The following is a 57211-nucleotide window of genomic DNA, read 5'->3' on the forward strand; positions in this document are numbered from 1 at the left end:
CCCCCCCCCCCCCCCGAACCCGCGGCTCCCGTGACCGGGACTGGGGGACTGACGTGCGCGTGCGGCGGTGCGGTGTCGCGGCACTACGGTCTCGCGGTGCTGCGGGTGCTGCGGTCCTGCGGGTGCTGCGGTCCTGCGGTGCGTGGTCCTGCGGTGCGTGGTCCCGGTGGGGTGCGGTTCAGTGCGCCACCGCACGCGCCATGGATCCGTGGCGCGGTTGCACCGGAACACCGCGGGCGGGTTCCGGGGCGGACCTGGCTCCCGGTGCCGCGGCCTGGCGGCCGGCCGGCGCCGGTGCCGGACTGCGGCGCGGCTGGGCCGCCGCGCCGTTCTGGACGTCCATCACCGCGTGCGCCACCAGTCCGCCCATGGGGTCGTGCCTGATGAGGTCCCGCAGACGGGACCGTGACGAGCGTCCTTCGTTGCCCGGGTAGAGGTGCTTGCCGAGTCCGACCGCGTGGGCCAGCGCGGCGAGCGCCGCGGTCCGCGGGTCCGGCGGTACGCCGGTGCGGATCGCCGAGTCCAGCCGGGCCTTGATCTCCCTGCTGATCGCCGTGTCCGTCGCCTGATAGCGAGTGGTCGGCAGCACCCCGCACATCTGGCCCTCCACGGCATGCACCATGCCGCATCGCTCCAGATGCGAGAGGTAGGTCTGGCGCAGCCCCAGGCGGGGCCCGCCAATCCAGTTGACCGCCCGTACGGGAGCGCCACGCCTTCGCAGCAACTCCAACGCGCAGTCCAGTGTTGGATCTCCAGTCGGCCGTGGTGCCACCACGGCGATACGATCCCCGTCTGGGGCTATCCGTCCGGCCAGCGCCAGCTCCACCAGCTGTGCTCCGGCCAGACCGAGGTCGAGCGACTGCGGCTGCGCGGTGGTACCCGTGGTCGGGTCCAACGCCAGCAGCAGAAGCTCCTCCGGAATTGTTCTGCGGCTCCTGCCCATCCATGCCTCCCCGCGTGGATGCAGACAGGGTGACCCCTCTCACATTGGTCTGTCGAGGGTGCGTGACCGGTTCGTTGTGGAACCAGTAGGTATGTCGTTCTCGTCTACCGCGTGGGTCCTACCCGTACACAGGACACTGGTACATGGTTTCGGTAGCGCACGCAGACGTGCGGCGCATGGAGGAGGCATCGGTGGCGGGCGAGTCCCCCGACAGGGCGAAGCAGCGCGAGTCGTCGGAAGAACCGACGTCGGGGAGCGGGGGTGCGGTTCCCGAAGCGAGGACCGGGACGAGCGAGACGCGTGACCCGCGGCTGGCGGTGACGCGGGAGGCCGCGAAGCCTTCGGCGTCCGCCGGGTCCGGGGCGTCCCAGGGGTCCGGGACGTCCCAGGGGTCCGGGTCCCGGGGCGGCGTCGACACGGCGACCCGGGTGCTGTCGCTCCGCGGGGCCGAGGGGGAGGACGGGGACGCCGGATCGGCAGGCGCCGACGAGGCGGGCCCTTCCGGTACGTCCGACTCCTCCGCCGAGCCCGCCGCACCCGCCGCGTCCGAGGAACCGGAGTCGCCCGGTACGCCCGACGCGTCCGGGGGTGATCCCGCCGAGCCCGCCGCCGACGGTGACGGCAGGCTGCGGGAGGCCGTCGCCGCCTGGGTCGCGACCGCGGACGAGCGGGCCGCCGCGAACACGCGGCACGAGGACGAGCAAGCGGAAGCGGAAGCGGCGGGTGCCGCGGGGGCCGCGAAGCCGGCCGCGCAGGACACCGGCGCGAACGCGGACGGCGACGAGCCCGGGGCCACGGTCATCGACGCCGACGCCGACGCCGACGCCGACCCCGGCACGGACGCGGACGGCGACGGGCCCCGTGCCGCCGAGGCGGACTCCGACGCCTCCGGGGGGTCCGGAGAGCCCTCCGCCCCCGCCGCCACGACGTCCGCCGTCGCCGCCGTCGCCGCCGTCGCCGCGGGAGACGCGCCGCACACCGACGGCACCGCCCCGGCGGCGGACGACGCCGCCGGGACCGCCGACGCCGCCGAGGACCGGACGGACCGCGCCGCCGCCGTCGCGACCGGCGGCACCGCCGGGACCGCGTCGGACCCCGAGCAGCACGCCGACGACGAGGCCGCGAGGGCGACGGACGACACCGCCGACGCCCCCGAGAAGCACGCGGACACCTCCACCGGCGCCACGGCCGGCCCCGACGCCACCGAGGCCCCCGAGGAGCACGCCGGCCCCTCCACCGGCGTCCCCGCCGGCCCTCACGCCGCCAAGGCCCCCCAGAAGCACGCCGACACCCCCACCGGCGCCACAGCCGGCCCCGACGCCACCAAGGGCGGTGCGGGGGCCGTCGATCAGCCCACCGCCATCTTCAAGGCCGTACGTCCCCCCGCGCCCGCCGTCGACCAGCCGACGACCATGCTGAAGCTGGGCGACACCGCCGCCGCCAGGCCCGACAAGGCCGACAAGGCCGACAAGGCCGACGGTAGTGAGGGCGGCGCGGGCGACGGTGGCAAGGGCAAGGACGGCGCATCCGGCAGCGGCGGAGGGGGCGCCGCCGCCCCCGTCCGGGCCGAGCGTGATGCCGAGCGGACCAGCAAGTTCGTCGCGCTGCGGCATCCGGACGATCCGGCGACGCGCAAGCCCCCGTCCGAGACACCCGGGGCACCCGCGGCACCCGGGGCGCCGCAGGCTCCCCGTGCCGGGGCCACCACGGCCGTGCCGCAGGCCGGTCCGGAGCGGACCACGCAGCAGCCGTTGCCGCCGAAGCCGCCGCTGGACCTGCTCGCGGAGCTGACGAACACCCCGCCGCCCCCGGAGACCCCCTTCCGGACGACGGTGCGCCGGGTCAAGATCTGGACGCCGCTGGTCCTGCTGCTGGTGATCGTCCTCGGGGTCGTGCAGTCCATGCGGCCCCTGCCCGCGCCCGAGCTGGACCTCACGGCGCAGGAGAGCTTCACCTTCGAGGGCGGCAAGCCGGAGATCCCGTGGCCGTCCAGCGGGCAGGCCGCGCTCGACGTGCAGGGCATCGGCACGTTCGGCTCGTCCGGTGACCAGAAGCCCGTGCCGATCGCGAGTGTCGCCAAGGTCATGACCGCGTACGTGGTCCTGCGCGACCACCCCCTCAAGAGCGGCGCGGACGGTCCGAAGATCCAGATCGACCAGGCCGCCGAGGACCAGTCGCAGGCGGGCCAGGAGTCGACCGTCAACGTCTTCGAGGGCGACTCGATCTCCCAGCGCGAGGCTCTGGAAAGCATCCTGATCGCGTCCGCGAACAACGTGGCGAGGCTGCTCGCCCGCTGGGACGCGGGGTCCGAGAAGGCGTTCGTGGAGAAGATGAACGCCGCCGCCGAGGACCTCGGCATGAGCAACACGACGTACACCGACCCGTCGGGGCTGAACAACACGACGGTGAGCACGGCCGTGGACCAGGTGAAGCTGGCCAAGGCGGCGATGAAGGAGCCCGCGTTCCGCGAGGTCGCCGCCATGATGTCGTACGACGACTACAAGGGCGTCAACCACTCCAACTGGAACCACCTGGTCGGCCACAACAACGTCGTCGGCATCAAGACCGGCACCACCACCTCCGCCCTCGGCAACCTCGTCTTCGCGGCGAAGAAGGAGGTCGGCGGCGAGACCCGGACCATCATCGGTGCCGTGGTGCGCCAGCCCGCGGGCGGCCAGGACAACACCATCCTGGGCGCCGCCCTGGACTCCAGCGACAAGCTGATCCGGGCCGCGCAGGACACGCTGGAGTCGACGGTGATCCTGAAGAAGGGGAGCGTCGTCGGGTACGTCGACGACGGCCTCGGCGGCCGTACGCCGGTCGTCGCCACGCAGGACGTCAAGGCGGTCGGCTGGCCCGGCCTGACCGTCGAGCTGACGTTCACGGCGGACGAGGTGCCGCACACGGCCCCGGCCGGGACGAAGGTCGGCACCCTCACGGTGGGCGACGGCGGGGTGGCCGGCGCGGTACAGGTGCCCGTCGCCCTCCAGAAGGACCTCGCCGAACCCGCCCTCGCGGACAAGCTGACCCGCCTGGGCTGACCGCCGGCCCGTCCGGGCAGCACCGTTCACCCGCCCCCGCGGCCGCCCGGCCGCGGGGGCTTTCGCGTGACCGGGCGAGGGAGCCACGGCGCGGGGCTGCGTGCTAGCGTCACGAAACGGGGCAGGTCGCCGGTCGCGGCAACGGGACACGGCCGACAGCAGAAGACAGGACACGGGGAGTGCCTTCAGGTGGCCACTGCGGAGCCGACACGCGCCGACAACGCCGATCCGGGTTCGGGAGCCGGCCGGCGGCCCCGCGTGCCCACGCCCCGCACGGACGGCGGGGAGAGCGCAAGCCCCGGTCGGCATCCGGCGGGCGGCGACCGTGAGCCCGGCCGTGCCGGGCGGAAGGCGCCCGCCGCGCTGAGGGCCGCCTTCCTGGCCCTGCGTGAGCGCATGCTGCGCCACCCCGTGCTCTCCGTCACCGTTCTGGCCGGGGCGCTGCACATCGCCTGGTTCTTCACCTTCGCGAACAGTGGCGGCGACCTCGCGGCGCAGGACGCCTGGGCGGAGTTCGTCGGCCGGCACCCGGGCTCGGCGTACAACCTCGCCTGGTACGGCGGCACCCACCCCGTGTCGTACAGCGTGGTCTCGCCGTATCTGATGTCCGTGCTCGGCGTCCGCACGACGATGATGATCGCGGGAACACTGTCCGCCGGGCTGCTGACGATGCTCCTGATCCGCAGCCGGGCGGTCCGCAACCCGCTGTGGGCGTCGCTGGCGGGTCTCTTCGGCCTGCTGGCCAACGCGGCGTCGGGGCGGGTGACGTTCGGGCTCGGCATGATGTTCGGTCTGGGCGCCGTCGCGACGGTCTTCTGCTGGCCGTACCGCTGGCGGTACGAGCGCTGGGCCAAGGGGCTGTGCGCGGCGCCGCTGGCCGCGCTGGCCACGATGGCCTCGCCGGTCGCGGGCCTGTTCGTGGGTCTGGTGGCGGTGGCCCTGTTCCTGCAGAAGCGCCGCCCGGGCGCCTGGGCGCTGGGCGTGGCACCGAGTGTGGTGGTCGCGCTGTCGACCTGGCTGTTCCCCTTCTCCGGCACCCAGCCCATGGCCTTCGGCTCGGCGGTGCTGCCGATGGTGTACGCGGGCCTGGTGTGCGTGTTCGTGCCGCGCACCTGGACGTCCGTGCGGATCACTTCGGCGGTCTACGGCCTGTCCGTGCTGCTGGTCTGGGCGATCAGCTCCCAGATCGGCTCCAACATCACGCGTCTCGCGATGCTCTTCGCCGGGGTGGCCCTGGTGGCCGCGCTGCCGTTCACCGTGAAGCGGACCCGCACGTGGTACGCGCTCGTGCTCGCGATCGTCGGCTTCGTCGGCTGGATCGGCTTCAAGTCGGCCGACGACGTCGTCCACACCACGCCGGCCGCCTCCTGGGCGCGCGAGCTGGCTCCGCTGGTGAACGAGTTGCAGGAGGTGGGCGCCGAGAAGGGCCGGGTGGAGGTCGTGCCCGCCCGCTCGCACCGGGAGGCCTCGGCCCTCGCTCCGTACGTGAACCTGGCCCGGGGCTGGCTCCGCCAGGCCGACATGGAGCGCAATCCGCTCTTCTACGACGACACGCTCAACTCGGCGAACTACCACGAGTGGCTGAAGCGCTGGGCCGTGCACTACGTGGTGCTGCCCAAGGGCGAACCGGACGGCGACGGCGGCGAGCGCGAACGGGAGCTGGTGCAGCGGGGTCTGCCGTACCTGAAGCAGATCTGGGGCGACGCCAACTGGCAGCTGTTCCAGGTGACCAACCCGACTCCGCTGGCGGAGCCCGACGCGGTCGTCCAGCGCGCCGAGCAGGGCGAGTGGACGATCGACGTGCGGCAGCCGGGCCGCGTCCTGGTCCGGATGCCGTACTCGCCGTGGCTGAGCCTCGTCGACGCCGAGGGCAGGAAGCTGGAGGCGCCGCAGGAGACGGAGGCCTCCAAGAGCGCCCCGGAGGGCACGCCGAAGACGTACGACAACGTCAACGGCTGCCTGATGGAGACGGAGGAGACCGCCGAGGGCGACAAGTGGACGATGCTGATCGCCCCCGAGGCCGGTACCTACCGGCTGTCGGCGCCCTACGACGTGCCGCGCGGCACACCGTGCCCGGACGAGCTGAAGTAGAAGAACAGTCGTTCATGTAGGTGAACAGAGGTCAGTGAGCCGAACATTTTTACTGGCTCTTGACCTCCCCCTTCCTTGTCGTGCCCGCGTCGACACAACCACGATGAGCGGGCACTTCGCGCCTTGCCTCGCCCCTACCCCGCTCGTGCGAAGTGCCAGCCAGCTGAGCGGAGTTCACAAGGCGGACCCCGGAAGGGGGCACATGAACGGTCTCGACTGGTCCGTGCTCATCGGCTACTTCGCCGTCATGGTGGCGATCGGCGTGTGGTCGCACAAACGCGTGGACAACGTCAGCGACTTCTTCACGGCCGGCGGCAAGATGCCCTGGTGGCTGTCCGGCATCTCGCACCACATGTCGGGCTACAGCGCGGTGATGTTCACCGGGTACGCGGGCATCGCCTACACGTACGGCGTCACGTCCTTCGTCACCTGGTCCTTCCCCATCGCCCTCGGCATCGCCATCGGCTCCAAGCTGTTCGCGCCCCGCATCAACCGGCTGCGCTCACGGCTGCACGTGGCCTCCCCCCTGGAGTACCTGAAGAACCGCTACAACCTGCCCACCCAGCAGGCGCTGGCCTGGTCCGGCATGCTGCTGAAGATCGTGGACGTGGCCGCGAAGTGGGCGGCCATCGCCACCCTGCTCTCGGTCTTCACCGGCATCTCCCTGAACCAGGGCATTCTGATCACCGGTGTCATCACGGGCATCTACTGCACGATCGGCGGCCTGTGGGCGGACGCCCTGACCGAACTCGGGCAGTTCGTCATCCAGCTGCTGGCCGGTGTCGCGATGTTCGTGGCCGTCGTCATGAAGCTCGGCGACCACGGCGGCTTCTTCGGCGTCTGGGACGAGCCCGCCCTCCAGGGCCACGGCAAACCGCTGGTCGGCCCGTACGGCACGGTGTTCCTGCTCGCCTTCCTCTTCATCAAGCTCTTCGAGTACAACGGCGGCATGCTCAACCAGGCCCAGCGCTACATGGCCACGAGCAACGCCCGCGAGGCCGAGCGGTCGGCGCGGCTGTCGGCGGTTCTGTGGCTGGTCTGGCCGCTCGTGCTGTTCTTCCCGATGTGGATGTCGCCGCTGCTGGTGGAGTCGCAGAAGGCGGACGGCTCCGACTCCTACGCCCTGATGACCGAGCAGTTGCTGCCCCACGGCCTGCTGGGTCTGGTCATCGTCGGCTTCTTCTCGCACACCATGGCCATGTGCTCCTCGGACGCCAACGCCATCGCGGCCGTGTTCACCCGGGACGTGGCGCCGGTGCTGTCGGCGCGGGCGCGGTCCTGGGGCGAGCGGACCGGGCTGCTGGCGGCGCGGCTGGCGACGGTCGTCTTCCTCGGTCTGTCGATGGCGGTGGCGACGCAGGTCGACTCGCCCACGTTCAAGGACATCATCACCGTGGTGATCAAGTGGGTGGCCGGCCTGATGGGTCCGATCGCCATCCCGATGATGCTCGGTCTGCTCCGGCCCTTCCGCCGGTCCGGTCCGACGGCCGCGCTCACCAGCTGGGCGATGGGCCTGCTCGCCTTCTGGCTGGTCAACTACCCGGTCAACTGGAGTGTGGACGGCGGGGTGCCGCTGGAGTACCAGGTGTCGATCCCGCTGGCCGTGTCGCTGGTCCTGTACGTCCTGATCGGCTACGTGAAGCCGGAGGACACCCCGGAGCGGCTCGCGATCATCGAGCGGGTCAACCTGGACGGCGACGACGCCTCCGGCGCTGCGGCCGCGGTTCCGGCACCGGCACCGGCGGGCGGGGCGGAGAACGCGGTGGGACGGACCCGGGTGGGCGACTAGGACCCGCTCCGGTGGAAGCCGGGTGGGTGACTGGGACCCGCTGCGGCCGAACCCGGGCGTCCGGTGCCCCGGCCTCGGGGCACCGGACGGGCTCAGCGCACTTCCTGGATGCGGATCTGGTTGCCCGCGGGGTCGCGGAAGGCGCAGTCGCGGATGCCGTACGGCTGCTCGGTCGGCTCCTGGACGATCTCGGCGTTGCCGGCCCGCACCCTTGCGAAGGTGCCGTCGAGGTCCTTGGTGGCCAGAAGGATCCAGCCGTAGGTGCCCTTGGCCATCATCTCGGTGATGGTGCGGCGCTCGTCCTCGGTGATGCCGGGGTCGACGGCCGGCGGGGCCAGGAGGAGGGACGTGCCGGGCTGGCCGGCGGGGCCGACCGTGATCCAGCGCATCCGGCCGTCCCCGACGTCCTTGCGGACCTCGAAGCCGAGGACGTCGCGGTAGAAGGTCAGTGCCGCCTCCGGGTCGTCGTGCGGGAGGACGCTGGTGTGAAGGGTGATGTCCATGCCGGTCACGCTAATCGCGGGCGCGGATGCGGCGCTTCTCGATTCCTGATCATGCGCGTGGGTAGCGGGCCAGCCAGCCCGGGGAGGAGCCCGCCGGGCCGTGCAGTGCGGGGCCCTGGGTCATCTCCATGGCGAAGTCGTCGGCGAGTTCCAGGATCGTGGGGCGGCCCTCCAGCTCGGCCAGCCACGCCGGGGGAAGCGCCGTCTCGCCGTGCAGCGCGCCGAGCAGGCCGCCGGTCAGGGCACCGGTCGCGGCGGAGGGGCCGCCGTGGTTCACGGCGAGCCGCAGTCCGTGCCGTACGTCCTCGCCGACGAAGGCGCAGTACACGGCGGCGGCGACCAGCCCGTCCGCCGTGCCCTCGCCGATGAGCCCTCTCACCCGAGCCGGACCCGGCAGCCCTTGCCGTACCGCGCCCAGCGCGTGCCGCAGGGCGTCCACGACGGGCTCGTGCCCCGGCCGGGGGACGAGCTGCGCGAGGGCCCGCTGCACGGCCCCGTCCAGGCTCTCCCCGCGGGCCAGCCCGTGCACGATCAGGGCGTAGGCACCGGCCGCCAGGCAGCCGGTGGGGTGGCCGTGCGTCTGCGCCGCGCACTCCACGGCGAGCTGGCCGACGAGTTGCGGCTCCCAGCCGACCAGCAGCCCGAACGGCGCCGACCGGCCGGCGGCCTCGGGTCCGCGCTCGCCCGGGTTCTTCGGCGCCTCCGGGGTGCCCATCGTCTCGTCGCCGAGTCCGAGCAGCAGCGCGCGCGTCGCGTGCCGGCGGGCGTACAGCCACTCCTCGTGGGCCAGCCATCCGTCGTCCTTGCGCCGCAGGTCGGGTCCCCAGTCGCGCTGGGTGGCGACCCAGCGCCGGTACGCCCGGTGCAGGTCGGTGGGCGGATGCCAGGCCCCGGTGTCCCGCCGTACCTGGGCGCGGATCAGCCCGTCCACGGAGAACAGGGTCAGCTGGGTGAGGTGGGTGACGGCACCACGCCGGCCGTGGGCGGGGGCCAGGTCGGCCAGGCCGTCCGCGCCGTGCGCTTCCCGGATGCCGTCGAGGTCCAGCCCGTCGACGGGCGCGCCGAGGGCGTCGCCGACGGCGACCCCGAGCAGCGTCCCGCGCACCCGGCTGCGGAAGTCCTGCTGCTCGGCACGCCCCCAGACGGCACCGGCTGTCCCGCTCACCCGGGCCTCCCCTCGGCACTGTCCGCACCGCTGTCCGTACGTACGACGCCCAGCACTGTATGCGAACGGGCGTGGTCGGTCAGGGCTCGGAAGGTGTGGAAACCTTCACGTGGTGACGAGCGCCTCCCGGCGGCAGCGGACGAACTCCCGGACGACGGGGTCGGCGTCGCCGGCGGGCGCCCAGGCGACACCCACCCGGCCCGGGACTCACCCCGGTGACGGGCCGGTGGACGACGTCCGGGCGGGTGGGGAAACGGGCGGTGGATGCGGGGGGCAAGGGCGAGGGCGATGCCGTCACCGTTGGCGATCGTGCTGCGTCACTCGTCGGGCTGTTCGGTGACGGCGCCGACGCGTACCGGTCGGTCGTCGTGCCCGTCCGCGGCCAGCCAGTGGTCCCGCCGCCGTCCGGTCCCGGCCGGGGCGGCGACGAACGGTTCGTCCCAGCTCGCGAAACGCGATCACCTTCCGGGCGGCCAGGGGATGCGCCTCGGGCGGCACGACGCAGCGGGGTGCGCTGAACGGGGCCGCCACCCGCAGCGCCTCCTGCCCGGGGAACGGCAGCCGTACGAGGGCGACGTCGACGTCCGCGTCCGCGAGCCCGGCGGTGGGGCTCGACCAGGCGGGCCCGCCGCATCTCGACGCGCCAGCCCGGCCGGCACCGGGCGAACTCCGCGACGATCGGCTGCGTCGCCTCGTTGGCGGCGCCGGCGATGAAACCGAGCCGCAGGACGCGAGCAGCCCGGCTCGCCGCGGACCTCGTCTCCCGCAGCGCCGCCTCCCAGCCGGACAGCAGGGCGGGCGCCCGCTCCGCGAACGTCCGCCCCGGTTCCGTGAGGGCCGTGCCCGGGGCTCGACCGGGTGAACAGCTCCATCCCGAGCCCCGCCTCCACCCGGCGGAGCTGCTTGGTCAGCGTGGGCCGGGAGACGAACAGCCGCTCGGCGGCCCGGTGAGGGTGCCTTCCTCCGCCGCGGCGACGAAGTACCGCAGCAACCGAGTGTCGACGTCCGGCTCTGGACGCGGCCGCACTCGGCCTGGACACCACCTGATCCGAAAAAGCGTGAGCATCTGGGCCCTTGGTGTCATCGGGGCGCTCATGTGAGTGAGCGGAGGACACTTTTCGGGCAAGTGTTCGCGCTTTTACACGGCCCTGTGCTCCGCCGAGCGTGCCCGGCCGTCACGGCAACGGCCCGGACGCGAGGCCCGGAAGGCCCGTTCGCAGCCGTCACAGGTCGGGAGGGGATCCGGGAGTGCGCGGGCGGGGGACCTGCGGACGGAGCGCGGGCAGGACCGGGGGAAGGTCGGCGGTGAGGCGGCGCTCCAGGAAGGCCGCCGGATGACGGACCGGCTCCTGGGGCAGGCCGCTCGTCAGGGTGCGCTCCACCGCGGTCGCGGGCACGCCCCGCTCCAGCCAGACCGCGACGGCCGGTACGAGACGGCGGACGTCCCGCTCGGTGAGCAGGAGCCGGGAGTCGTGCACACGGAGCCGGGTGAGCAGTTCGGCCGCCGGTGCGTGATCGCGCTCCGGCCCCGGTACGGCGGGCTCGGCACCCGTGGCCCGGGCAGACACGCACACAACACCCCCGGAGACAACAGGCACGCCGGACGCGCCGGACACGGCAGACGCGACAGACGCGACAGACGCGGCGGTGGCGGCGGACGCGGTGGACGCGGCAGGCAGGGCCCCGGGCACGGCAGACGCGGCGGACGGGGGCACAGCGGGGACGGACGCGGGCACAACGGACGCAGGCACGGACACGACGGACGCGACGGACGGAACAGACCCGGCAGACAGGGCCCCAGACACGGCAAACGCGGCGATGGCGGCGGACGCGGCAGGCAGCGACCCAGGCACGGCGGACGGAACGGAGGCAGCGGACGGAAGTACGGCGGAGACGTTGGCCCAACGGACACGGGCACAGACACGACCGACACAGCGGACGGAGCGGACGACAGCCCAGACACGGCGGACGCGGCAGACACGGCAGGCAGATGCGCGGCGGGGACGGGCACGTGCACACCGGACGCAGGCACGGACACGGCGGACCCGGACATGGAAACGGCGGACGCGACGGGCGGGGGCCCGGGCGCGGTGGGGCGAGGAAGCGGGCCGGGCGGCGGCCGCCCGGACGGAGCCGGGCTTGTTGCGGGAGATCGTCCGGGTCACGACTCGGCCCGATGGAAGACGCTCCTTGGTGCGTGCGAGGTAACCGTGCTCCTCCAACTCCCGCAGGGCCGCGGCGATACGGATCTCGCCCTCGGGGAACTTGCCCACCAGCGCCTTGACCCCGACCGGCGCCCCGGCGGGCAGCGACTGGATGTGGACCGCCGGCCCGATCGCCGTCAGGGACAGCGCGGGATGCTGGAGGAGGCGGTTGCCGACCACGGTGAAGTGGTCGTGGTGGGGGTGGTTGTCGTGCTCGACACCACCGGGTAACGGCCGGACGCGGGGCGCGCGTGCGCGCTAGGGTTCTGCTCAGTCATCAGGAAGGGCTCACTTCCTCGGTGATCAGGCCCGCGCATTGGGATGCCAGTCCCGGCGGGGGCCGCATCATGTCTGCGGTTGTTGCGGCGGACGCTGCACCATGAACACCCTGCGGCACCGGCCGGGACGGCAGGGGCGGGTTCGGTTCTTTCCCCGGTTCTTTGGTCTTCGGCGTCGCGTCGGACCGGGACACGCCCGGCCACGACCCGGTGGCACCTCGGCCCGTAGGGGCCCGACAGGGCCGGGCCCGTGTCATCGCCGCAACGATCGGTTCGCACCGCCACGATGCGCGGTCCGCGCCCGCCTTCCGCGTCGCAGGCGGCCGGGTCGGGGACACGCGGGACCCGGTCACCGCGCGCGTCGGTCACTCCGGCTCGAGAAACCTACCGGGCCCGGACACCGGGCAGTGGGACCGGCCGAAGGTGGACCTTCCGACTGGCCGACCGCGATCGGCATGGGGAAGGGTGTGTTCATGACCACCACCAGACACACCCTCTCCCTCGCCACCACCGTCCTCACCGGCGTCCTCGCCCTCTACATCGCCCTCGTCGCCTTCGGGAACATCACCGACTTCGGCACCAACCAGCAGTTCGTGCGTCACGTCCTGGCGATGGACACGACCTTCAAGGACGACGACCTGATGTGGCGGGCGATCACGAACACGGGCGTCCAGGACGCCGCGTACGTCGCGATCATCGTGTGGGAGACGGTGGCGGCGCTCGTGCTGATCTGCGCGACCTGGCTCTGGATACGCCGGGACCACGCCACCGCGCGACGCATGACCACGTACGGCACGCTCATGCTGATGCTGCTCTTCGGCGCCGGGTTCATCGCGATCGGCGGCGAGTGGTTCTCGATGTGGCAGTCCGCGGACTGGAACGGGCTGGACGCGGCGACGCGGGTGTTCCTGCTGAGCGGAGTCGTGCTGATCGTCGCGCACCTGCCGTCGCCGCAGACGGAGACGGAGGCGACGGGGGAGGCGAAGGGCGAGGCTACTCGACCACGGTGACCGTCGTGCCGGGGGTGCCGAACTCCCAGAGCGCGTCGCCGTCCGCCTTGGGCAGGCGTATGCCGCCCGTCTGCGCACCGGCGGCCGACGGAGGGGGCGACGAACCGTCCACGGCGTTGGAGAAGGCGATCCAGACGCCGTCCTCCTGGCCGAAGTACATGATCTGCTCGATCCGCACCCCGTCGGAGCCGGTCGTGGGCTCCTCGCGGCGGGTCCCCACGCTGTACGCGCCGGGGGCCGGGTCGACCGTGCCGGGCCACACGGTGAAGGAGCGGCGGGTGGCGTCGCTGGCGTCCACCAGCCACACCCGGTCCTGGCCGACCGAGTAGACGATGCGCCGCCCGGTGCCGGAACCGTCCGGCACCCGGGCCGGCGCGGTCTCCTCCTGCGTCGGCCGCGCGTCCGCCGACGCCGAGGGGCGGGGCTTCGTGGCCGCGGCGGTGGGATGGGGGCCCTGGTCCGCCTGCACGGTCAGGACGCCCACCGTCGCGATCGCCCCCACGGTCAGACCGGAGACCCAGGCCCATGAGGGAAGTCGGGCAGGCACGGGCACGCATCTCCTCAGCTACGAGAACCCCGACACACCGGGGGCCCGATCATCGTACTGCGGGCGGCCCGTGCCCCGGCCCGGGAGTCACCGTCCCCGGCCCGGGAGTCACCGTGCCCCGGCCCGGGAGTCAGTCCAGCACCGGCAGCAGCTCCGGCAGGTGGCCGTCCGACGCCGTCGCCGCCCGCTGCCTCTCCTGCGGCACCGGGCCGTACAGCGTCGTCCGGGGCCTGGCCGGGCGACCCGCCGTCTCGGCGACCGCGATCAGGTCCTTGACCGACTTGTACGAGCCGTACGACGAGCCGGCCATGCGGGAGATCGTCTCCTCCATGAGCGTGCCGCCGAGGTCGTTCGCACCGGAGCGGAGCATCTCCGCCGCACCCTCGGTGCCCAGTTTCACCCAGCTCGTCTGGATGTTGGGGATGTGCGGGTGCAGGAGGAGACGGGCCATCGCCGTCACCGCGCGGTTGTCGCGCATCGTGGGGCCTGGCCTCGCGATGCCCGCCAGGTACACCGGCGCGTTGGTGTGGATGAACGGCAGCGTCACGAACTCCGTGAAGCCGCCCGTGCGTTGCTGGATGCCGGCGAGGGTGCGCAGGTGGCCCAGCCAGTGGCGGGGCTGGTCGACATGGCCGTACATCATCGTGGAGGAGGAGCGGATGCCCAGCTCGTGGGCGGTCTCGATCACCTCGATCCAGGTGGCCGTGGGCAGCTTGCCCTTGGTGAGGATCCAGCGGACCTCGTCGTCGAGGATCTCCGCCGCCGTGCCCGGGACCGAGTCCAGGCCCGCTTCCTTCGCCGCGCTCAGCCACTCGCGGACCGACATGCCGGTGCGCGTCGCGCCGTTGACGACCTCCATCGGCGAGAAGGCGTGCACGTGCATGCCCGGCACGCGCTCCTTCACCGCCCTCGCGATGTCGAAGTACGCCGTGCCCGGCAGGTCGGGATGGATGCCGCCCTGCATGCAGACCTCGACCGCGCCCACGTCCCAGGCCTGCTGCGCACGGTCGGCGACCTGCTCCAGGGAGAGCGTGTACGCGTCGGCGTCCGTGCGGCGCTGGGCGAAGGCGCAGAAACGGCAGCCGGTGTAGCAGACGTTGGTGAAGTTGATGTTCCGGGTGACGATGTACGTCACGTCGTCACCGGAGACGGACCTGCGCACGTCGTCGGCCACCCCGCACAGGGCGTCCAGCGCCGGGCCGTCGGCGTGCAGCAGGGCGAGGGCCTCCTCGTCCGTCAGCTTCGTGGGGTCGTCGGCGGCCGTCGCCAGCGCCTGGCGCACGTCGGTGTCGATGCGCTCCGGTGCCATGCCGGGGGCGGCGGCCTCGCGCAGGGCGCCCCAGTCGCCGTACACCTCGTCGAAGTCGTCGCGGCGGTCCGACGTGCGGCCCTCGGTGTCGATGGCCGTGTGCAGGTCGGTGCGGCCGGAGGCGGTGAACGCCTCGTCCGGTTCCTGCCACGGGCGGCCCTCCACCGTCGCGTCCTCGCGGGCCAGGCCCGTGGCGGGGTCGGCGAGGGCCGCCACGTGCGGGCGCAGCCGCGGGTCCAGCCAGGGTTCTCCGCGCCGGACGAACTCCGGGTAGACGCAGAGACGTTCACGCAGTGCGAAGCCGGCCGCCCGGGACCTCGCGGCGAGTTCGTCGATCTGCGGCCAGGGGCGTTCGGGGTTGACGTGGTCGATGGTGAGGGGGGAGACCCCGCCCCAGTCGTCGATGCCCGCGCCGATCAGCCGCTCGTACTCCGCGTCCACCAGGTTCGGGGGCGCCTGGAGACAGGCCGACGGGCCCATGAGGTGCCGGGCGACGGCCACCGTGGCGACCAGTTCGTCCAGCTCCGCGTCCGGCATGCCGCGCATCGCGGTGTCCGGCTTGGCGCGGAAGTTCTGGATGATCAGTTCCTGGACGCCGTGGTAGGCGCGGGAGACCTTGCGCAGGGCGAAGAGCGACTCCGCGCGCTCCTCGTAGGTCTCGCCGATGCCGATGAGGAGGCCGGAGGTGAAGGGGACGGAGGAGCGGCCGGCGTCCTCCAGGACGCGCAGCCGGACGGCCGGTTCCTTGTCCGGGGAGCCGTGGTGGGGGCCGCCGGGCTCGGACCACAGGCGGGTCGCGGTGGTTTCGAGCATCATGCCCATCGACGGGGCGACCGGCTTGAGCCGCTGGAAGTCCGTCCAGGTCAGGACGCCGGGGTTGAGGTGCGGCAGGAGGCCCGTCTCCTCCAGGATGCGGATGGAGACGGCGCGGACGTAGGCGATCGTGTCGTCGTAGCCGTGCGCGTCGAGCCACTCGCGCGCCTCCGGCCAGCGGTCCTCGGGCTTGTCGCCGAGGGTGATCAGCGCTTCCTTGCAGCCGAGGGCGGCGCCGCGGCGGGCGATGTCGAGGACCTCGTCGGGGGACATGAACATCCCGTGTCCCGCGCGGCGCAGCTTGCCGGGGACGGTGACGAAGGTGCAGTAGTGGCACTTGTCCCGGCACAGCCGGGTCAGCGGGACGAAGACGCTCTTCGAGTACGTGATGACGCCGGGGCGGCCGGCGGCCTCCAGGCCCGCGTCCCGGACCCGGGCGGCGGACGCGGTGAGGTCGTCGAGGTGCCCGCCGCGGGCCTGGAGCAGCACCGCGGCCTCGGACACGTCGAGGGCGACACCGTCCCGTGCCCGTCTGAGGGCGCGACGCAGGGCGTTCTCGGTGGGGCCCGCCGGGCCGGTTCCGGGGGTCGCGGAAGTCGTCATCCTTCGAGCATACGAGCGGAGTGATCAGGGCGCGGGGGCCCGCCCCGGCCGGTGCCCGACCGCCCCCTGCCGCGGCCTCGCCGTCCCACCGCGCGGTTTCCCGCTCTCCATCCCCCGAACCCCTTGCCGTGCCCGGGAGTTCACGGCTCGATACGAGGGTTGCACGCACCACCCGGCACCACCCTGCACCACCCACGTCAGGTCACTCACGACACCTGGGAGCGGCAGCATGTGCGAGGACGACCACACCGGGATCGGCAGGCGCGCGGTGTTCGCGACGGGAGCCGCCGCCGCGCTCACGTGGGGAAGCGTGAGTTTCGCGTCGGCGGCACCCCGGGAGCAGCGGCGACGAACGGTGCGCGGGACCCTGCCCACCGGCTCGCCCGACTTCGTGTACGTCCCCGTCGAGATCCCGGCCGGCGTCCGGGAGATCCACGTCGCCTACTCCTACGACCGTCCCGCCGTCCCGGCCGGCACCGCGGGCAACGCCCTCGACATCGGCCTCTTCGACGAGCGCGGCACCGGTCTGGGCGGCCGGGGCTTCCGGGGCTGGTCGGGCGGCGCGCGCACGGAGTTCTTCGTCCGGGCGGACGACGCGACCCCCGGGTACCTGCCGGGGCCGGTGCGGCCGGGCACCTGGCACATCGCGCTCGGCCCGTACACGGTGGCTCCGCAGGGACTGTCGTACGAGATCACGATCACGCTGACGTACGGCGAGCAGGGTGAGACCGCGCGGCCGGTGTATCCGCCCGAGCGGGCCAAGGGGCGCGGGCGGGCCTGGTACCGGGGCGACTGCCACCTGCACTCCGTGTACTCCGACGGCCGCTACACCCTCGCCGAGATCGCGCGGCTCGCACGGGAGGCGGGCCTGGACTTCATCAACTCCTCCGAGCACAACACGCACGCGGCGCACGCGCACTGGGCGCCGGAGGCCGGGGACGACCTGCTGGTCATGCTGGGCGAGGAGGTGACGACGCGCAACGGGCACGTCGTCGCCGTCGGCACCGACCCGGGCACGTTCGTCGACTGGCGCTACCGGGCCCGCGACAACCGCTTCGGCCGTTTCGCGCGCCGGATCCGCCGCTCCGGCGGCCTGGTCGTGCCGGCCCACCCGCACGCCACCTGCATCGGCTGCAACTGGAAGTTCGGGTTCGGGGAGGCGGACGCGGTCGAGGTGTGGAACGGGGCCTACACGCCCGACGACGAGGTGGCGCTGGCCGACTGGGACGGCATGCTGGCCGCCTCCGTGCGGAACGGCGGGGGGTGGCTCCCGGCGATGGGCAGCAGCGACTCCCACCGCGCCCCGGACGTGATCGGCCGCCCGCAGACCGTCGTCCTCGCCGACGACCTGACCCGGGAGGCGATCCTGGAGGGCATCCGGGCAGGACGGTCGTACGTCGCCGAGTCGGCGGCGGTGTCGCTGTCCCTCACCGCTTCCGGCGGCCGGGGCGAGCACGCCGGCATCGGCGGACGGCTGCGCGTGGACGACGACACCCCGGTCACCGTCCGCCTGGAGGCGGCGGGCGTCCCGCACGGCACGGTCCGCCTCGTCACGGACCAGGGCGTGCTGTTCACCAGCACCCTGCCGGCGTCCGGTTCGGGCGTCGTGGAGTGGCCGACGACCGCCTCGTACGCGGCGTACGTACGGGCGGAGCTACGCCACGCGACGGCGGCGGGGCCCTTGCCGGGAGCCCTGGCCGCGTTCACGAATCCCCTCTTCCTGGGGCGGGGGTAGACCGGCGGGGGACGTCGTCACCGGCAGAAGATGGCGTCACCGGCAGAGGACGTCGTCACCGGCAGAGGACGTCGTCACCGGTGGGCGCGCTCTCCCCGCGGCGGGCGTCACTCCGGATTCCCGCCGAGGAGCCGTCCGGCCGTGCGGGGTCCTTCAGCGGGCCAGGTCCGCGACGACCGCCGCGTGGTCGGAGGGCCACACGCCGTCCACGGGGCCGTCGCCGGCCCGGTGCGCGGTGCGTACCCGGCCGAGGCCGGCCGGGCCGGGCGGTCCCACGTGGATGTAGTCGATCCGCGCGCCCGCGGCCGGGCCGTGCGGGATGTACGGGTTGGTGCCGTCCCAGGTGGCGGACGGCGCCGACGGGTCGGCGTGCGCCCAGGCGTCGCGCAGGGCCGGCCCCCGGCCGTCGGGCGCCGGCCGGCCGAGGAGCAGGATCTCGGCGGAGTCGGGGGCCGCGTTGAAGTCCCCGGTGACGACGGGCGGGAAGCCGGTGCCGTGCCGGCGTCCGGCGACGAACTCCGCCAGGGCGGCGGCCTGTTCGCGGCGCACCGCGGAGGCGTGGGCGCCCGAGTTCAGGTGCGCGGTGAAGAAGGGCACCGGATGGCCGGGCGCGTCCAGGCGGGCGTAGAGCGCGAGGCGTCCGTCGTCCAGGTCCGCGGGGGCGGGCAGCCGCAGCGCGGCCCGCTCCACGACGGGCCAGCGGCTGAGCACCGCGTTGCCGATGCCGACCGTGTCGTCCCCGATCCGCCGCTGCCACCGCCCGGGGGCCTCGGAGGCGGCCCAGGCGCAGTGCAGGCCGAGTTCGCCGGCCAGCCACTCGGCGAGGTTCGCGCCGTCGTCCGCGGCCCACACCTCCTGGAGTCCGACGACATCCGGTTCCAGGTCCCGCAGCACGGCGAGGATCGCCTTCTGCCGGTCGGCCCACGGCCCGAACCGCCACCACAGATTCCAGGTCACGACCCGCACGACCGCACCACCCGCCTTTCCCCGCGCTCACCTTCCCTCCTGAGGTTTTCCGGGGAACATGGAGGCACACGAGACGGGAGTGTGAACGAACGATGTCGAAGTCTCCCCACGCCGGGAACCCGCCGTTCGCCGAGAGGAAGTACCGGGCCGTCACGGCCGTCCAGCGCCGCCTCAACGCGGTCGTCCGCCGCCTGCCGGCCCAGACCCTGCTGGAGACCACCGGCCGCGTCTCCGGCCTCCCCCGCCGCACACCGGTCGGCGGCCGCCGGGTGGGGGGCTCCTTCTGGCTGGTGTCGGAGTTCGGTGAGCGGTCCCAGTACATCCGCAACATCCGGGCCGATCCGCGGGTACGGGTACGCGTCCGGGGCCGCTGGTACACCGGGACGGCGCACCTCCTGCCCGACGACGACCCGGTCGCGCGCCTGCGCAGCCTCCCCCGGGCCAACAGCCTGGCGGTGCGGGCCATGGGGGCCGGGTCGGGGCTGCTGACGGTGCGGGTGGACCTGACGGGATGAGGGAGCAGGTGAGGGACCTGTGATCGGTGTCTCCGACGGCTGACGAGGTCGGCATGAACAAGGCAAACTGGCGTGGTTGTCAGGATGTCTAGGGGGACTGCATGGACGGACCACCGCGGGTGCCGGAGCAGCGGCGTCCCGACCCGGCCGCGCTGCGCTTCGGTGTGCTCGGGCCGGTGCGCGCCTGGCGCGACGGCGAGCCCCTGGCCACCGGCTCCCCGCAGCAGCGCGCCCTGCTGGCCGCCCTGCTGCTCCGCGAGGGCCGCACGGCCACGGCCGCCGAGCTGATCGACGCCCTGTGGGGCGGGGAACCACCGTCACAGGCACTGGCGGCGGTACGGACGTACGCGTCCCGGCTGCGGAAGGTGCTGGACCCCGGGGTCCTGGTGAGCGAGTCGGGCGGGTACGCGGTGCGGGGCCTGGGCGAGGGGGCGCTGGACGTCGCGGTGGTCCAGGACCTCGCCGCCGAGGCCGAGAAGGCGCGGAACGCCGGCGACCTGGGCCACGCCCGTGACGTCCTGCGCCGCGCGCTGGCGCTGTGGGACGGCGAGGTGCTGGCCGGCGTTCCCGGCCCGTACGCGCAGGGGCAGCGGGTCCGCCTGGAGGAGTGGCGGCTCCAACTCCTGGAGACACGCCTAAACATGGACCTGGAGCAGGGCTGCCACGCGGAGGCCGTCTCGGAGCTGACGGCCCTCACGGCGGCGCACCCGCTGCGGGAACGCCTGCGCGAGCTGCTGATGCTGGCCCTCTACCGCAGCGGACGCCAGGCCGAGGCCCTCGCCGTCTACGCCGACACCCGGCGCCTGCTCGCCGACGAGCTGGGCGTCGACCCGCGTCCCGGCCTCCGTGAACTCCAGCAGCGCATCCTGCGGGCCGACGCGGGCCTGGCCGAACCGCCGGCGCCGGCCGCGAAGACGGCGGCGCCCCCGGTGCGGCCCGCCCAGCTCCCCGCCACCGTCCCGGACTTCACGGGCCGCGCGTCATGCGTCCGCGAGCTGAGCGACGTACTGTCCTCGGCCTGCGGGGAGGGGAGCGAGGGCCGCGTGATGGCGGTCTCCGCCCTCGCCGGCATAGGCGGGGTCGGCAAGACCACCCTCGCCGTGCACGTCGCCCACCAGGCGCGGGCCGCCTTCCCCGACGGCCAGCTCTACGTCGACCTCCAGGGCACGGGCCCGCGGGCGGCGGAGCCGGAGACGGTACTGGGCTCCTTCCTGCGCGCCCTCGGCACGCCCGACGCGGCCGTCCCGGACTCCCAGGAGGAGCGGGCCGCCCTCTACCGCTCCGTCCTGGACGGCCGCCGCGTCCTCGTCCTCCTCGACAACGCCCGGGACGCCGCCCAGGTGCGCCCCCTGCTGCCCGGCACGGACGGCTGCGCGGCGCTGGTGACGTCGCGGGTGCGGATGCTGGACCTCGCCGGGGCCCAGCTGGTCGACCTGGACGTGATGTCGCCCGACGAGGCGCTCGCGCTCTTCACGACGATCGTGGGCGAGGAGCGGGTGGCCTCGGAGCGGGAGGCGGCGCTGGACGTGGTCGGGGCGTGCGGCTTCCTCCCCCTCGCCCTCCGCATCGCCGCCTCCCGCCTGGCGGCCCGCCGCACGTGGACGGTGTCCGTCCTCGCCGCCAAACTGGCGGACGAGCGACGCCGTCTGGACGAGCTGCAGGTCGGGGACCTGGCCGTCAAGGCCACCTTCGAACTGGGCTACGGCCAGCTGGAACCGGCCCAGGCGCGGGCGTTCCGGCTGCTGGGGCTGGCCGACGGCCCGGACATCTCCCTCGCGGCGGCAGCGGCGGTCCTGGACCTCTCCGCCGAGCAGACGGAGGACCTGCTGGAGTCCCTGGTGGACACGTCGCTGCTGGAGTCGGCGGCTCCGGGCCGGTACCGGTTCCACGACCTGGTCCGCCTCTACGCGCGTGCGTGCGCGGAGCGCGACGAGCATCCGCCGAGCGAACGGGGAGCGGCGCTGTCGCGGCTGCTGGACTTCTACCTGGCCACGGCGGCGGGGGTGTACGCGATCGAGCGGCCCGGGGACCGGACGGTCGCGCACTTCGCCCCCACCTCCTACGAGGGGCTCGCGTTCGAGGACCGGGGCGAGGCCCTCGACTGGCTCTTCACCGAGGCCCAGTGCCTGCTGGCCTGCGCACAGCAGCAGACGGCCGGAAGCGGACTGCGCCGGGCGGTCGACCTGCTCTGGGCCACGAAGGACCTGGCCGAGTCGGGGGCGAACGCCAAGCAGTACGAGACGGCGGCGACGACGCTGCGCGACGCGGCCCGCGCCACCGCCGACGTCCGGGCGGAGGGCCGGGCCAGAACGGCCCTGTCCAACGTCCACCTGGCAGCCGGCCAGTACGCCAAGGCGGACGAGGAGGCGAGCCGTGCCCTCGACCTGGCCGCCGAGGCGTCGGACGCGGCACCGGTCGGCTGGGCCGCCACCGACCGGGGGATCATCGCGCTCAGTCAGGGGCGTCACGAGGAGGCCGAGGAACTGCTGACCATCGCACGCGACGGCTACCGCGCCGACGGCAACCGCCCCGGCGAGGCCAGCGCGCTGTGCAACCTCTCCAGGCTCCACGAGCGCATGGACCGGACGCACAGCGCGATCACCCTGGCCCAGCAGGGCGTGGAGATCTTCCGGCAGCTCGGCCTCACCCTGCGCCTGGCGAACGCCCGCTACGCACTGGGCGTCGCGCTGCTGCGGGCGCAGCAGCACGCGGAGGGCCTGCGGCAGATGTCGGACGCCCTGGTGATGTTCGGCAACAACCGCCAGCGCCTGTGGGAGGGGACCGCCCATTTCCGCATCGCCCAACTGCACCTGGCCGCTCGGCGGCCCGCCCCGGCCGCCCAGCACGCCGAACAGGCCCTGGCGATCGGGTTCATCGGCGGTGATCTCATCAGGGGGAGCGTGCTGAACACGCTGGGGCAGAGCCTCGACGCCCTGGGCCAGACCGACCGCGCACGCGCCTGCTGGCACGAGGCGCTGACCCTGCTCGAACACGCCGGCGCTCCCGAGGCGTCCGAGGTGCGCCGCCTGCTCAGGTTGCCGGTGGACGCGGCCTGAGGGCGGCGGGATCGGCGTTCATCGAACGTTTATGACCGCACGCCAGGCTCTGTACCGATCCGTCGCGTCGGGGGGCAGACGGGTCGCCGGCGGGGCCGTCCACCGGGTGGCCCCGCGCAGGTCCTCTGTCCGGCGACACTCGGGGGAGTCGCCGGACGGAGGCGACCCACATCCGGTTACGAGCCCCAGGGGGAGAACCATGAACGAGACCGAGAACACGCCGGCCGAGATCACCACCATGGAGAACCACGCACCCGCGCCGCCCGCCGACGGCCGGGCGACGCTTCTGGAGAACCACGCTCCCACGCCGCCGGCCATGGAGCAGGTGACGACCATGGAGAACCACGCCCCGGCCCCGCCCGCGCTGGACCTGGACCGGGACGGGATGTAGACCTTCGTCCCACACGGGGATCGGCCGCGGCGGCGCGGAGGGGAGCCGCCGCGGCCGCCGTGTGCCCGGACCCGGTCGACCCCGCCTCGCTCGGGGACGACGCGGGCGGGGACGGCGCGGTACCGCCTCGTGCGGGGACGGCCCGGCCGCGGTGCCGCCTCGGCAGGGGACGGCGCGGCCCCGCCTCACGTCACGTCGTGCGGGCCGTGCCCGTCCCCTTCTCCGCGTCCAGCGCGTACACGCAGCGGTCCTTGCTGCACGCGTACACGATGCCGTCGCGGACCACGGGGGACCCCGTGATCTCGCCGCCGGTCGCGAGCTTCCACCGGAGCCGGCCGTCGTCGGCCTTCAGGGTGTAGAGCAGGTGGTCCGTGGAGCCGAAGTGGATGCGGCCCTCGGCGACCGCGGGGGCGCCCACGATGTCGCCGCCCGCCTGGAAGCGCCACTTGGGGGTGCCCGTCACCGCGTCCAGGGTGTAGAGGCCCTTGCCGCTGCCCACGTGGACGTGACCGGCGGCGACCAGGACGGGGTCGGTCGCGGAGCGCGCCTCCGTGGCGATGCGCCAGCGGTCGCGGCCGTCGGTGGCGTCGAGGGCGTAGACCGTGCCGAGGTAGTCGGCCAGGTAGACGCCGCCGCCGGTCACCGCGGGCCCCGGCACGAAAGCGGGCGGGGCGAGGAAGACCGCGGGGGCCTCGAAGTGCCAGCGGACGTGACCGGAGGCGACCTCCAGGGCGAGGACCCGGGTGCCCGCGCAGACGTAGACGTAGCCGTCGGGTGCGTGGGTCACGCGGACCGGCACCCCGCCGCAGGAGGCGGCGTCACCGATCGGGTACGACCATCTCTCGTCGCCGGTACGGGCGTCCAGGGCGCGCAGCCGGGCGTCCTGCCAGACGTACACCGTGCCGTCGTGGACCGCCGCGCCCGCCTCCGGGGACTCGAAGTCGCTCTGGCAGCCGGTGATCTCCCACAGTTTCCGGCCGTTCGAGGCCTCCCGGGCCTGGACGCCGCCGCCCCGGGTGGCGGTGACGACCGTGCCCCGGGCGGCCTGGAGGGAGTACACCCAGGCGTCGGTCTGCACGCGCCACAGGTCGCCGCCCTCGCGGGCGTCCAGGGCGAAGAGGGTCGGCCCGTCGGAGGCGTGGATGCGGCCGTCCGCGACCGACATCGACCAGGCGACGTCCCGGGTCTTGAAGCGGCGGCGCCCGGTGGCCACGTCCAGGGCGTGCACCTCGAAGGAGGTGACGTAGACGAGGTCCCCGTCGACGGACGGGGTGCCCCAGACGTCGTTGGACATGCGGAAGCGCCACGGGCGCCAGCCGGCCGGCGACGCCTCGGGGGGCGCGGCGGGGGCGGGCGGGGCCGCCGGTACGGCGGGGTCGGCGCCGTTCACGCCCGGGCGGGGCCGGGACCAGGACGCGGCGAGGGCGGACTCCGGCGGGGGCGCGGCGACGGCGGCGGCCCGCATGTCGGCGACGCGCGGGCCGGGCCCGATGGGGACCGAGACACCGGCCAGCCGGACCGGGCCGGTGTCGGGAGCGCCGACGGGTGCGGGCACCGGCGGGGCGTGCACGGGCGGCGCCGGGACGACCGGGTCGTGGGAGGGCGGCGGCGGGAGCGGCGGCGCGGGTACGGCGGGGTGGCCGCCGGCCGGGGCACCGCGGCCGCCGGCCGTCGTGGCGAGCTTGACCGGGCGCCCGCCGCGGCGGCCCTCGATCAGGCTCACCGCCCGCTCCGGCAGCCACGCCGACGCCGTACCGCTGTCGTCGGAACCGGAGCCGAACAGGTGCGGGGCGAGCTGAGACTGCAGGTCGGCCGGGTTGGGGCGGGCCGTCGCCTCCATCTGCATGCAGGACTCGATGAGCGGGCGCAGCTCGTCCGGAAGGCCTTCGAGGTCGGGGCCCTCGCGCAGCAGCATGAAGACCGTCTCGACCGGGTTGGCGCCGTGGAAGGGCGGGTGTCCGGTGGCGGCGAAGACCAGCATCGAGCCGAGCGAGAACACGTCGCTGGCGCCGGTGACGCTGCGCGAGTCCTTCGCCTGCTCGGGGGACATGTAGGCGGGGGTGCCGACGGCGACGTTCGTCATCGTCAGGCGGGTGTTCGAGACGCCGGACGCGATGCCGAAGTCGATCACCCGGGGGCCGTCCTCGACGACGAGGACGTTGGAGGGCTTCAGGTCGCGGTGGACGAGTCCGGCGCCGTGGATCGACTGGAGCGCCTCCGCGACGCCCGCCGCCAGCCAGCGCACCGCCTGGGCCGGGAGCGGCCCGCACTCGTTCACTATCTCCTCGAGGGAGGGTGCGGGGACGTACGCGGTGGCCAGCCACGGGACGGCCGCGCGCGGGTCGGCGTCGACCACGGCCGCCGTGTAGAACCCGGAGACCGCGCGGGCCGCCTCCACCTCGCGCGTGAAGCGGACGCGGAAGAGCTGGTCCTCCGCCAGCTCCGTCCGGACCGTCTTGATCGCCACGCGCCGGCCGGACGCCGAGCGCGCGAGATAGACCAGCCCCATGCCGCCGGCGCCGAGCCGCCCCAGCACCTCGAACGGCCCGATCCGACGCGGATCGTGCTGTGTCAGCTGATCCACCACTTGCCTGCCACCTCCCCGTACGGGCCGCGCCACCCACATATGTACGCGACCGAAGTGCAGCGTCTCACCACCGCACCTCCGTGGCGCCACGCACCCCGATTCTTCCTGTCCGGAGCGCCGCTGGCGAACCTGGGGACAATCGGGGTGTCTCGCCTGTTCCCGGGCAAAGCGGCGCGCTCCTCGGGGGGCCGGTCAGCGTTGCAGCAGCGCGAACGACGCCCCCTGGTCGTCCGAGACCACGGCGACCCCTCCGTACGACGTCTCGAACGGCGGGACGCGCACCCGCCCTCCCAGCCGGGCCACCGCGTCGAGCGCGGCCGCTACGTCCTCGACCAGGAAGTGGACGAGGAAGTGCGGCGGCATCTCGGCGGCGAAGACGTCGGAGACCAGGGCGCGGCCGACGTCGGGGGCGGCGTCCGGGCCGAAGAGGGCGTCGTGGAAGAGGCCGCCGTAGAAGGCGTCGGCGGCCTCGGTGTCCCGGGTGTACAGCTCGGCCCAGACGAAGGAGCCCGGCTCGCGCCGGCGTCCGAAGCCGGGGAGGCCGTCCGGCTGCCAGAGGGCGAAGACGGCGCCGCCGGGGTCGGCGGCGAGGGCGGTGGTGCCCAGGCCGCCGACCGGGTGGGGCGGGACGACGACCTGCCCCCCGCCCGCCCGGATCCGGTCGGCCAGCGCGCCGGCGTCCGGGGTGTGGAAGTACACGGACCACACGGTGGGCATCCGGCCGTCCGTCTTGCGGACCAGCGCGGCCACGGGCTCGCCGTCCAGACGGGCGCACACGGGGCTCCCCCCGGCCTCCTCGGTCCCGTCGTCCTCCTCGAAGGTCCACCCGAAGAGGCCGCCGTAGAAGCGTTTGCCCGCCTCGACGTCCGAGAGCTGTGCGTCGACCCAGCAGGGGACGCCTTCCCGGTACGCGGAGGGAGACGACGATGGGTCGCTGGATGTCCGCTGCGCGGATGCCCCGTTTTCGGCCATGCCGTCAAAGTAACCGCGTCGCCCGCACCGCGCAGACCAGGCACACCAGGCTCTCCCCGCCCGTGCACCCCATTTGCAGTCGGCCGAATCGCGCTCAGATCACCCGTCGGTAAGCTGACTGCATGACAGGACAAGTGCGTACCGTCGACGGCCGCGTGGCCGGTCGACGTGGGCAGGCGACCCGGCAGAAACTGCTCGACTGCCTCAGCGAAATGCTCAGCTCCTCTCCCTATCGCGATGTCAAAGTCATCGATGTCGCCCGCAAGGCGGGCACCTCGCCCGCGACTTTCTACCAGTACTTTCCGGACGTCGAGGGTGCCGTCCTGGAGATCGCCGAGAACATGGCCGCCGACAGTTCGGGGCTGGCCGAGTTGACGGCGGGCCGCTCGTGGGTCGGCAAGGCCGGCTGGCAGACGGCGCAGGAACTCGTCGACGGGTTCCTGGAGTTCTGGCGGAAGAACGACGCCATTCTCCGGGTCGTGGACCTCGGTGCCGCCGAGGGCGACAAGCGGTTCTCCAAAATCCGTATGAAGATCCTCAACTCGGTGAACTCCTCGCTCGCGGAATCCGTCGCCGATCTCCAGGCCAAGGGCAAGGTCGACAAGGACGTGAACCCCGCGGCGATCGCCGGTTCACTGGTCGTCATGCTCGCGGCCGCCGCCTCGCACCAGAAGGGGTTCTCCTCCTGGGGCGTCCGGCAGGCGGAACTCAGACCCGCGCTGGCCCTGTTGACGCACCTGGGCGTCACGGGCAAGAAGCCCACGAAATAGCAGCGGGCGCCCGAAACAGCAGGCGTCCGAGCAGCAAGAGACCCACCGAGCAGCACGCCGGGCAGTCGCGCAGCATCCTGTCCTGTCATCCCCGCCGCGCCTGTGCCGCCCGACGTCGCGCCAATGCCGGCCGGTCCCGCACCACGTGCCGCACGACCGGTGCCGGCGCCGCAGCCCGCGCCCCGCAGCCCGCGCCCCGCGCCCCGGGCTCCGGGCCCCGGGCAGGACGGCGAGCCGCCCGTCGCGGAGCCGCCGTGCCTCCACCGCCTCGCCGGCCGCCCGCCGGACCCGGCGACCGCGTCCCGGTCCTGCTGCCGCACGGCACGCGGACCAGCGCCTCGCGGTGCGGCCCGCCGGCGGCCGTGACCACGACCGTCCGGCGACCGCCACCCGCGGACCGCGGACCGCCGACCACCGACCGTCCCGCCCGCTCCCCGTCGATGCGCCCGCCGGCACTCCGGGGCCGGGAACCGGGCCGCGTACGGGAACAGCCGCCCGCCCGGCCGGTGTTGTGCCGAGCACCGATGTCCGTATCCGCCGCACCCGCTGGAGGAGACCGTCATGGCCCTGACCCGTGAAGAGCGTGAGAAGTTCCTGGCCGAGCCCCACGTCGCCGCGCTCGCGGTCGACGCGGGGGCCGGCCGTGCCCCGCTGACCGTGCCGATCTGGTACCAGTACGAGCCCGGCGGCGACGTGTGGATCATGACCGGGCTCGACAGCCGCAAGAACGAGCTGATCAAGGCGGCCGGGCGGTTCACGCTGATGGTCGACCGGCTGGAGCCCACCATCCGCTACGTGTCGGTCGAGGGGCCGGTCGTCGAGACGGTGACCGCCACCGAGGAGCGGCTGCGGGAGATGTCCGCCCGCTACCTCCCGGCCGAGAAGGTCGACGGATACGTCGCCTTCGCCTCCGCCAACCACGGCGAGCAGGTCGTCGTCCGCATGCGGCCCGAGCGCTGGGTCTCCTCCGACCTCGGCTCGGTGTAGGGCGGGGCGCGGACGGGAGCGGGGCGCGTGACAATCGGGGCATGGGAGGAACCGATCTTCACGAGTTGCTGAGGTCGCTGCGGGTGTGGGACGAGGCGGTCACCGAGCTGCCGCCCTTCGACCCGGACACCGCGCCCGGCGAACCCCTGGCGCTGTTCGCGCGGTGGTTCGCCGACGCGGTGACGGCCGGCCAGACCGAGCCGCACACGGTGTCGCTGGCGACGGCGGACGCGGACGGCCTGCCGGACGTACGGGTGGTGATGCTGCACGGCGCGGACGCGGACGGCTGGTCCTTCGCCTCGCACGCCGGCAGCCGCAAAGGCCGCCACCTCGCCGCCCGCCCGTACGCCGCGCTCGTCTTCTACTGGCCGGTGCTGGGCCGCCAGGTTCGCCTGCGCGGCCCGGTCACCCTCGCCCCGGCCGGTCAGGCGCAGGCCGATCTGCACGCGCGGTCGACCGGCGCCCTGGCCGCCGCCCTCACCGGGCGGCAGAGCGCGGAGCTCGGCTCGCCGGACGAGCTGGCCCGCGCCTCACAGGCCGCCTGGGAGCGGGCCGGCCGGGAGCCGGACGCGCCCGTCCCGTCCTGGACGCTGTACCGGCTGCGGCCCGACGAGGTGGAGTTCTTCCAGGGCGACGCCCGCCGCCGCCACGTGCGGCTCACCTACCGGCGTACGGCCCCGGGGGCGGACGCCTGGCACACCCGCCTGCTGTGGCCGTGACCGGCACCCACCGCCCGCCCGTCGCGGCCGTGACCGGCACCCACCGCCCGCCCACTGCCGCGGCCGTGACCGGCGCCCGCCCGCTGCCGCCGGCCCCACCGCCCGTCGGCGGTCGTGACCGTTCCGCAACCGATTCCGGTCTTGACCGATACCCATCAAGCGCAGCCTTGATTACGCTCGCGGCATGGCCGACTCCACAGCGTCCGCTGAACCGCAGCCCGCCCACCCCGCGGGCCGTCCCGTGTACGTCATCGGCGCCGGGCCCGGCGGGCTCGCCGTCGCCCACGCGCTGCGGGCCCGCGGTGTGCGGGCCGTCGTCCTGGAGCGGGCCGACCACGTCGGCGCCTCCTGGCGGCGCCACTACGACCGGCTGCGCCTGCACACCACCCGCCGCCTGTCGTCGCTGCCCGGCCTGCCGATGCCGCGCCGCTTCGGGCGGTGGGTCTCCCGGGACGACATGGTGCGGTACCTGGAGAAGTACGCCGAGCACCACAAGCTGGAGATCGTCACCGGCGTCGAGGTCTTCCGCGTCGAGCGCGCCCCGGACGGGGCCGGCTGGCTGCTGCACGCCTCCGGCGGCCGTGAGCTGACCGGCGCGGCGGTCGTGGTCGCCACCGGACACAACCACACCCCGCGGATGCCGGACTGGCCCGGCCGGGACACGTACACCGGCGAGTTCCGGCACGCCGCCGAGTACCGCGACGCGGCTCCCTACGCCGGCCGGGACGTCCTGGTCGTCGGCGTCGGCAACACCGGTGCCGACATAGCCGTGGACCTGGTGGAGGGGGGCGCCGCCCGGGTCCGCCTGTCCGTGCGCACCGCGCCCCACATCCTCCGCCGCTCGACCGCCGGCTGGCCCGCGCAGTACAGCGGCGTCCTCGTGCGGCGGCTGCCGGTCCGCCTCGTCGACCGGCTCGCCCGGCCGCTGGCCAGGATCAGCACGCCCGACCTGTCGGCCCACGGGCTGCCCCGCCCGGACACCGGTCTGCTGACCCGGGTGTCCGAGGGCGCCGTCCCGGTGCAGGACGTCGGTCTGACCGACGCGGTGCGCAAGGGCCGGGTGGAGGTGGTGGCCGCCGTGGACGGCTTCGAGGACGGCAAGGTACTCCTCGCCGACGGCACCCGCGTCGCCCCGGACGCGGTGATCGCCGCCACCGGGTACCTCCGGGGGCTGGAGGGCCTGGTCGGTCACCTCGGCGTCCTCGACGCCCACGGCCGGCCGGTCGTCCGGGGCGCCCGTTGCCCGCAGGACGCCCCCGGCCTGTACTTCACCGGGTTCACCAACCCCGTCAGCGGCATGCTCCGCGAACTGGCGCTGGACGCCGTGCGGATCGCCAGGGCGGTCGCGAAGCGGGACGGGGACGGGGTGTCGCGGCTGCCGGTATGACCCGGTCACGGCAGGGCGGCCGACGGCGCCGTCCGCCGTCGGATCACCAGCGCCATCAGCGCCGCCGCCGCGCACAGGGCGCCGGAGGCGACCCAGACCACGTCGTAGGAGCCGAAGCGGTCGCGGGCGACGCCGCCGAGGAAGGCGACGAGGGCGGCGCCGACCTGGTGGGAGGCGAGGACCCAGCCGAAGACGATCGCGCTGTCGTCGCCGTACTGCTCGCGGCACAGGGCGAGGGTGGGCGGGACGGTGGCGACCCAGTCGAGGCCGTAGAAGACGATGAAGAAGACCATCGGCGGGTGGACGCTCGGGGCGAGCAGGAGGGGGAGGAAGAGGAGGGAGACACCGCGCAGGGCGTAGTAGACGGCGAGCAGGCGGCGCGGTTCGAAGCGGTCGGTGAACCAGCCGGAGGCGATCGTGCCGACCACGTCGAAGACGCCGATGACGGCGAGCAGCGAGGCCGCGGTCGTCAGCGGCATGTGGTGGTCGTGGGCGGCGGGGATGAAGTGGGTCTGGATCAGGCCGTTGGTCGAGGCGCCGCAGATCGCGAAGGTGCCGGCCAGCAGCCAGAACGGGCCGGTACGGGCCGCGGAGAGGAGGACCGCCAGCGCGCGGCGGGCGGCGCCCGGCACGGGGGCGGGCTTGGGGACGAACTCCTGCGCGCCGTACGGCTTCTGGCCGACGTCCGCGGGGTGGTCGTGCAGGAGGAGCCAGACGAAGGGGACGACGGCGAGGGCGGCCAGGGCGACGGTGACGGCCGCGGGACGCCAGTCGTACGTCTCGACGGTCCAGGACAGCAGCGGCAGGAAGACCAGCTGCCCGGAGGCCGAGGCGGCGGTGAGGACGCCGGTGACCAGGCCGCGCCGCTCGGTGAACCAGCGGTTGGTGACGGTGGCCGCGAAGGCCAGCGCCATCGAACCGGAGCCGAGGCCGACCAGCAGGCCCCAGCACAGGATGAGCTGCCAGGCGGAGTCCATCCAGACCGTCAGGCCCGAACCCAGTGCGATGACGGTCAGGGCGACGGCGACCACGCGTCGGATGCCGAAGCGGTCCATGAGCGCGGCGGCGAAGGGGGCCGTCAGCCCGTAGAGCGCGAGGTTGACCGAGACGGCGGCGCCGATCGTGCCGCGCGACCAGCCGAACTCGTGGTAAAACTTTGGGGCATACGGCACGGTGAGCAGGAACAAGGGGGGCAGCACAAGGTGGACGTCACCATCTACGTACGACTCAGCCTCGATCAGCACGGCGACCAGTTGGGCGTTCAGCGACAGGAGGACGAGTGCCGGGCGTTCGCCGCAGCCCGGGGCTGGACCGTACGAGAGGTGATCGCGGACAACGACGTCAGCGCCACCTCGGGCAAGGTGAGACCGGGGTTCGAGCGGCTGTTGGCGTCCAATCCGGACGCGATCCTCTGTTGGCACACTGACCGGCTCGTACGCAGGACGGAAGACCTCTTGCGAGTGATCGCACTTGGGGTCAATGTCCACGCCATCCACGCCGGACACCTGGACCTCTCGACTCCGGCCGGTCGAGCCACAGCCAAGACGGTTACGGCGTGGGCGGAGTACGAGGGCGAGCAGAAGGCGCTACGCCAGAAGGCGTCGAACCTTCAGGCGGCCAAGAACGGCACGCCGCACAAGACAGGATTGCGACCGTTCGGATACGCCGACGACTACGTGACCGTGGTCGAGGCCGAGGCAGAAGCGATCCGCAAGGGGGCCGAGATGGTTCTTCAGGGCGAGACCCTGGCGGCTGTCGCTCGCTTCTGGACCGACCTCGGTCTGCTCGCTCCCCGCTCGTCGTCCGGCACGGCGAAGGGTGAGGCGAAGGGGTGGGGCGTAGGCGGTGTGAAGAAGGTGCTCATCTCCCCTCGGTACATCGCTCAGGTCACCTACCACGGCGAAGTGGTGGGTGAGGGGCAGTGGCCCGCGATCCTGGACGAGGCGACTCACTACGCCCTCGTGTCGGCACTGACGAACCCCAAGCGCTTCACGGGTGGTGCGCGTACCGGCTCGGCCCCTCAGACCCTGCTCGCCGGACTGGCTACGTGTGAGCGCTGCGGGGAGACCGTGCGAGGCGGCATGTACCGAGGGACGCCGGTCTACCGCTGCGGGCAGAAACACGTACGCGTGCCCCGAGAGCTGGCCGACAAGCGAGCCGGTAACGCCGTCCTCGCGCGGATCGTCTTCCCCGACTTCCTGCCCTGGGTCCTCACCGCTCGGCAGGAGCAGGGGGACGACTCGGCCCACCTTTACCAGGAAGCGCAGACCCTGCGGGAACGGCTCGACGGGTTGGCTGTCTCCTACGCCTCCGGGGCCATCACCCTGTCGCAGATGACGGCCGGTACCGAGGCGATCCGGGCCAGACTCGACGAGATCGACGAGAAGCTGTCGGGGGTCACTGGCCTGCCCCCGATCGACCCTGTGTCGGGCATCGCTGGCCTGATTCAGGACTGGCCGAACACTCCCCTCCCCGTCCGCCGGGCGTGGGTCAAGTTCGTCACCACGATCACGATGCACCCGAACGGCTTCAAGAAGGCGGCGAAGATGACCGTGGACGACTACATGACCGTGGAGTGGAACCACACCGCCGACGACGAACAAGACGCGTAGTCCGCCTCGCTCGACTGGCCCCGCTCTCACCAGAGGGCGGGGCTTCGTCATGCCGGATCAGAAGGGCGGCGGTTCTTGCCCTGTTCCTTGAAGCCGATCGGTCAAGCCGTCGTAGTCGAAGTCCACCGGCAAGGGAGCCGCGTACGCGTCTCCAAACCAGCGTCGCCGCTGTTCCTCTTGCTTGACCTTGCCAAGGTCTACGAAGGACAAGGCGGGAGCCGAAGGCGCCCCAGAGCCAGCCCCTTCGTCTTCCTGCTGGGGGCCGCTCACGCGGCCGCCCACCTTCGCCGGCTGCTTGCGCTCTTCGTCTTCGCCCTGTCGGCCCCCTACGGGGGGCCGCCCTTCGCCTACCGGATTGCTCTTCGCCGCTGGTTCCTCACTCCTACCGCCGTCGCTCTTAAAGGTATGTAGGTTGTATGGTTTCTCAGCCATACCCTCCTGCTTCGGCAAGGTGAGTCGGTAGATCACTGGACCATCCGGCACCTTGCCGGTTTTCGTGAGCCAGCCAGCCTTACGGAGTCTGCCTACGATCTTGTTGACCGTCTGCTCTGGAGCCTTCCCGCCGTAGCCGAGTTCCTTGGCGATCGTCCCGTTCGACGGGCAAACGTTCTCGCCCGTCTCGTAGTCCGCGTACAACGCCATGGCGACGCCGACCAACTTCTCTGCGTGCTTCATGTTCGAGCGCACCAGCGCACGACGCCATACATGTTCCTGTATCGCGGGATTCCCTTCTTCGGCGACAACATCCGTCCCGCCACCATCGCGGGGGAACCGAAATTTACAGGGATCGACAGGGAAAGTGCAGGTCATCGCATGTGAGGCGCCTCTCAAAGCAAGCCCACTCTCGCTACTCTGGAGCCATGTCCAACGATCACGCCGATGACATCGGCCTCCGTTTCGCCCTCCAAGTCACCGGCTTCAAGCTGGCCACCGATCCACCAGCCCCTGGCACTCCGCTCGCGCGCATCCTGGCCTGCGCCTCCGAGCATGGGTACGAGAACCTGACGGATGAGCACTTCGACATGGCGAAGCTGGGCCTGCTCTGAGCTCGGGGGACCTTCAATCCCTGCGCCTGGGAGCTCAGTTGGCATGATGGTCTGCCATGAGCCTCACAGGTATCGCCGCAGTTCTTGCCCTCGCTGGCATCCCCGTGAGCGTGCTGGTCGCTCGCTGGCAGATGCGCACTGCACTGACCCAGGCGGAGGCGAGCCACCGGACCGCCCTGGAGGCAGCGGAGGCGAGCCACCGGAGCGCGCTTGAGGTCGCGCGACAGCAGATTGAGGCAGAGCGCGATCGATGGATCTTGGACGCCCGGCGGGCGGAGTACAGGCTTTTCCAGACCTCATTGAATCAACTCCGTCGAGCCCTGGAGCGATCTGGTGCTGACGACAGCGAGATACACGAAGCCCTGCACGAGGTGCACGACAGTAGTCACCGGATCGCGGAGGTGGGGCCAGAGGAGGTGCACCGTGTCGCCAAGTTCATCCGAGAGCAGTGCTACGTCATGCACACCTGGCCCCGAGAGAGGCGCGTAGAACTGTGGAGGCTCCATGTTGCTCCAGCGCGCACGTCTCTTGATGAAGCGATCAACGAAGTGATCAGCAGGTGAAGCCCTGCGAATGCCCCCTCGGAATGCCCTTGAAACCGTGGCGCAATCCTGGCCGGTAAGACACGGCGGTGCGCCACGACGGGCTCAGGGGGTCATACCCCACCCCTTCGCCGCCGACCGAGACGCCCCTCGGAGGAAAGGCGTGGCCCCTGTGATTGCCGTCGGCAAGATGGTCCACGTGCCTGTAGCCATGCCACCTGCCCTCGCCCTCGTGCGCAGCGTCCTGTTCCTGCTGTGCTGCACAGTCCTGCTCTTCGCGTTCTCCTACGTCCCGTTCCAGCGATGGCTGTCGCGTCGGGTGCGGATTCCGATACGGCGTTGGCTACGCCGCAGGAGGAGTGCGATACGTGCCCGCTACGACGACCTCGTCAACACACTCATGGGCCGCATGATCAGCCAGGTCGCCCCCGTCATCGCCGAAACTCTCCCGGACGGCGGCCTGCGGGCACGCCCCCTCATCGCGGAAGCCGCCTTGAAGTGGTGGCGAGCCGCCCTGTGGGCCATCCCGGCCCGGGCGCTCGGTCTCCTGATCCTCGTCTACTGCACGGCGAACCTCGAAGCGATCGTCGACTTCATCCGCAACCCGCCTAAGTACAACGATGACCTGCCACGCGATACCGCCAGCGGCTCCGGGCACAGCTACGCGCCAGACGCTCCGCCGCCAGACCCTCTGAGCGCACTCTTCAGGGGCATGAAGGACGCCGCCGCATGGATCATTCACAAAGTGGCGGACGGAGTGTCTGCAATCGAACGTCTCTGGTCCCTTGCTCCCTCCTGGGGGATCTTCACGCCGCTGACCTACCTCGTATTGATCCTCTCGATCCTCCTGGCACTCAAGGCGCTCTACCCGTTCGCAATCGCCCTGACGAACGGGGCACGACAGATCCCGCCGGAGAACTCCAATCGACAGCGCTCACCACGTCGCGCCCGGCATCCCGCCACCGTCGATGACGAGGCCCGCTACAGACCCGTTGTGGTGCTACTGCTCACCGCCGCCGACTGCGCTCGCACCTGGCGCGCATGGGGTCAAGGCTCCCCTCTGAATACGCCGCGAGTGTCTGTTCGCCGCGCCGAATACGTCATCCGAAATGCCTGGCGAACCGGATGCGCATAAAACTCCTGGTCAGAACGCGCGCGACAGCGTCACGCCCTCAAGACCCACGCCGCAAAGGTGATCGGGGCTCTTCGCACGGTCGAAGCTCGCCAGTACACAGATCCCGACATCGGCATGGCTCTCCAAGAACTGGCCGACATGTTGCTCACCATCGCCGAGCGGTACGCGGAAGGGCGCATCGGCCAGCTCCTGGATGATGTCGACACCGTGGAGGCCGCCACCGATTACGAGTGGCTGCGCCTCCTGGGCGTCGGTGCGTTCGGCGTCGGGGCCCTGGTTGCGGCGTCGATGGCCAACCTGCCGGAGGAAGCCAACGGTGTCCTGGTCGGCATGGCTCTGTTGCTGGCCGGCTCCTGGCTCTTCAGGCACAGGCTGACGCATCCAATGGACCTGATTGATGTGTTGCGAGGCGCCGACCGAAAGTGACGGAACCTCAAGGTATTGGCCGGCCGAAAGCTGTAGCGAACAGCGATCACGGCGATGCGTCTCGAAAACCAAGGTTTGTGAGACGAGACGGCAGGCGCCCGCAAGGGGGCGCAGCACTGTTCAAAACCCGTCTCGAAACTTCCATCTCATGACGTATTGAGACGAGTTCTGAGACAGTCTCGGCCGTGACGACGAACACGATCACTGGCCAGCTCATCGGTTACGCCCGCGTCTCCACCGACGACCAGGAAGCGCAGCTTCAGCGCGACGCACTGACGACCGCAGGGTGCGCCCGCATCTTCGAGGACAAGGCCAGCGGGAAGAACACCAACCGGCCAGAGCTCACGGCCGCACTGGACTACGCCAGACCTGGCGACACCCTGTGCGTGTGGAAGCTCGACCGCTTCGCTCGGTCGCTCATCGACCTTGTGACCATGGTCGACACCCTTCGAGAGCAGGGCATCGGGTTCAAGGTACTCACGGGTGCGCTGGCCAACATCGACCCCGGTACGGCCGACGGCCGTCTCATGCTTCAGGTGGTTGGAGCCATGGCGGAGTTTGAGCGCAGCCTCATCAAGGAGCGCACCCGCGCCGGACTGGACGCGGCCAAAGCGAAGGGGCGTACCGGCGGACGGCCGTCCGTGGTGGGTGAGGACGTGCTCACCGTGGCCCGTGCCAGGAAGGCGAAGGGAGAGAGCGTGAGTGCCATTGCCAAGGCTCTCGGGGTATCACGGGCCACCTTGTACCGCCACCTCGGAGAGAGCGCCTGAGGCAGGCGCACAGCCTTGCGGTCAGGCCGCCAAGGCTCGGACAAGCATCGTGCCCACGACCCTGCCCTCTGGCGGGTCGATCAGAGACACACGCACGTCAGAGAAGCTGTGCCCCGTCAGGATGCGACTCCACTCATCCGGGGTGCGGTCGTGCCGCAGTCCGGCTTTGGCGGGCTTGGGCCACTGGCTTCCTGGGGGCAAGTGCGAGAAGGCCAGGATTCCGCCCGGCGCCATACGCGAGCGGATCAGCGGGAGCAGGGTGTCCGGATCGACGAACCACACGGCACCAAAGATCGAGAGCACGACATCGAATGTCTCGTCCGTCTCGTTCAGGAACGCAGTCGCCTCCGCCGTACGGAACTCAAGGCCCGGCAGATGGCCCCAGCGCTCCCGCGCGACCGTCTGGCGGGCGGGGGCGATGTCCACCCCTTGGCCTGTCGCGCCAAGCGTCACGAGGTGCGCGAGGTTACTACCGCTCCCCGAGCCGAGTTCCAGCACCCGGCGTCCGGCCACGGGACCGAGAACGCTCTCGTCCGGCCCGTGATCGGGGTACTGGGTCCAGTTCAGCCAGGTCGCATCACCTCTGGCGTTCACGGTCCTGCGTGGCTTGCTCCCAACTGCGTACCTGTCCCAGGACTCAGCCAACGACATGCATTGATCCTTTCCGGCAAGAGGGGCCCACCCCCAACGTACGAAGGTAGGCCCCAACTCACCTGCCGCTCACTACTACTTGGGCGAGTCGTGGCACCCGGCGTGGCACTGGTTGCAGTCGGCCGCGTCCTCCATGCCCCACAGGCCGGGGTCGATCTCGAACCCAGCCGCCTTGATGGCCCTGATCGTCTGTTCCAGGACGAGCGGGCCGCCGGTCTTGAGGTCGTGGCCGTCCAGCGTCGCCTTGTCGTCGCTGACGCACTGGGCACCAGCCGCCGTCCCCGGAAGTTCCGGCACGTGGTGGATGTACCGGCCGAAGTGCCGGCTGGTGAAGTGGTGGTACGGGATCGAGTCGAGCATGAACGAGTGCCATGCCTCGTCCACCTGCTTGGACGGGCCCATGAGAAGGTCCGGGTTCTCGCCGCACGTGACCAGGTAGGCGATGGCCTGTCCGAACTTGGCCTCTGCAAGTTCGCGCGTGTTCTCCGGGTTGCGGAGGAGGAGGGCTACCTCCCGCTCCCACACGTCCGGGGTGACGTACGCCTTCGGGTCGCGGATCACTACTGCCGTACTCATGCTGGCTTGCCTCCACGTGCTTGGGGGTCCGTGGTGCTCCGGTCATGTCGCCCACCCCTGCACTTGGGGCACAGGCACGGCGGCATCAGGCCAGTAGCGAGGGGTTCCCCGCCCTCACCCTCGTACAGGGTTCGTGGCTTGGTCTGGGTGCCGTCGGCTCTCACCGTGTAAGCGCTGATGCGGATGGACATGACGACCATGTTCCGGATCGATCATGACCATTGCGGCGACGTTCAAGGCGCCCCTCGGGCGTCATGTCGGTGTCACCCCGAGGGCGTCAAACCGGTGTCATTGGAGGCGTGACGTGGCTACCCTCGGATCATGACGACTCCGGCCGAGCGGGAGCGGATCCCCAACAACGTGCTGACTTCTGTGCGCAAGTCGATGAACCTCAGCCAAGACGAGTTCGCCCGGGGCTTACGCGGCGCAGGTGAGGAGCTGGGGGAGCCGAACGACGCCTCCAAGCGACTCGTGCAACGCTGGGAGTCCGGGGAGACCAGGACATGCCGCCCGCTGTATGCGCGGGCACTGAAGCGGTTCACCGGCCGTACCCCTGAGTCGCTGGGGTTCGCGATCCCGATGGCACGCGTCCACTCAGACGGGGCAGGAGGCCACGACATGGAGGCTGAGGAAGTCGGCACGGCTGACGCTGTCACAAGTCCGGAGCCGGAGCCGCAGAGCGAGTACGCAGGCATCTGGCTGTCCCGGTACGAGTTTTACTCGTCCAGTCGTGACGAGACGTTCGACTGCAAGCATCACGTCGTGATCGTCCAGCACGGCAACCGGCTGACAGCCCAGAGCCTGCCCGGAGCATCGACCAACCCGGACAGCCCGTTGTCCCTGGATCTCACCGTTGATCGGAACGTCGTCACCGGTACGTGGACCGAGCAGACGGCGGCTGACGGGTACTACCAGGGCGCCCGGTACCACGGTGCGATTCAGCTACTCATCGAGCCCACGGGCCGACGTATGGCGGGCAAGTGGGTCGGGTTCGGCAAGGACTTCGATGTGAACACGGGCCCGTGGGAGCTGCGCCTACTCGACCGATCGACAGGCCGCGCGAGCATCGAGCGGTACTCGGCCACACCGCAGTGAGGGATCGGGGCGCTCCCCCTGGGGGGCGCCCCGTGCGGGCGCCTGGCCGCCGAATCCGCCCCGCCTGGTTCGAACTGGCAGGAGCCCAGAGACCCGCCTTCAAATTCCCCAAAGCGTCACTACGCGAAGTCGCCCTGGAGCGGGTCGATGAGGATGCCGGGCAGGGAGCGGAAGGCGGCGGCACCGATGATCGTCACGAAGGTGACGGCGGCGACCCACCACGCGCGGTGCACCCGGGCACGGTGGCGCGGTCGGGCGGGCTCCGGCCGGTGGGCGGCCGCTTCGGCGGCGTCGGTCGTCTGGGTCACGCCCTAGAGCTTCCGATGCGCCGTCCGCCCGATCGAGTGGCCCGAAGGACATGGTTCGCTAGGATCGGGCCATGCCGTCCGACCACCCGTCGCGTCCGCCCCGTCCGTCCGAGCTGTCCAGCCGCCCGCCCGGGCCTCCCCGTCCTGCCGGGCCGTCCGGCCCGACCGGTCCCGCCGAGCCGACCGGTCCCGCCGAGCCGCTGAGGCCGACCGGGCCGGCCCGCCCTCCCGGGTCCAGCCCGTCCGGGCCGCTCGGTCTGACCACCCCGGCCGGCCCGGCCACCCCGTCTGCCCCGCCCGGCCCGGATCGGCCGCACCGCGTCGTCGTGCTCGCCCTGGACGGGCTGCTCCCCTTCGAGCTGGGCATCCCGCAGCGGATCTTCGGGCGTGCCCGGGACGCGGGGCGGCGTCCGCTGTACGAGGTGGTCACCTGCTCGGTCCGCCCGCCGGGGCCGGTCGACACCGACGCGGACTTCGCGATCCTGGTCGGGAACGGCCCCGAGGCCCTGGCGACCGCCGACACCGTCGTCGTACCCGCCTCCTACGAGCTGGGCCCGGTGCACGAGCAGGGCGTGCTGACCGGGGAGCTGGCCGCCGCGCTGGCCCACGTCCGGCCCGGTACCCGGCTCGTCGCGATCTGCACGGGCGGTTACGTCCTCGCCGCCGCCGGCTACCTCGACGGCCGCCCGGCGACCACGCACTGGGCCTCCGCCGAGCACTTCCAGCGGCTGTTCCCGAAGGTGCGGGTGGACCCGGACGTACTGTTCGTCGACGACGGCGACGTACTCACCTCGGCCGGGGTCGCGGCCGGCATCGACCTGTGCGTGCACATCGTGCGCCGGGACCACGGCACCGCCGTCGCCAACGACGTGGCCCGCCGCACCGTCGTACCGCCGCACCGCGACGGCGGTCAGGCGCAGTACATCGAGCGGCCGGTGCCCGATCCCCGGCACTCCTCGACGGCCAACGCCCGCAGCTGGGCGCTCGGCCGCCTCAAGGAGCCGATCCGGCTGCGGGACATGGCCGCCCAGGAGTCGATGTCCGTCCGCACCTTCACCCGCCGCTTCCGCGAGGAGGCCGGCGTCAGTCCGGGCCAGTGGCTCACCGGGCAGCGCGTCGAACGGGCCCGGCACCTGCTGGAATCCACCGCGCTGTCCGTCGACCAGGTGGCCCGCGACGCGGGCTTCGGCACGGCGCAGTCGATGCGGCAGCACCTGCAGGCGGCGCTCGGGGTCACCCCGACCGCCTACCGGCGGACCTTCCGGCCGGATGCGTCCCCAGCCTGTGGAGATTGAGCGGAGCCCCCGGGTTTTGTTCTCGAACTCGTCGGCCGGCGGCGCGGCGTCGGCCGCCCCGAGCCCGGCACCGCGCGCCGCCGCCCGACTCCGGCGCTCCCGCCCGGCTCCCCTCGCCCCCGAGGGACACCGCCGCCGAATCACGACCCACACTCGTCGAGGGCCCCGTCACCGAGCCCTCGTCGTCCCCTCGCGGCGAATCGCTGCCTCAAGCGTGAGGAAGCCGTCACGATCCGTCAACCGACGTGAGGGGATTCCTCGCTCACGTCCCGCTCGCTCGGGACGCGCACGGAAGCACACCCCGGCGCACCGCCCCATCGCCCCCGGGGAGAACGGGCTTGGGGGTCATCTCATTCGGTTCGGTGGGCTGTTGGCTGTGGTGGGGAACGTTGAGCGGCTGGTGCCACAGCGACGCCGCCGGGTCAACTCCCGCGCCATCAAGGGCGAAGTCGCCAGCCGGCCCCTCGAACGCGTCGCTCACCGCACAGCAGACCACCCACGCGTTCCGGACTCCACCCTCGTTGGCACCACCAGAACCAAACGGGTCAAACGCACACCAAGGCCCTACGTTACCGGCATCGAGGCTAGCCCCAGGCTGCCGCGTCCATGGTCACCACGGCAGCACCCGGCAGCACCACGTACACGAAGAGCAGCCGTTGCCGAATGTCGACGTTCAGCGCCTCGATACGTGCCTGGAAGGGCTCGATGATGCGCTCGTCGACGGTGATCAACCCGCCGTCCTGGTAGAGGCAGGGATTGTCAGCCGCTTCCAGGACGACGCCCACGCTCTTGCCCTGGTACGACCCCACCTTGTTGGTCACCCCGTTGATGAGTCCGGTGACCAGGCCCTCTTCGCTCTTGCAGCCGCCGACTTTCAGTGTGTCGGCAACCACCGGGCAGGCGTCGTAGAAGGACTTGTCGCTATGTCCGGCCGGCGTGGGGTGGTGGCCTTCGATCACGAAGTCAGGCTTGGCAGCGACGCCTTCGACGGGCCAGGGCAGGATCTCCGTGTGCCCGGCCCTCCACAGGGCCTTGGCCACAATGAGTTCCAGGGCCGCGTTGTAGCAGGTTCCGTGCAGGGCGCTCGGTGGCCGGTATCCCGGGTTCTCCATCAGCCTTTGGACGGCGGGACTCTGCGCGGCGGGGGTGATGAGGTCAAGATGCAGCCGGATGAGGATGTCCTTGGTGTCGGCGGCCCGAGCATCCGGATCCAGCAGGCCGGCGACCAGTTCCTCGCCTCGCACTGCGATGGCAGCCCGCTGCTCGGTGGACAGCTTTTTGACCATGCCGTTATCGGGACCGAGGGCCCCCTTGCCCTGCACGAGGGCGGTGATCTCGTCGGTCCAGGGTCCGGGCCAGACCGGTACGGCCGTCGCCATGACTCATCAGCTCCATTCACTGTCGATGGATACGCAGGAACCCCGGTGGGGAGCCCGGCATGCCCGGCGCCCTCGGGGGACACGGCACGCCTGTGGCGGTTCGATTCGCAAGGCGATTCGTCATGTGATGTGACGTGATGTCATGTGACGGGTGCAGGTCACCGACCGTACGGCAGGCGTATCGACCAAGAGGAGACATCCAGCCAGAAATGGCCTGAAATTCCCCTTTGGCGAGAATCGACCCGGCGCATAGCGTTCGCCGTGTGCCGGAGGCGGAGCGCGGGCGTGCTTATAGGCGTCTTTGGCGCCAGCTCCGATGCAGCACGGCCCGTTGCTGGAAGCCTTGTTGGCCGCGGGAGCGTTCTGCCCCTTCGCGTGTCCGGCAGAGGATGGAGAAAAGACGCTCCGAAGCCCTGCCCGTCGACCCCTGGTGATAAAGGGCCGGAGGCCATGGGCGTCGGCAGAGGGCGGTCATGACGCGGCCGTGCCGCCCGGTCGTACTACCCGTCTTTGGCCGGTTCCGGCAGTTCACCCGGTTCTGCAGGGGGAGTAGCGTCGCGGACCAACTGGTGCCCTCGCGGTCGGCCGGCTCACCGGTGAATCGGCCACGCACGACGAGAGCGGCAGCAGACGACGAGATGCTGTACGGGTCGTGGAACCCTGCAGCATTGACCGGCAAGGAGGACGAATATGTCGTGGGTGACCAGCAGCCTTCGGGCGTTCAGCGGTGAGATGCGTGCGCGGTGGTACGGGTACTTCGTCGGCTACGGGCGGCAGGACTGACGTTCGGCGGCCGGAACAGGCACGACTCCGGCCGGCAAGGGAGGACAGCCGCGATGTCATGGACCATCAGAAGCCTTGGGGCGCCCAGTGATGCGGTGCGTACGCGCCGCACCCGGTACGGCCACAGGTATGGGCACGACGCCTGACGTGTTCTCCGCAAAGGGATGGGACGAGCAGCCGAGTCGCCGCGCGTCCCGTCCTCCGTCAGATGGGCGGACGCCCCATGTTCCTGGACAGGAAGAGTCTGTGGCCGCAACTGCGGCGGTGGGAGGAGCAGGCTGCGGACCGCGACGGTCCGTTCAGGCTCCGCTTCGGAACCCTCTTCGTAGCCGATGCTGACGCGGCCCGGGACGTCCTGGTCGACTCGGCCAGCAACTACCTGTCCCAGTCCGGGTTCTATCGCCTGGGACCGGAATCCCTGCCCCAGGCGGTCCGGAGCGAAGCCTCCCGCGAGCTGCTCAGGGTCCTGGCCCGGCACGATCTCGCGTCGTCGTTCGACCTCGGCTCCGCCCTCGGTGAGGTGAGTGACGGCCGCGACCGTCTGCGGCACCAGCGCTGGGGCGTCGAAATGGTCCGGCGGTACTTCGCCCCCGTCATCGCGCACAAGTGTCATACCGAAATCAATGCGCTCGTCGACGCCTATGTGACGTCGAGCGTCGTCGCCGACGACATCCTCGGCCACGTGCTGAGACGCTCGCACCGTACGGTGCCCGCCGTCCGGACCGGGCTCGCCGAACAACTCGGCCGGCTTTCGGCGCAGGAGGGCGGCGCGCAGGACCTGGTCGACCTGGTACTCGGCCTGCCCGGTGAACTGTCCCCCGACGATCGCGCACAATTGCTGCAACGTCTCGTCCTGTCCACGGTCGGCTTCACCGGTGTGGCTCTCGAATGGGTGGTGATGCTCGGCATCCAGCACGGCTACGACACCCCGGCGGTGCGGCGGGAACAGGTCCATCGGCTGGTCAGGGAGGCGCTGCGCCTGTATCCGACCGCCTGGCGCCTGATCAGGGTGGCCGCCGCCGACCACGAGGTTGCCGGCGCCCGGGTCCACGAGGGCGAGCACGTCCTGATCGGCACGCACGCGATCCACCGGTCGGCGACCGTATGGGAGAGGCCACTGGACTTCCGTCCCTCACGTTGGAAGCAGCCGACCGACGACCAGCGGCGCTCCTACCTCCCCTTCGGCAAGGGCGACGGCATGTGCCCGGCGAACGGCTTCGCCGTCAAGGCGCTCGAATACCTCGGCCACCTCATTCTTCACGGCCACCGGGGGCACGTGCGACTGCACGCCCGCAAGCCTCACGTCCGCACGCTCCTGGCCCCACCTGCCGGCTGGACCTGCCTCGCTCCCGCCGCAATGGCCGAGCGCTGAACCGGGCCTCGCTTCAGCTTGGCGTCTTACGCCGCTCGTACGACAGGCCAGTAACCCGCAGGGTTGCCCGGGCAGCGGCAGCGGCCGTCTGTGATCCTCGGCCAGAGCTTCCGTACCGGGCTCGTGGGGCTGTTCACCAGGACTACTGGGCAGCTTACGGGGCCTGGCGGGGCCTCGGTACCGGTGGCACTCGGTCTGCTGTACGTGCCTCGGTGACAGGTAGCGTGCCCCTGTGATGTCAACTGCTATACCGATCCGGGAGGCAGCGGCCGCAGGAGCTTCGACTCGCACCGGGCTGTCCCGAGGCGCTCGGGGTGGCGCCTGCCGCGCCACCCCGCTCCCGCCCCGTCACTACCGGATCATGAGCTGGCCGGTGGTCCAAGATGTCATCTCATCTGGTGAGCCTGCGGTAACAGATGAGGAGATTCCGACGGACAGGGGCAGACCGGTTCGCTCGGTGGCCAGGTGGATCTTCGAGCCGTACTCGCCCCGATCCGCAGGATTCGGACCCGTCAGATCCCCCTTTTCAGGGCCCGCATGTTCACCGAGTCGATCGCGCACCTCGACCAGTCCAGGTCACCACGCGAGCCCAGTTCGTCGAGGACCAGGCGGTGCAGCTCGGCCCACACCCGGGCCTTGGTCCACTCGGTGAACCGGCGGTGTGCCGTCGCCCCGGACGGCCCGAACGACGCCGAGGGCAGTTGCTGCCACGTGCAGCCGGACGTGGCCACGCACACGATCGCGGCCAGCACCTCCCGGTCGCCGTGCCGGCGCCGGCCGCCGCCCTGAGGCCGCGAGGGCGCCTCCGGCACTACCCGCTGGAACACATCCCACAATGCATCCGGCACCAGCCGCTCAACGATCCCCACAGCCGACAGCCCACCGAACCAAATGAGATGACCTCTTGGGCCGCATCCGGCGCCTCGCGCGACGCCCCCCGCTCCGCCCCTACACCACTTCGAACGCGAAGCCCTCGTACGTCACCGTGCCGCCCCCGCGCCCACACGCCGGCGGGACCTCCTCGCGCCCGGCGCAGCGGTCGAGTTCGCACCAGATGCGCTTGCCGGTGCCCTCCCGGCTCCAGCCCCAGCGGTCGGCGAGGCCGTCGACGAGGGCGAGCCCCCGGCCGCCCGTCGCCTCACCGTCCACACAGCGGGGCACCGGGGCCCGGTCACTGGCGTCGTCCACCTCCAGGCGGACCGTCGCCCCCTCGGCCCCCTCACCCACCGGTACCGGCAGCACCAGCCGCAGCACGGCGGAACAGCCGGTGTGGACCACGGCGTTGGTGACGAGTTCGGAGACGAGCAGGACCAGCGTCTCGGCGAGTGGCTCGTCGACCTGTATCCCGGCCCCGGCGAGTCGCGAGCGCGCCCACCGCCGGGCACGCCCCACTTCCGAGGGGTCTGGCCGGACCTCCAGCTGCACTTGAAGCACCTGCACCGCTCACACCATCCGAACCGGCGGACACCAAGGCTCGCGCCTCATGAGGGCCACGATCGTGGCCATTTCCTGCATGGCCAGAACAATGGCCGGGCCAGGGATCACGGAACGTGAATCCCGTGTGACACAGCATGGTTGACGTTCCGTCACCCCAACAAGCGCTTCGGGCATATTCCAGCGCGAAGGAGTACGCGTGCGGCATACTGTGCGACGCCTGTTCCGGGATGTCGAACAGGGGGCGGCCGACGGCCGTTCCGCACCGCGGGGCCGGGAGCGCACCGCCGGTTCCGGAGCCGCCCGAAGGGCGACTCCGGCACGGCTGGCGCCCGGGACCACTCGCATCCGCACAAGGTACCGGAGTGTGGCACCGACTCCGGGCCGTGACGGGTGGCCCGGCGGACACGACCCGATATCAACGCTCCGTCACGCCGCACCGCCACGGTCCGCGGCATCCGCTCGGAACGCCGCGAGCGAGGGCCGGTGCGGCCCGGGTCACTCGGGCACGGTGAAGTAGCGGGCGAAGGCCGGGACGATCTCCGCCTCCCCCACCTTGCCGTCGCCGTCCGTGTCCAGCGCGGCGGCGACCGGGCGGGCGGAGTCCCCGGGGACGCCGAGCGCGGCGAGCACGCGCGCGACGTCCTCGACGATCACGGCTCCGTCGCCGTCGGTGTCGGCGACGTCCAGGGCCGCGTGCAGGAAGGGGCGGGCGATCTCGGCGAAGCGGTCCGGGTTGTCCCGCAGCCGCTTGACCGCCGCGGTGACGAACTCCGCCCGGGTGATGCGCTGGTCGCCGTCCCGGTCGGCGATGCCCGCCATGCCCTGCCAGAGCGCCTCCGCGCCGCCGTACAGGGCCTGCCCCTTCTCGGACCGGGCGGCGGTGCCGAACTCGGCGAGCAGCGCCTTGGCCGCCGCGTTGAAGTCCGCACGGTCGATGTAGCCGTTGCCGTCCTGGTCGAAGGTGGTGAACCGCGCGGCGATCCTGCGCTCGTACTCGCTGTTGACCATGGTTCTCTCCGGCCGCCTCACGTCGGTGGGTGGTCTGCGTCTCGCTCGGAGCGTACGACGCCGGGCGCGGCCGCGGGCGGGTTCCGCGCGTCCGGGCGCCGGCGGGCGGGTCTCCGGGCAGGTGGGTGTGTGAGCAGGTGAACGGGTGAACGGATGGGTGTGCGGGCGTCCCGGGCGGGTGGCGTCCGCGCGCCTACGCGGAGAGCGGGCGCGGTTCGTCGCCGGTCGCCGAGGCCAGGTCGGGATGGACGTCGAAGAGCCGCCGCACGCCGAGCGCGCCGAGGACGCGGTTGACGTGGGAGCCGTCCACGGCGCCCTGCGCGGGCAGTATCAGGCGCAGCCGGCCCTGACAGGAGCGGATGAGCCGCCGGGAGGCGATGAGCACCCCGACCCCGCTGGAGTCGCAGAACAGGACCTCGGAGAGATCCAGGACGAGACTGTGCCGCCCCTCGGCCACCTCGTCGTGCACGCGCTGCCGCAGCACCGGTGACGTCACCAGGTCCAGTTCGCCGGCCACCTGGAGCACGGCCCACTCGCCCTGCTCACCGCCGGTCACATTGAGCGTCACCACCATGCCCTTCATTCGCCGGTCAACGGACGTCCGGAATCACCTGAATCTCACCGGAACACACCCGAAACGGAAGTCATGCTTACGCTTCTTGGCCGCGCGCCTGCCCACCGGCCGTTCCCGCAAACGCCCCGCGGAAAACGGGGACCGATCGGAAAAGGCTTGTTCCAAGCGCTTTCGCTCCTGTTCGATCGCCTCCGGCCGCACGGTAAAGGGTAGGGGAAGCGCTTATCACCCGCGGGTGCCCGGGGGCGCACATTGACACAAAGGGGCGTGCGGTGTCGGACGTGCCGACTACATTCGGGAAGGGGATGGCCGCAGGCTGGAGGCCGGAACGGGCACGAGGACGAGCAGCGCGTCGGGCAGGGGGTGAGGGGCCGCATGGCGGAGAGGGACGCACCGCTGCGCTGGGACCGCAAGATGCAGCAGCGGCTCGCGCGCGGCGAGGCCGCCGCCCTGGGGGAGCTGTACGACCGGTTCGCCTCGCTCGTGCACGGACTCGCGCACCGGGTGCTCGGTGACGAGCGGGCCGCCGACCGCCTCACGCGCGACGTCTTCGCGCACGTCTGGGAGCATCCCGACACCTACGACCACCGGCAGGGCCCGCTGCGCACCTGGATCGCCACCCTGACCCACCGCCTGGCGGTGCAGCGCCTGCGCACCACCGAGACGGCCGCCCTCGCCCGCGGCGGCACCGGAACCACCGAGGAGCTGGAGAGCACGGTGCGCCACGCCGCGGTCGCCGCCCGCGCCGACTACATCGTCCAGTCCATGCCGGCCCCGTTGCGCGCCGCCCTGGAGCTGGCCTACTTCCAGCGGCGCGACTACCGTCAGACCGCCGCCGACCTCGGTGTCACGGAGGACGAGGCCCGCCGCCGCCTCCGCCTCGGCCTCCAGCTCCTGTCCACCGCCCGCGAAGCGGCCGCCCCGCAGGCGGCACCGGGGTCGCCGCCGGGGTACGGGGGTGCGGCATGAAGGACCCCCACGGCACCCGCGACGAGAACGGGGACCCCGACGGCCCCGGTGACCCCGGCGGCCCCGGTGACCCCGGCGAACGCGCCTCCGCCGCGCGGACACCGCTGCCCCGGGTGTCCGTCGAGGACGGCGGGCGGTCGCTGCCCGACGCGGTGCCGGGCGGGCCCGTGGCGCTGGAGCACCAGGGGCCCGTGGCGCTGGAGCACCAGGTGCTGGCGTCGCTCCTCGGGGCGTGGGCGCTGGCGGCCTGTTCGGCGGAGGAGGCGGCGGCCGTCGAGGAGCATCTCGGCGCGTGCGACCCCTGCGCCGACGAGGCGCTGCGGCTGCGCGAGGCCGTCGGGCTGCTGCAGCGGCCCGAGAGCCTCGACCTGGACCCCGCCCTGCGCACCCGCGTCCTGGAAGGGTGCCTGGAACGGCGCCCGCCGCGCATCCCGGTGCCCGACTGGGCGTCGCCGTACGACGCCGAGACCGCGCGGCTGGACGCGCTGCTGCAGGACATCGGGGACGCCGAGTGGCACGCGCCGGTCCGGCTGCGCTGGTTCGAGGCGGACGGCGCCGCGAGCCGCCGCACCACCGTCGCCGGGGTCATCGCGCACCTGCTGACGGTCGACGGACTGGTCGCGGTCGCCCTGGGGCTCGCCGACCCGCTGGGCGACGTCACCGCGCCGACCGACGCACCGGCCGGCCGCACCGAGGCGTACTGGCGTGCCTCGCGCCACCCGCCCACCCGCGCGGTGCGGGCACCCTGGCGCGAGCAGAGCCACGACCTCGTACGGACCGTGTCGTTCACCGGCGAGGCGGGCCGGATGCCGGTGTCCTACGGCGACTTCGGGCTGCCGCTGCACGACGCCATGCTGGACCGGGCGTTCGAGTGCTGGGTGCACGCGGAGGACATCGCCGACGCGGTCGACTACCCGTACGAGCCGCCCTCCGCGCGTCATCTGCACCGCATGATCGATCTCGCGGCCCGGCTGCTGCCGGACGCCCTCGCGGCCCGTCGCCGGGCGGGGCCGGCCCCGCCCGCCGCCCGCCCGCGTCTGCTCGCCGCGGGTGAGCCGGGGCGCAGCCTGCGGCTGGAGATCGAGGGCTCGGGCGGCGGGGAGTGGCTCATCCCCCTCGACTCCCCGGGGGCGGTGGGCTCCGCCGACCACGAGGTGGCGCACGTGGCCCTGGACGGCGTGGAGTTCTGCCGGCTGGCCGCGGGCCACGTGCCTCCGGCCGAGGCCGCCGCGGGCCAGGCGGGCGACCGCGAGGCGATCAGGGACGTCCTGTTCGCGGCGGCCGGCCTGAGCCGGATGTAGGACCGGCGGACGCCCGCGCGGTGCCGGTCCGGGCCGGCCTCACCCGGCGCCGTCCGGGGGCGGGGCGGGTGCCGTGTGGAGGACTTCGCGGGCCTGGTCCGCGGCCCGGATGATGCTCTCGGAGATGAAGTCGAGGAAGCGCGCCATGTTCTCCAGGCGCTCGGCGGCCGGGGTGCCGGAGCCGAGGACGCCGACGCCCTGGCGTGCGGTCTCGGCCACCTGCAGGGTCCCGCGGGCGCTGGCGACCATGGACTGGTACCAGACGTCGTCGTCGATGACGTAGCGCTCGCGCCGCGACGCGTCGCGTTCCCGCCGGACGAGGCCCTGCCCGTCGAGGAACGCGACCGCCTTGGAGATGGACGCCGGACTGACCTGCAGGCGCCGGGCGAGGTCGGCCGCGCCGAGGCTGCCCGTGTCACTGACGAAGAGACAGGCCATCACCCGGGCCATCATCTTCGGCGTGCCCGACTGCATGAAGACGGTGGTCAGCGTCTCCTCGTACGCGCGCACCGCCTCGGCGTCGCGCCCGGGCTCCTGCGGGAGCGCCCGGGGCCCCGGGGGTGCGGCCTGCCGGCGCCGGTGGGCGCGGTGCTCGGCGGCCCGGTGGGCGAGGTCGGCGCGGTACGCGGTGGGGCCGCCGTTGCGCATCACCTCGCGCGTGATCGTCGAGGTGGGGCGGTCGACGCGCCTGGCGATCTCCGCGTAGGCGAGGCCGTCGGCCAGCCCCAGCGCGATCTGCTGACGTTCCTGCTGGGTGAGCCTGCCTCCCGGCATGTGTTCTCCTTCGTGCTCCCTCGGTGCCCCCACCATAGCGTTCACTCCGATTTCATTGCAACGAACGATCCTCTGACGTTGCGTTACCCGGCGGGCTGTTGCAATGAAATAGCGCATTTGACCTGTACTTACGACTGTTGAGCGCAACAAAGATATTGATAAGAACATGAACGCAACGTAGCGTTTCCAATGTCAGAAACACCGGCGAGCGCACAGGAGCCCACCATGCAGGCCTTCGGCACCCCCGCCCCGATCTCCGCCGTCCTCGACATCCCCGCGGGGCGCGTCCGGTTCATCGCCGCCGACCGGGACGACACCACGGTCGAGGTCCTGCCCGCGGACGCCTCCAAGGGGCGCGACGTGCGGGCCGCCGAGCGGACCCGGGTCGCGTTCGGCGACGGTGTCCTGCGGATCGAGGGAGCGGCGAAGAACCAGTTCCTGGGTCCCTCCGGCTCCGTGGAGGTGACGGTCCGGCTGCCCGCCGGTTCCCGCGTCGAGGCCAGGGCGGCCGGCGCCGAGTTCCGCGGCGTCGGGCGGCTCGGCGACGTCGCCTTCGAGGGCGCGCACGGCCCGGTCAAGCTCGACGAGGCCGCGAGCGTCCGCCTCACCACCGCCGCCGGTGACGTCTCGGTCGGCCGCCTGCGCGGTCCCGCCGAGATCAGCACCGAGAAGGGCGACATCCGGATCACCGAGGCCGCGGGCGGCGCGGTCGTGCTGCGCACGCAGGCCGGCGACGTGTCGGTCGGTGCCGCCGCCGGAGTCTCCGCCTCGCTGGACGCCGGCACCTCCCACGGCCGCGTCCACAACGCGCTCAGGAACGCCGACGGCACCCCCGCCCTGACCATCCACGCGACCACCGCCCACGGCGACATCACCGCCCGCAGCCTCTGAGGAGCAGCAGTCATGACGAACCCGGCCATCGCGGCGAACGGACTGCGCAAGTCCTACGGCGACAAGACCGTCCTCGACGGCGTCGACCTGGCCGTCCCCGAGGGGAGCGTCTTCTCCCTGCTCGGCCCGAACGGCGCCGGCAAGACCACCGCCGTCAAGATCCTGTCCACGCTCGTCACGGCCGACGCCGGCGACATCCGCGTCGGCGGCCACGACCTCGCGGCCGACCCGCAGGCCGTGCGGGCCGCGATCGGTGTCACCGGTCAGTTCTCCGCCGTCGACGGGCTGATCACCGGCGAGGAGAACATGCTCCTCATGGCGGACCTGCACCACCTCCCCCGCGGCGAGGGCCGGCGGGTCGCCGCCGGACTGCTGGAGCGCTTCGGCCTCACCGAGGCGGCGAGGAAGCCCGCGTCCACCTACTCCGGCGGCATGAAGCGCCGCCTGGACATCGCCATGACCCTGGTCGGCGGCCCCCGGATCATCTTCCTCGACGAACCGACCACCGGCCTCGACCCGCGCTCCCGCCACACCATGTGGCAGGTCGTCCGCGACCTGGTCTCGGACGGGGTCACCGTCTTCCTCACCACCCAGTACCTGGAGGAGGCCGACGAACTCGCCGACCGCATCGCCGTACTCGACGGCGGAAGGATCGCCGCCGAGGGCACCGCCGACGAGCTCAAGCGGCTCGTCCCCGGCGGGCACGTACGGCTCCGCTTCACCGACCCCGCCGCCTACCGGTCCGCGGCCGGCGCGCTGCGCGAGGCGACCGGGGACGACGCGGCACTGGCCCTGCAGATCCCGGGCGACGGCGGCCAGCGCGCACTGCGGTCCCTCCTCGACCGGCTGGACGCGGCCGGCGTCGAGGCCGACGAACTGACCGTCCACACCCCCGACCTCGACGACGTCTTCTTCGCCCTCACCGGCACCGCCACCGTTCCCGCCCAGGACAACCGGCCCAAGGAGGCCCGCCGATGAGCACCCCCCCGGCTGCCGCCCGACCGTCCCGCTTCTCCCTCGCCGTGCGCGACTCGTCCACGATGCTGCGCCGCAACCTCCTGCACGCCCGGCGCTACCCGTCGCTCACCCTGAACCTGCTGCTCACGCCGGTCATGCTGCTGCTGCTCTTCGTCTACGTCTTCGGCGACGCGATGAGCGCGGGCATCGGCGGCGGAGACCGCTCCGACTACATCGCCTACATCGTCCCGGGCCTGCTCCTGATGACCATCGGGTCCACCACGATCGGCACCGCGGTCTCCGTCTCCAACGACATGACCGAGGGCATCATCGCCCGCTTCCGCACCATGGCCATCCACCGCGGCTCCGTACTCGTCGGGCACGTCGTCGGCAGTGTCGTGCAGTCGGTCATGAGCGTGGTCCTCGTCGGCGCCGTCGGGGTGGCCATCGGCTTCCGCTCCGCACACGCCACCGCCCTGGAGTGGCTGGCGGCCTTCGGACTCCTCGCGCTCTTCACCCTGGCACTGACCTGGATCGCCGTCGGGATGGGGCTGGTCAGCCCGAACGCCGAGGCCGCCAGCAACAACGCGTTGCCGCTGATCTTCCTTCCGCTGATCTCCAGCGCCTTCGTCCCGGTCGCCTCCATGCCCGGCTGGTTCCAGCCGGTCGCCGAGTACCAGCCCTTCACGCCGGCCATCGAGACCCTGCGCGGTCTCCTCCTCGGCACCGGGATCGGCCACAACGGGTGGCTCGCCCTCGCCTGGTGCGTCGCCCTCACCGCACTCGGCTACTTCTGGTCCACCGCGAAGTTCAGCAGCGACCCGGCGTAACCGCCGTGGTCACGCGGGCCGCACCCCTCCCCCGCAGAGCCCGCTCGCCCCGGGGCGGCGTCCACCGGCACCCCGCCGGCGCGCGCCGCCCCTCCGGCGTCGCGGACCGCACCCGGGGCCGGCGGGAAGCACCGGACGGGCACGCCCCAGGCGGCGACGACCGTCCACCGCCCGTTCAGGCGGCGACGACGCTCCGCCGCCCGTCCAAGCGAAGACGACCCTCCGCCGCCCGTTCAGGCGAAGACGACCGTCCGCCGCCCGTTCAGCAGAATCCGACGCTCCGCGTGCCACTTCACGGCCCGCGCCAGCGCCTGGCACTCCACGTCGCGCCCGGTGGCCACCAACTGGTCCGGCGTGACGTCGTGACCGACCCGCTCGACCTCCTGCTCGATGATCGGCCCCTCGTCGAGGTCGGCCGTCACGTAGTGGGCGGTCGCGCCGATCAGCTTCACGCCCCGGGCGTGCGCCTGGTGATAGGGCTTGGCGCCCTTGAAGCTCGGCAGGAAGGAGTGGTGGATGTTGATGATCCGGCCGCTGAGCTGCTTGCAGAGGTCGTCGGAGAGCACCTGCATGTAGCGGGCCAGTACGACGAGTTCGACCCTCTCCTCGCGCACGATCTCCAGGACGCGCGCCTCCGCCTCCGCCTTGGTGTCCCTCGTCACGGGGATGTGGTGGAACGGGATGCCGTAGGACCCCACCAGCTCGGCGAAGTCGGTGTGGTTGGACACCACGGCCGCGATCTCCACCGGCAGCGCACCGGTCCGGGCCCGGAAGAGCAGGTCGTTCAGGCAGTGCCCGAACCTGCTGACCATGAGCACGACGCGCATCTTGTCGTCGGCCCGGTTGATCTGCCAGTCCATGTGGAAGGCGTCGCCGATCGCCGTGAAGCTGGCGCGCAGCTTGTCCACGGTCACCGGGGCGTCGGCCGAGAAGTGGACGCGCATGAAGAAGAGTCCGGTGTCGTGGTCGCCGAACTGCTGGCTGTCCTCGATGTTGCAGCCGGTCATGAACAGGTAGCTCGACACGGCGTGCACGATGCCCTGCTTGTCGGGACAGGACAGCGTGAGGACGTACTGGTCGGCCGGGGCGGCGGCCGGCGGGACGGCGGCGGGGGACGACTCGTTCATGCGGCACAGGGTCCCATATCCGGGCCCCCGGACCGAGGCGCGTCCCGCCAGGCGGACCCGGGCGCCCCACCGGGCGGGCCCCGGCACCCTCTCAGGCGGACCGGGTCAGGATGCGCAGTACGTCGAGCGTGCGCGGCTCCGCCTCCGGGTCCTCGCCGTCGCCGGTGGCCAGCCGGACGTGCGCGTCACGGGCCGCCCGCACCGCCTCCGGCCAGTCGGGGTGGTCGAGGTACGCGGTCACCGGCGCGTCCGGTCCCACCTGGTGCATGATCCGCAGCACGCGCAGCACGGCGGTGTCGACGAGCGCCGCCTCCTGCGAGTCGCGGAAGACCGTGCCCACGTACTTCTCCGCGGACCAGTGATCCAGCCAGGTGTCCTCCACCAGCCGGTACACCGCGTCGGTGACGTCGCCGTAGCCGTCCACACCGGCCAGCCAGACGTCCCGCTGGAAGGCGGGGGCGGAGAGCATGTGCAGCGCGGAGCGCACCTGGCTGCGCCAGCGCCACCACGGCATGTCGTTGAGTGGCATGCCGCCCATGGTGGAGGAGCGACGGCCGCGACGGGAAGAGTTCTCCGAACCTTGCACGGTCATCGATCGTACGTTCCCCTCCGTCGGCGCCCCATCGGCCCCCTCAATTCACTTCTACGTCACCGTGCGTTGATCACAGGTCACTTCCAGGTTATCCACGTGACGGAATCGTGTGGGGACATGACCGGCAGGCGACCCACCCGCAGCACCTTCCTCCGCGGCCTCTCCGGCCGCCTACGGGCCACCCGCACCGGCGCACTCTCCGCGGGAGCGCTGGTGGCGTGCGCGTCGCTCGCCGCCGGCTGCGGGGTCGTCCCCGGTACCGCGGGAGGTTCCGGGGACGACGACCCGATCACCGTCATGACCTGGGCCCCGGAGGAAACGGGTGCGACCAACAAACCCGGCATGCCCGCCTTCGCCCAGGCCTACGCCCGCTCGGTCAACGCCCAGGGCGGCCTCGGCGGACGCAAGCTCAACGTCCTGACCTGCAACGACCGCAACAACAGCGTGACCGCCGCGAAGTGCGCCCGCCTCGCGGTCAAGGAGAACGTGATCGCGGTCGTCGGCTCCTACAGCCAGCACGCCGACTCCTTCTTCCCCATACTGGAGGGCGCCGGCATCCCGTACATCGGCGGCTACGGCATCACCAACAGGGAGTTCACCAGCCCCCTGTCCTACCCGGTCAACGGGGGCCAGCCCGCGCTGCTCGCCGGCCTCGGCAGCGCGCTCGCCGACTCCTGCGGGCCGGTCACACTCGTCCGGCCCGACACCATCACGGGCGACGAGCTGTCCGTGCTGCTCGACTCCGGGCTGGCCTCGGGCGGGCACGAGCGGGCCTACGACCAGCGGGCGGCGGAGGACGCCACCGAGTACGGCGGCCAGTCCGAACAGGCGCTGCGGCGGGTCACCACCGGCTCGCAGGACCAGGGGTGCGTGGTGCCCGTCCTCGGGGACCGCACGGGCACCTTCATGGACTCCTTCCGCCGGGCGCGCGAGGGCCACCCCGAGGTGCGGACCGCGACCGTGCTCGGCAGCGTCGACCAGACCGCGATCAACGCGAGCGGCGGGGCGTCCGGGCCCTACGAGGGGGCGTACGTCACCGGCTGGTACCCGCCGGTGAGCGACCCGGGCTGGGCCGGGATGAAGAGGGTGATCAAGGAGCAGGCGTTCGGCGACAACGACGTCGACGCCGCGGACGCCGGGGTGCAGACCACGTGGATCGCGTACACCGTCCTCAAGCAGGTCGTCGACTCCCTCGGTGACGGCGAGGTCAGCGCCGGCACCGTCAGGCGGGCCCTGGACGGCGGGCTGGAGGTCGGCACGGCCGGGCTCACGCCCTCCCTCCGGTGGACGTTCGCGGACAAGCTGGCCTCGGTCGGTTTCCCGCGCCTGGTCAACACCGAGGTCACCCTGCAGGTCGTACGGCAGGGCCGCCTCGTCTCGGCCCGCCAGGACGCCCTGGACACCACCCGCACCCTGCAGGACGCCGACGTGTCCTGAGCCGGCCGCCGGCACGTGCCCCGGCCCGGGGCGCGGGCCGGGGCGCGGGCCCGGACCGGGTGCTGCGCCCCGGGGGCGCGGGCCCGGGACCGTCACAGTTGGGTCGGCCGGCGTTCCGTCAGGCCGTACTGCTTGGCGATGGCGTTCCAGAGCTTGGCGGCCTTGGCCTTCTCCTTGCTCGCCGTGCCGCTCGCCTGGTTGCCGGCGTCCGGGTTCGCGCGGGGCTTGCCCTTCTTGCAGCCGTTCTTGCCGGCCGTCCGGTCGGCCCAGGCCGCGTAGTGGTTGTCGGCCGAGGCCGAGGCCTGCCACGCCTTGGTGAGGGCGGTGGTCAGTTCGGTGTGCCGGGGCAGCTTGTCCACGGACAGCTCGGAGAGGCTGGTGACCAGGCCGGTGCGCTGCTTGGCGGCCTCGCGCAGATCCTCGGCCGCCTGGGACAGGTTGTCGCAGGACTTCACGTCGTCCACGGCGTTGATCACCGTGGACCGGCTGTCGCCGCTGTCGGCCAGCAGCCGGTCCAGCTCGACGGCCTGCTGCCGGACCGGGTCGACGGACGGCGACGCGGAGGCCGACGCGGACTCGGAGACCGGGGCCGTGGCGGACACGGTCCGGTTGCCGTCGTCGTCCTCCTCGCCGCCCCCGCCGGCCATCATCGCGCCGGCGCCGACGCCGACGACGGCGATGCCGACGCCCACGGCCGCCAGGAGCGGCAGACGCGAACCGGTCCGCCCGCCGCGGCCGCCCCGGCCGCCGCCGTTCTCGTTCCCGCGCCGCCTGCCGCCGCCACCGCCCGGCCCCTGCGGAGCGTGCCCGGACCGGCCGCCGGGCAGCGGCGGCTGCGGCTCGTCGAAGCGGGGCAGCTGCTGGGTGGCCGAGGCGGGGCCCTCGGCGCCCGGCGCGCTGCGGAAGAGGTTGTCGAACTCGGCGGGCGGCTGCCGCCCCTCGT

The 57211-nt window shown here is 72.3% G+C and carries 48 protein-coding genes and 4 pseudogenes (1 of these 52 cut by a window edge); 28 read left to right on the plus strand and 24 right to left on the minus strand.

All coding sequences use genetic code 11. The features are described 5' to 3' along the window. Positions 1–178: 178 nt before the first annotated feature. Positions 179–943, minus strand: coding sequence for a GOLPH3/VPS74 family protein (locus tag ACVV2G_RS21965; protein WP_453844457.1), 765 nt, complete (start codon positions 941–943; stop codon positions 179–181). 191 nt (positions 944–1134) lie between these two features. On the opposite strand from ACVV2G_RS21965, the gene ACVV2G_RS21970 reads away from it, so the two are divergent. From ACVV2G_RS21970 to ACVV2G_RS21980, 3 genes are all read left to right on the plus strand, one after another. Further along, positions 1135–3984: a D-alanyl-D-alanine carboxypeptidase gene (locus tag ACVV2G_RS21970; RefSeq protein WP_453844598.1), complete on the plus strand. Its 2850-nt coding sequence runs from the start codon at positions 1135–1137 to the stop codon at positions 3982–3984. A 189-nt stretch (positions 3985–4173) separates the two neighbouring features. After that, entirely contained in the window at positions 4174–6075 is a 1902-nt protein-coding gene (locus ACVV2G_RS21975; protein ID WP_453844458.1) for an MFS transporter, read from the plus strand. A gap of 202 nt (positions 6076–6277) precedes the next feature. Next, entirely contained in the window at positions 6278–7864 is a 1587-nt protein-coding gene (locus ACVV2G_RS21980; RefSeq protein ID WP_453844459.1) for a sodium:solute symporter family protein, read from the plus strand. Between the two features lie 92 nt (positions 7865–7956). On the opposite strand, the gene ACVV2G_RS21985 is transcribed toward ACVV2G_RS21980, so the two are convergent. From ACVV2G_RS21985 to ACVV2G_RS22000, 4 genes and pseudogenes are all read right to left on the minus strand, one after another. Beyond that, a complete protein-coding gene (locus ACVV2G_RS21985; RefSeq protein ID WP_453844460.1) occupies positions 7957–8367 on the minus strand; it encodes a VOC family protein in 411 nt (136 codons plus the stop codon). Between the two features lie 49 nt (positions 8368–8416). Beyond that, complete coding sequence (locus ACVV2G_RS21990; protein ID WP_453844461.1) at positions 8417–9532, minus strand: ADP-ribosylglycohydrolase family protein; 1116 nt, start codon at positions 9530–9532, stop codon at positions 8417–8419. Positions 9533–9637: 105 nt separating this feature from the next. Next, positions 9638–10598: pseudogene (locus ACVV2G_RS21995) on the minus strand (LysR family transcriptional regulator). 157 nt (positions 10599–10755) lie between these two features. Next, on the minus strand, positions 10756–11100 hold the full coding sequence (locus tag ACVV2G_RS22000) for a hypothetical protein (RefSeq protein WP_453844462.1): 345 nt from the start codon (positions 11098–11100) through the stop codon (positions 10756–10758). A 642-nt stretch (positions 11101–11742) separates the two neighbouring features. On the opposite strand from ACVV2G_RS22000, the gene ACVV2G_RS22005 reads away from it, so the two are divergent. Beyond that, entirely contained in the window at positions 11743–11967 is a 225-nt protein-coding gene (locus ACVV2G_RS22005) for a hypothetical protein (RefSeq protein WP_453844463.1), read from the plus strand. Positions 11968–12487: 520 nt separating this feature from the next. Next, the gene (locus tag ACVV2G_RS22010; protein WP_453844464.1) at positions 12488–13024 is read left to right on the plus strand and encodes a DUF2165 domain-containing protein; all 537 of its coding nucleotides are present in this window, start codon (positions 12488–12490) and stop codon (positions 13022–13024) included. Here the strand turns inward: ACVV2G_RS22010 and ACVV2G_RS22015 are convergent. Both ACVV2G_RS22015 and ACVV2G_RS22020 read right to left on the minus strand, forming a co-directional pair. Continuing rightward, positions 13008–13571, minus strand: a complete 564-nt coding sequence (locus tag ACVV2G_RS22015) for a hypothetical protein (RefSeq protein ID WP_453844465.1) — start codon at positions 13569–13571, stop codon at positions 13008–13010. The two genes, ACVV2G_RS22010 and ACVV2G_RS22015, sit on opposite strands and share 17 nt — an antisense overlap. 130 nt (positions 13572–13701) lie before the next feature. Further along, positions 13702–16296 carry a bifunctional FO biosynthesis protein CofGH gene (locus ACVV2G_RS22020; protein WP_453844466.1) on the minus strand — a complete coding sequence of 865 codons (2595 nt, stop codon included), beginning with the start codon at positions 16294–16296 and terminating at the stop codon, positions 13702–13704. 229 nt (positions 16297–16525) lie between these two features. Between ACVV2G_RS22020 and ACVV2G_RS22025 the strand changes: the two genes are divergently transcribed. Then, positions 16526–18031 carry a CehA/McbA family metallohydrolase gene (locus tag ACVV2G_RS22025; RefSeq protein ID WP_453844467.1) on the plus strand — a complete coding sequence of 502 codons (1506 nt, stop codon included), beginning with the start codon at positions 16526–16528 and terminating at the stop codon, positions 18029–18031. 153 nt (positions 18032–18184) lie between these two features. Here the strand turns inward: ACVV2G_RS22025 and ACVV2G_RS22030 are convergent, their stop codons facing one another. Then, positions 18185–18997, minus strand: coding sequence for an endonuclease/exonuclease/phosphatase family protein (locus tag ACVV2G_RS22030; RefSeq protein ID WP_453844468.1), 813 nt, complete (start codon positions 18995–18997; stop codon positions 18185–18187). Between the two features lie 92 nt (positions 18998–19089). Here ACVV2G_RS22030 and ACVV2G_RS22035 point away from each other — a divergent pair, with 92 nt between their 5' ends. The 3 genes from ACVV2G_RS22035 (at position 19090) to ACVV2G_RS22045 (ending at position 22959) form a co-directional block, all read left to right on the plus strand. Next, the gene (locus tag ACVV2G_RS22035) at positions 19090–19512 is read left to right on the plus strand and encodes a nitroreductase/quinone reductase family protein (RefSeq protein WP_453844469.1); all 423 of its coding nucleotides are present in this window, start codon (positions 19090–19092) and stop codon (positions 19510–19512) included. Between the two features lie 101 nt (positions 19513–19613). Beyond that, positions 19614–22568, plus strand: coding sequence for an SARP-family global regulator AfsR (gene afsR / locus ACVV2G_RS22040; protein WP_453844470.1), 2955 nt, complete (start codon positions 19614–19616; stop codon positions 22566–22568). Between the two features lie 199 nt (positions 22569–22767). Then, the gene (locus ACVV2G_RS22045) at positions 22768–22959 is read left to right on the plus strand and encodes a sigma-like protein (protein WP_453844471.1); all 192 of its coding nucleotides are present in this window, start codon (positions 22768–22770) and stop codon (positions 22957–22959) included. 190 nt (positions 22960–23149) lie between these two features. Here the strand turns inward: ACVV2G_RS22045 and afsK are convergent, their stop codons facing one another. Together afsK and kbpA are read right to left on the minus strand one after the other, a co-directional pair. Next, positions 23150–25546 (minus strand): protein serine/threonine kinase AfsK, encoded by a 2397-nt coding sequence (afsK, locus tag ACVV2G_RS22050; RefSeq protein ID WP_453844472.1) that lies wholly within the window; start codon positions 25544–25546, stop codon positions 23150–23152. A gap of 192 nt (positions 25547–25738) precedes the next feature. Then, the gene (gene kbpA / locus ACVV2G_RS22055) at positions 25739–26518 is read right to left on the minus strand and encodes an AfsK-binding protein KbpA (RefSeq protein ID WP_453844473.1); all 780 of its coding nucleotides are present in this window, start codon (positions 26516–26518) and stop codon (positions 25739–25741) included. A gap of 134 nt (positions 26519–26652) precedes the next feature. On the opposite strand from kbpA, the gene ACVV2G_RS22060 reads away from it, so the two are divergent. From ACVV2G_RS22060 to ACVV2G_RS22075, 4 genes are all read left to right on the plus strand, one after another. Then, the gene (locus ACVV2G_RS22060; protein WP_453844599.1) at positions 26653–27288 is read left to right on the plus strand and encodes a TetR family transcriptional regulator; all 636 of its coding nucleotides are present in this window, start codon (positions 26653–26655) and stop codon (positions 27286–27288) included. Positions 27289–27849: 561 nt separating this feature from the next. Next, positions 27850–28275, plus strand: coding sequence for a pyridoxamine 5'-phosphate oxidase family protein (locus ACVV2G_RS22065; protein ID WP_453844474.1), 426 nt, complete (start codon positions 27850–27852; stop codon positions 28273–28275). 41 nt (positions 28276–28316) lie between these two features. After that, positions 28317–28994: a pyridoxine/pyridoxamine 5'-phosphate oxidase gene (locus tag ACVV2G_RS22070; protein ID WP_453844475.1), complete on the plus strand. Its 678-nt coding sequence runs from the start codon at positions 28317–28319 to the stop codon at positions 28992–28994. 184 nt (positions 28995–29178) lie between these two features. Further along, positions 29179–30381, plus strand: coding sequence for a flavin-containing monooxygenase (locus tag ACVV2G_RS22075; RefSeq protein ID WP_453844476.1), 1203 nt, complete (start codon positions 29179–29181; stop codon positions 30379–30381). Between the two features lie 5 nt (positions 30382–30386). On the opposite strand, the pseudogene ACVV2G_RS22080 reads toward ACVV2G_RS22075, so the two are convergent. Next, positions 30387–31544, minus strand: a pseudogene (locus ACVV2G_RS22080) (MFS transporter); the annotation flags it as partial. A 39-nt stretch (positions 31545–31583) separates the two neighbouring features. Between ACVV2G_RS22080 and ACVV2G_RS22085 the strand changes: the two are divergent. Then, positions 31584–32993: a recombinase family protein gene (locus ACVV2G_RS22085; RefSeq protein WP_107063960.1), complete on the plus strand. Its 1410-nt coding sequence runs from the start codon at positions 31584–31586 to the stop codon at positions 32991–32993. Between the two features lie 57 nt (positions 32994–33050). On the opposite strand, the gene ACVV2G_RS22090 is transcribed toward ACVV2G_RS22085, so the two are convergent. Continuing rightward, positions 33051–33803, minus strand: coding sequence for a helix-turn-helix domain-containing protein (locus ACVV2G_RS22090; RefSeq protein ID WP_453844477.1), 753 nt, complete (start codon positions 33801–33803; stop codon positions 33051–33053). A 50-nt stretch (positions 33804–33853) separates the two neighbouring features. Here ACVV2G_RS22090 and ACVV2G_RS22095 point away from each other — a divergent pair, with 50 nt between their 5' ends. The 5 genes from ACVV2G_RS22095 to ACVV2G_RS22115 all read left to right on the plus strand — a co-directional run bounded on the left by ACVV2G_RS22095 (position 33854) and on the right by ACVV2G_RS22115 (position 36912). Continuing rightward, entirely contained in the window at positions 33854–34039 is a 186-nt protein-coding gene (locus ACVV2G_RS22095) for a hypothetical protein (RefSeq protein WP_453844478.1), read from the plus strand. A gap of 56 nt (positions 34040–34095) precedes the next feature. Next, positions 34096–34602, plus strand: a complete 507-nt coding sequence (locus ACVV2G_RS22100; protein WP_453844479.1) for a hypothetical protein — start codon at positions 34096–34098, stop codon at positions 34600–34602. Positions 34603–34744: 142 nt separating this feature from the next. Further along, positions 34745–35716 carry a hypothetical protein gene (locus tag ACVV2G_RS22105; protein WP_453844480.1) on the plus strand — a complete coding sequence of 324 codons (972 nt, stop codon included), beginning with the start codon at positions 34745–34747 and terminating at the stop codon, positions 35714–35716. Between the two features lie 57 nt (positions 35717–35773). Then, the gene (locus ACVV2G_RS22110; protein WP_453844481.1) at positions 35774–36142 is read left to right on the plus strand and encodes a hypothetical protein; all 369 of its coding nucleotides are present in this window, start codon (positions 35774–35776) and stop codon (positions 36140–36142) included. A 185-nt stretch (positions 36143–36327) separates the two neighbouring features. After that, positions 36328–36912 (plus strand): recombinase family protein, encoded by a 585-nt coding sequence (locus ACVV2G_RS22115; protein ID WP_453844482.1) that lies wholly within the window; start codon positions 36328–36330, stop codon positions 36910–36912. A gap of 21 nt (positions 36913–36933) precedes the next feature. Here the strand turns inward: ACVV2G_RS22115 and ACVV2G_RS22120 are convergent, their stop codons facing one another. Next, the gene (locus tag ACVV2G_RS22120) at positions 36934–37563 is read right to left on the minus strand and encodes a class I SAM-dependent methyltransferase (RefSeq protein WP_453844483.1); all 630 of its coding nucleotides are present in this window, start codon (positions 37561–37563) and stop codon (positions 36934–36936) included. 75 nt (positions 37564–37638) lie between these two features. Beyond that, on the minus strand, positions 37639–38139 hold the full coding sequence (locus tag ACVV2G_RS22125; RefSeq protein WP_453844484.1) for a glycine-rich domain-containing protein: 501 nt from the start codon (positions 38137–38139) through the stop codon (positions 37639–37641). A 321-nt stretch (positions 38140–38460) separates the two neighbouring features. Between ACVV2G_RS22125 and ACVV2G_RS22130 the strand changes: the two genes are divergently transcribed. Continuing rightward, complete coding sequence (locus ACVV2G_RS22130; RefSeq protein WP_043381572.1) at positions 38461–39234, plus strand: helix-turn-helix domain-containing protein; 774 nt, start codon at positions 38461–38463, stop codon at positions 39232–39234. 125 nt (positions 39235–39359) lie between these two features. Here ACVV2G_RS22130 and ACVV2G_RS22135 read toward each other — a convergent pair. After that, positions 39360–39542 (minus strand): annotated as a pseudogene (locus ACVV2G_RS22135) (MFS transporter); the annotation flags it as partial. Between the two features lie 257 nt (positions 39543–39799). Here ACVV2G_RS22135 and ACVV2G_RS22140 point away from each other — a divergent pair. Continuing rightward, positions 39800–40837, plus strand: a complete 1038-nt coding sequence (locus ACVV2G_RS22140) for a GlxA family transcriptional regulator (protein WP_453844600.1) — start codon at positions 39800–39802, stop codon at positions 40835–40837. A 584-nt stretch (positions 40838–41421) separates the two neighbouring features. Here the strand turns inward: ACVV2G_RS22140 and ACVV2G_RS22145 are convergent. Further along, on the minus strand, positions 41422–42216 hold the full coding sequence (locus tag ACVV2G_RS22145; protein WP_453844485.1) for a hypothetical protein: 795 nt from the start codon (positions 42214–42216) through the stop codon (positions 41422–41424). Positions 42217–43222: 1006 nt separating this feature from the next. Here ACVV2G_RS22145 and ACVV2G_RS22150 point away from each other — a divergent pair. Further along, positions 43223–44371, plus strand: coding sequence for a cytochrome P450 (locus tag ACVV2G_RS22150; protein ID WP_453844486.1), 1149 nt, complete (start codon positions 43223–43225; stop codon positions 44369–44371). Between the two features lie 414 nt (positions 44372–44785). Here the strand turns inward: ACVV2G_RS22150 and ACVV2G_RS22155 are convergent. From ACVV2G_RS22155 to ACVV2G_RS22170, 4 genes and pseudogenes are all read right to left on the minus strand, one after another. Beyond that, a pseudogene (locus tag ACVV2G_RS22155) lies at positions 44786–45240 on the minus strand (transposase); the annotation flags it as partial. Between the two features lie 79 nt (positions 45241–45319). Continuing rightward, complete coding sequence (locus ACVV2G_RS22160; protein ID WP_453844601.1) at positions 45320–45796, minus strand: ATP-binding protein; 477 nt, start codon at positions 45794–45796, stop codon at positions 45320–45322. Between the two features lie 507 nt (positions 45797–46303). After that, entirely contained in the window at positions 46304–46816 is a 513-nt protein-coding gene (locus tag ACVV2G_RS22165; RefSeq protein ID WP_453844487.1) for an EF-hand domain-containing protein, read from the minus strand. Between the two features lie 193 nt (positions 46817–47009). After that, on the minus strand, positions 47010–47390 hold the full coding sequence (locus tag ACVV2G_RS22170) for an STAS domain-containing protein (protein ID WP_453844488.1): 381 nt from the start codon (positions 47388–47390) through the stop codon (positions 47010–47012). A 375-nt stretch (positions 47391–47765) separates the two neighbouring features. On the opposite strand from ACVV2G_RS22170, the gene ACVV2G_RS22175 reads away from it, so the two are divergent. Together ACVV2G_RS22175 and ACVV2G_RS22180 are read left to right on the plus strand one after the other, a co-directional pair. Next, entirely contained in the window at positions 47766–48359 is a 594-nt protein-coding gene (locus ACVV2G_RS22175) for a sigma-70 family RNA polymerase sigma factor (RefSeq protein ID WP_453844489.1), read from the plus strand. Beyond that, positions 48356–49660 (plus strand): maleylpyruvate isomerase N-terminal domain-containing protein, encoded by a 1305-nt coding sequence (locus ACVV2G_RS22180; protein WP_453844490.1) that lies wholly within the window; start codon positions 48356–48358, stop codon positions 49658–49660. The genes ACVV2G_RS22175 and ACVV2G_RS22180 overlap by 4 nt, the downstream gene beginning before the upstream one ends. 39 nt (positions 49661–49699) lie before the next feature. On the opposite strand, the gene ACVV2G_RS22185 is transcribed toward ACVV2G_RS22180, so the two are convergent. After that, positions 49700–50434 carry a GbsR/MarR family transcriptional regulator gene (locus tag ACVV2G_RS22185; protein WP_453844491.1) on the minus strand — a complete coding sequence of 245 codons (735 nt, stop codon included), beginning with the start codon at positions 50432–50434 and terminating at the stop codon, positions 49700–49702. A 225-nt stretch (positions 50435–50659) separates the two neighbouring features. Here ACVV2G_RS22185 and ACVV2G_RS22190 point away from each other — a divergent pair, with 225 nt between their 5' ends. From ACVV2G_RS22190 to ACVV2G_RS22200, 3 genes are read left to right on the plus strand one after another with little or no spacing between them, the layout of a single operon-like run. Beyond that, positions 50660–51325 carry a DUF4097 family beta strand repeat-containing protein gene (locus ACVV2G_RS22190; protein ID WP_453844492.1) on the plus strand — a complete coding sequence of 222 codons (666 nt, stop codon included), beginning with the start codon at positions 50660–50662 and terminating at the stop codon, positions 51323–51325. A 12-nt stretch (positions 51326–51337) separates the two neighbouring features. Continuing rightward, positions 51338–52303 (plus strand): ATP-binding cassette domain-containing protein, encoded by a 966-nt coding sequence (locus ACVV2G_RS22195; RefSeq protein WP_453844493.1) that lies wholly within the window; start codon positions 51338–51340, stop codon positions 52301–52303. Next, positions 52300–53112, plus strand: a complete 813-nt coding sequence (locus ACVV2G_RS22200) for an ABC transporter permease (protein ID WP_453844494.1) — start codon at positions 52300–52302, stop codon at positions 53110–53112. Before ACVV2G_RS22195 ends, ACVV2G_RS22200 begins: the two co-directional genes overlap by 4 nt. A gap of 233 nt (positions 53113–53345) precedes the next feature. On the opposite strand, the gene purU is transcribed toward ACVV2G_RS22200, so the two are convergent. Together purU and ACVV2G_RS22210 are read right to left on the minus strand one after the other, a co-directional pair. Beyond that, entirely contained in the window at positions 53346–54239 is an 894-nt protein-coding gene (purU, locus tag ACVV2G_RS22205) for a formyltetrahydrofolate deformylase (RefSeq protein ID WP_453844495.1), read from the minus strand. A gap of 91 nt (positions 54240–54330) precedes the next feature. Beyond that, positions 54331–54831 carry an SCO4402 family protein gene (locus ACVV2G_RS22210; RefSeq protein WP_453844496.1) on the minus strand — a complete coding sequence of 167 codons (501 nt, stop codon included), beginning with the start codon at positions 54829–54831 and terminating at the stop codon, positions 54331–54333. A 117-nt stretch (positions 54832–54948) separates the two neighbouring features. On the opposite strand from ACVV2G_RS22210, the gene ACVV2G_RS22215 reads away from it, so the two are divergent. Then, positions 54949–56268, plus strand: coding sequence for an ABC transporter substrate-binding protein (locus tag ACVV2G_RS22215; protein WP_453844497.1), 1320 nt, complete (start codon positions 54949–54951; stop codon positions 56266–56268). Positions 56269–56360: 92 nt separating this feature from the next. Here the strand turns inward: ACVV2G_RS22215 and ACVV2G_RS22220 are convergent, their stop codons facing one another. Further along, positions 56361–57211, minus strand: partial view of a hypothetical protein gene (locus ACVV2G_RS22220; protein WP_453844498.1) — the 3' portion only. Its footprint extends 1078 nt past the window's final position; only the last 851 of its 1929 coding nucleotides appear in the window; the start codon falls outside the window, past its right edge; its stop codon occupies positions 56361–56363.

The organism is Streptomyces sp. JK94 (genome assembly GCF_053613315.1).

Coding starts and splice junctions, on each gene's coding strand:
- ACVV2G_RS22035 (WP_453844469.1), top strand. CDS start 19,090: ATGTCGAAGTCTCCCCACGCCGGGAACCCGCCGTTCGCCGAGAGGAAG.
- ACVV2G_RS22170 (WP_453844488.1), bottom strand. CDS start 47,390: ATGGTGGTGACGCTCAATGTGACCGGCGGTGAGCAGGGCGAGTGGGCC.
- ACVV2G_RS22095 (WP_453844478.1), top strand. CDS start 33,854: ATGTCCAACGATCACGCCGATGACATCGGCCTCCGTTTCGCCCTCCAA.
- ACVV2G_RS22125 (WP_453844484.1), bottom strand. CDS start 38,139: ATGAGTACGGCAGTAGTGATCCGCGACCCGAAGGCGTACGTCACCCCG.
- ACVV2G_RS21980 (WP_453844459.1), top strand. CDS start 6,278: ATGAACGGTCTCGACTGGTCCGTGCTCATCGGCTACTTCGCCGTCATG.
- ACVV2G_RS22190 (WP_453844492.1), top strand. CDS start 50,660: ATGCAGGCCTTCGGCACCCCCGCCCCGATCTCCGCCGTCCTCGACATC.
- ACVV2G_RS22120 (WP_453844483.1), bottom strand. CDS start 37,563: ATGTCGTTGGCTGAGTCCTGGGACAGGTACGCAGTTGGGAGCAAGCCA.
- purU (WP_453844495.1), bottom strand. CDS start 54,239: ATGAACGAGTCGTCCCCCGCCGCCGTCCCGCCGGCCGCCGCCCCGGCC.
- ACVV2G_RS21985 (WP_453844460.1), bottom strand. CDS start 8,367: ATGGACATCACCCTTCACACCAGCGTCCTCCCGCACGACGACCCGGAG.
- ACVV2G_RS22195 (WP_453844493.1), top strand. CDS start 51,338: ATGACGAACCCGGCCATCGCGGCGAACGGACTGCGCAAGTCCTACGGC.
- ACVV2G_RS22150 (WP_453844486.1), top strand. CDS start 43,223: ATGTTCCTGGACAGGAAGAGTCTGTGGCCGCAACTGCGGCGGTGGGAG.
- ACVV2G_RS22090 (WP_453844477.1), bottom strand. CDS start 33,803: ATGACCTGCACTTTCCCTGTCGATCCCTGTAAATTTCGGTTCCCCCGC.
- ACVV2G_RS22070 (WP_453844475.1), top strand. CDS start 28,317: ATGGGAGGAACCGATCTTCACGAGTTGCTGAGGTCGCTGCGGGTGTGG.
- ACVV2G_RS22210 (WP_453844496.1), bottom strand. CDS start 54,831: ATGACCGTGCAAGGTTCGGAGAACTCTTCCCGTCGCGGCCGTCGCTCC.
- ACVV2G_RS22020 (WP_453844466.1), bottom strand. CDS start 16,296: ATGACGACTTCCGCGACCCCCGGAACCGGCCCGGCGGGCCCCACCGAG.
- ACVV2G_RS22045 (WP_453844471.1), top strand. CDS start 22,768: ATGAACGAGACCGAGAACACGCCGGCCGAGATCACCACCATGGAGAAC.
- ACVV2G_RS22180 (WP_453844490.1), top strand. CDS start 48,356: ATGAAGGACCCCCACGGCACCCGCGACGAGAACGGGGACCCCGACGGC.
- ACVV2G_RS22200 (WP_453844494.1), top strand. CDS start 52,300: ATGAGCACCCCCCCGGCTGCCGCCCGACCGTCCCGCTTCTCCCTCGCC.
- ACVV2G_RS22185 (WP_453844491.1), bottom strand. CDS start 50,434: ATGCCGGGAGGCAGGCTCACCCAGCAGGAACGTCAGCAGATCGCGCTG.
- ACVV2G_RS22175 (WP_453844489.1), top strand. CDS start 47,766: ATGGCGGAGAGGGACGCACCGCTGCGCTGGGACCGCAAGATGCAGCAG.
- ACVV2G_RS22075 (WP_453844476.1), top strand. CDS start 29,179: ATGGCCGACTCCACAGCGTCCGCTGAACCGCAGCCCGCCCACCCCGCG.
- ACVV2G_RS21965 (WP_453844457.1), bottom strand. CDS start 943: ATGGGCAGGAGCCGCAGAACAATTCCGGAGGAGCTTCTGCTGCTGGCG.
- ACVV2G_RS22215 (WP_453844497.1), top strand. CDS start 54,949: ATGACCGGCAGGCGACCCACCCGCAGCACCTTCCTCCGCGGCCTCTCC.
- ACVV2G_RS22025 (WP_453844467.1), top strand. CDS start 16,526: ATGTGCGAGGACGACCACACCGGGATCGGCAGGCGCGCGGTGTTCGCG.
- ACVV2G_RS22130 (WP_043381572.1), top strand. CDS start 38,461: ATGACGACTCCGGCCGAGCGGGAGCGGATCCCCAACAACGTGCTGACT.
- ACVV2G_RS22165 (WP_453844487.1), bottom strand. CDS start 46,816: ATGGTCAACAGCGAGTACGAGCGCAGGATCGCCGCGCGGTTCACCACC.
- ACVV2G_RS22065 (WP_453844474.1), top strand. CDS start 27,850: ATGGCCCTGACCCGTGAAGAGCGTGAGAAGTTCCTGGCCGAGCCCCAC.
- kbpA (WP_453844473.1), bottom strand. CDS start 26,518: ATGGCCGAAAACGGGGCATCCGCGCAGCGGACATCCAGCGACCCATCG.
- ACVV2G_RS22010 (WP_453844464.1), top strand. CDS start 12,488: ATGACCACCACCAGACACACCCTCTCCCTCGCCACCACCGTCCTCACC.
- ACVV2G_RS22100 (WP_453844479.1), top strand. CDS start 34,096: ATGAGCCTCACAGGTATCGCCGCAGTTCTTGCCCTCGCTGGCATCCCC.
- ACVV2G_RS22145 (WP_453844485.1), bottom strand. CDS start 42,216: ATGGCGACGGCCGTACCGGTCTGGCCCGGACCCTGGACCGACGAGATC.
- afsR (WP_453844470.1), top strand. CDS start 19,614: ATGGACGGACCACCGCGGGTGCCGGAGCAGCGGCGTCCCGACCCGGCC.